Origin of the sequence: Hirschia maritima DSM 19733, assembly GCF_000378345.1 — a bacterium.
Taxonomy (GTDB): domain Bacteria; phylum Pseudomonadota; class Alphaproteobacteria; order Caulobacterales; family Hyphomonadaceae; genus Hirschia; species Hirschia maritima.
Genome location: NZ_KB899546.1, coordinates 477595 through 533601, shown reverse-complemented (window position 1 = coordinate 533601; position 56007 = coordinate 477595). Strand labels below are relative to the sequence as shown.

General features: G+C 44.7%; 66 protein-coding genes (2 of these 66 cut by a window edge). 34 read left to right on the top strand and 32 right to left on the bottom strand.

The window, feature by feature from the left end; genetic code table 11:
• Together F551_RS0110910 and F551_RS0110905 are read left to right on the top strand one after the other, a co-directional pair.
• A protein-coding gene (locus F551_RS0110910) for a hypothetical protein (RefSeq protein WP_018997549.1) crosses the window boundary here: on the top strand, positions 1–72 show its end. Its footprint begins 315 nt before the window's first position; the window shows 72 of its 387 coding nt (coding positions 316–387); its start codon lies off the left edge, out of view; it ends in the stop codon at positions 70–72.
• 228 nt (positions 73–300) lie between these two features.
• The gene (locus tag F551_RS0110905; RefSeq protein WP_018997548.1) at positions 301–729 is read left to right on the top strand and encodes a GNAT family N-acetyltransferase; all 429 of its coding nucleotides are present in this window, start codon (positions 301–303) and stop codon (positions 727–729) included.
• A gap of 56 nt (positions 730–785) precedes the next feature.
• Here F551_RS0110905 and F551_RS0110900 read toward each other — a convergent pair whose 3' ends face one another.
• Positions 786–2126, bottom strand: coding sequence for a lytic murein transglycosylase (locus tag F551_RS0110900; protein WP_233355240.1), 1341 nt, complete (start codon positions 2124–2126; stop codon positions 786–788).
• 247 nt (positions 2127–2373) lie between these two features.
• On the opposite strand from F551_RS0110900, the gene ykgO reads away from it, so the two are divergent.
• From ykgO to F551_RS0110875, 5 genes are all read left to right on the top strand, one after another.
• Positions 2374–2499, top strand: a complete 126-nt coding sequence (gene ykgO, locus F551_RS0110895; protein ID WP_015828757.1) for a type B 50S ribosomal protein L36 — start codon at positions 2374–2376, stop codon at positions 2497–2499.
• Between the two features lie 21 nt (positions 2500–2520).
• On the top strand, positions 2521–3138 hold the full coding sequence (locus tag F551_RS0110890) for an HAD family hydrolase (protein ID WP_018997546.1): 618 nt from the start codon (positions 2521–2523) through the stop codon (positions 3136–3138).
• Positions 3139–3234: 96 nt separating this feature from the next.
• Positions 3235–3756 (top strand): tetratricopeptide repeat protein, encoded by a 522-nt coding sequence (locus F551_RS0110885; RefSeq protein WP_018997545.1) that lies wholly within the window; start codon positions 3235–3237, stop codon positions 3754–3756.
• Between the two features lie 147 nt (positions 3757–3903).
• Positions 3904–4179, top strand: a complete 276-nt coding sequence (locus F551_RS0110880) for a DUF2312 domain-containing protein (RefSeq protein ID WP_018997544.1) — start codon at positions 3904–3906, stop codon at positions 4177–4179.
• Positions 4169–4717, top strand: a complete 549-nt coding sequence (locus F551_RS0110875) for a hypothetical protein (RefSeq protein WP_018997543.1) — start codon at positions 4169–4171, stop codon at positions 4715–4717. Before F551_RS0110880 ends, F551_RS0110875 begins: the two co-directional genes overlap by 11 nt.
• Before the next feature lie 12 nt (positions 4718–4729).
• On the opposite strand, the gene F551_RS0110870 is transcribed toward F551_RS0110875, so the two are convergent.
• Positions 4730–6268, bottom strand: coding sequence for a PAS domain-containing sensor histidine kinase (locus F551_RS0110870; RefSeq protein WP_081621182.1), 1539 nt, complete (start codon positions 6266–6268; stop codon positions 4730–4732).
• 61 nt (positions 6269–6329) lie between these two features.
• On the opposite strand from F551_RS0110870, the gene F551_RS0110865 reads away from it, so the two are divergent.
• Positions 6330–6728, top strand: a complete 399-nt coding sequence (locus F551_RS0110865) for a response regulator (protein ID WP_155825917.1) — start codon at positions 6330–6332, stop codon at positions 6726–6728.
• 34 nt (positions 6729–6762) lie between these two features.
• On the opposite strand, the gene F551_RS0110860 is transcribed toward F551_RS0110865, so the two are convergent.
• The 5 genes from F551_RS0110860 to F551_RS0110840 all read right to left on the bottom strand — a co-directional run bounded on the left by F551_RS0110860 (position 6763) and on the right by F551_RS0110840 (position 12166).
• A complete protein-coding gene (locus F551_RS0110860) occupies positions 6763–8187 on the bottom strand; it encodes an NAD(P)(+) transhydrogenase (Re/Si-specific) subunit beta (protein ID WP_018997540.1) in 1425 nt (474 codons plus the stop codon).
• A gap of 26 nt (positions 8188–8213) precedes the next feature.
• A complete protein-coding gene (locus F551_RS0110855) occupies positions 8214–8666 on the bottom strand; it encodes an NAD(P) transhydrogenase subunit alpha (RefSeq protein ID WP_018997539.1) in 453 nt (150 codons plus the stop codon).
• Positions 8667–8744: 78 nt separating this feature from the next.
• Entirely contained in the window at positions 8745–9881 is a 1137-nt protein-coding gene (locus tag F551_RS0110850; protein WP_018997538.1) for a Re/Si-specific NAD(P)(+) transhydrogenase subunit alpha, read from the bottom strand.
• Between the two features lie 16 nt (positions 9882–9897).
• A complete protein-coding gene (locus tag F551_RS0110845; RefSeq protein ID WP_018997537.1) occupies positions 9898–10203 on the bottom strand; it encodes an aa3-type cytochrome c oxidase subunit IV in 306 nt (101 codons plus the stop codon).
• Between the two features lie 316 nt (positions 10204–10519).
• Positions 10520–12166 carry a gluzincin family metallopeptidase gene (locus tag F551_RS0110840; RefSeq protein ID WP_018997536.1) on the bottom strand — a complete coding sequence of 549 codons (1647 nt, stop codon included), beginning with the start codon at positions 12164–12166 and terminating at the stop codon, positions 10520–10522.
• A gap of 120 nt (positions 12167–12286) precedes the next feature.
• Here F551_RS0110840 and F551_RS0110835 point away from each other — a divergent pair, with 120 nt between their 5' ends.
• The 4 genes from F551_RS0110835 to F551_RS0110820 all read left to right on the top strand — a co-directional run bounded on the left by F551_RS0110835 (position 12287) and on the right by F551_RS0110820 (position 16884).
• Positions 12287–13765 carry a sigma-54-dependent transcriptional regulator gene (locus F551_RS0110835; RefSeq protein WP_033404978.1) on the top strand — a complete coding sequence of 493 codons (1479 nt, stop codon included), beginning with the start codon at positions 12287–12289 and terminating at the stop codon, positions 13763–13765.
• Between the two features lie 103 nt (positions 13766–13868).
• Positions 13869–14828 (top strand): ABC transporter ATP-binding protein, encoded by a 960-nt coding sequence (locus F551_RS0110830; RefSeq protein WP_033404975.1) that lies wholly within the window; start codon positions 13869–13871, stop codon positions 14826–14828.
• Complete coding sequence (locus tag F551_RS0110825; protein WP_018997533.1) at positions 14828–16294, top strand: ABC transporter permease; 1467 nt, start codon at positions 14828–14830, stop codon at positions 16292–16294. Before F551_RS0110830 ends, F551_RS0110825 begins: the two co-directional genes overlap by 1 nt.
• Positions 16295–16329: 35 nt before the next feature.
• The gene (locus tag F551_RS0110820) at positions 16330–16884 is read left to right on the top strand and encodes an isochorismatase family protein (protein ID WP_018997532.1); all 555 of its coding nucleotides are present in this window, start codon (positions 16330–16332) and stop codon (positions 16882–16884) included.
• Positions 16885–17013: 129 nt separating this feature from the next.
• Here F551_RS0110820 and rpsU read toward each other — a convergent pair whose 3' ends face one another.
• Positions 17014–17232, bottom strand: a complete 219-nt coding sequence (rpsU, locus tag F551_RS17305; RefSeq protein ID WP_026296786.1) for a 30S ribosomal protein S21 — start codon at positions 17230–17232, stop codon at positions 17014–17016.
• A 167-nt stretch (positions 17233–17399) separates the two neighbouring features.
• On the opposite strand from rpsU, the gene F551_RS0110810 reads away from it, so the two are divergent.
• The 3 genes from F551_RS0110810 (at position 17400) to F551_RS0110800 (ending at position 19267) form a co-directional block, all read left to right on the top strand.
• Positions 17400–18083, top strand: a complete 684-nt coding sequence (locus F551_RS0110810; RefSeq protein ID WP_018997530.1) for a COQ9 family protein — start codon at positions 17400–17402, stop codon at positions 18081–18083.
• A 61-nt stretch (positions 18084–18144) separates the two neighbouring features.
• Complete coding sequence (locus tag F551_RS0110805) at positions 18145–18729, top strand: helix-turn-helix transcriptional regulator (RefSeq protein WP_018997529.1); 585 nt, start codon at positions 18145–18147, stop codon at positions 18727–18729.
• A gap of 10 nt (positions 18730–18739) precedes the next feature.
• A complete protein-coding gene (locus tag F551_RS0110800) occupies positions 18740–19267 on the top strand; it encodes a GNAT family N-acetyltransferase (RefSeq protein ID WP_018997528.1) in 528 nt (175 codons plus the stop codon).
• Here F551_RS0110800 and F551_RS0110795 read toward each other — a convergent pair.
• Positions 19264–20334: a 5-(carboxyamino)imidazole ribonucleotide synthase gene (locus F551_RS0110795; RefSeq protein ID WP_018997527.1), complete on the bottom strand. Its 1071-nt coding sequence runs from the start codon at positions 20332–20334 to the stop codon at positions 19264–19266. The genes F551_RS0110800 and F551_RS0110795 overlap by 4 nt on opposite strands.
• A 28-nt stretch (positions 20335–20362) precedes the next feature.
• The gene (gene purE, locus F551_RS0110790) at positions 20363–20875 is read right to left on the bottom strand and encodes a 5-(carboxyamino)imidazole ribonucleotide mutase (protein WP_018997526.1); all 513 of its coding nucleotides are present in this window, start codon (positions 20873–20875) and stop codon (positions 20363–20365) included.
• Positions 20876–21126: 251 nt separating this feature from the next.
• Between purE and F551_RS0110785 the strand changes: the two genes are divergently transcribed.
• Positions 21127–21849 (top strand): GGDEF domain-containing protein, encoded by a 723-nt coding sequence (locus F551_RS0110785; protein WP_018997525.1) that lies wholly within the window; start codon positions 21127–21129, stop codon positions 21847–21849.
• A gap of 33 nt (positions 21850–21882) precedes the next feature.
• On the opposite strand, the gene F551_RS0110780 is transcribed toward F551_RS0110785, so the two are convergent.
• The gene (locus F551_RS0110780) at positions 21883–22107 is read right to left on the bottom strand and encodes a YdcH family protein (protein ID WP_018997524.1); all 225 of its coding nucleotides are present in this window, start codon (positions 22105–22107) and stop codon (positions 21883–21885) included.
• A gap of 207 nt (positions 22108–22314) precedes the next feature.
• Between F551_RS0110780 and F551_RS16630 the strand changes: the two genes are divergently transcribed.
• The 5 genes from F551_RS16630 to F551_RS17175 all read left to right on the top strand — a co-directional run bounded on the left by F551_RS16630 (position 22315) and on the right by F551_RS17175 (position 25292).
• Positions 22315–22482, top strand: coding sequence for a YdcH family protein (locus F551_RS16630; RefSeq protein WP_018997523.1), 168 nt, complete (start codon positions 22315–22317; stop codon positions 22480–22482).
• Positions 22483–22633: 151 nt separating this feature from the next.
• Complete coding sequence (locus tag F551_RS0110770; protein WP_018997522.1) at positions 22634–23143, top strand: hypothetical protein; 510 nt, start codon at positions 22634–22636, stop codon at positions 23141–23143.
• Positions 23144–23267: 124 nt separating this feature from the next.
• Complete coding sequence (locus F551_RS0110765; RefSeq protein WP_018997521.1) at positions 23268–24050, top strand: SDR family NAD(P)-dependent oxidoreductase; 783 nt, start codon at positions 23268–23270, stop codon at positions 24048–24050.
• Between the two features lie 212 nt (positions 24051–24262).
• Positions 24263–24664: a PaaI family thioesterase gene (locus F551_RS0110760; protein ID WP_233355239.1), complete on the top strand. Its 402-nt coding sequence runs from the start codon at positions 24263–24265 to the stop codon at positions 24662–24664.
• A gap of 103 nt (positions 24665–24767) precedes the next feature.
• Positions 24768–25292, top strand: coding sequence for a TetR/AcrR family transcriptional regulator (locus F551_RS17175; protein ID WP_081621181.1), 525 nt, complete (start codon positions 24768–24770; stop codon positions 25290–25292).
• Between the two features lie 86 nt (positions 25293–25378).
• Here the strand turns inward: F551_RS17175 and F551_RS0110750 are convergent, their stop codons facing one another.
• Complete coding sequence (locus F551_RS0110750; protein ID WP_018997518.1) at positions 25379–26107, bottom strand: DUF1013 domain-containing protein; 729 nt, start codon at positions 26105–26107, stop codon at positions 25379–25381.
• A 146-nt stretch (positions 26108–26253) separates the two neighbouring features.
• A complete protein-coding gene (locus tag F551_RS0110745; RefSeq protein ID WP_018997517.1) occupies positions 26254–27243 on the bottom strand; it encodes an NAD(P)H-quinone oxidoreductase in 990 nt (329 codons plus the stop codon).
• 126 nt (positions 27244–27369) lie between these two features.
• On the opposite strand from F551_RS0110745, the gene F551_RS17300 reads away from it, so the two are divergent.
• The gene (locus F551_RS17300) at positions 27370–27540 is read left to right on the top strand and encodes a DUF1192 domain-containing protein (protein ID WP_018997516.1); all 171 of its coding nucleotides are present in this window, start codon (positions 27370–27372) and stop codon (positions 27538–27540) included.
• Positions 27541–27713: 173 nt separating this feature from the next.
• Positions 27714–28256 carry a protease adaptor protein RcdA gene (rcdA, locus tag F551_RS0110735; protein WP_018997515.1) on the top strand — a complete coding sequence of 181 codons (543 nt, stop codon included), beginning with the start codon at positions 27714–27716 and terminating at the stop codon, positions 28254–28256.
• Between the two features lie 110 nt (positions 28257–28366).
• Here the strand turns inward: rcdA and rpmE are convergent, their stop codons facing one another.
• Positions 28367–28594: a 50S ribosomal protein L31 gene (gene rpmE / locus F551_RS0110730; RefSeq protein ID WP_015828789.1), complete on the bottom strand. Its 228-nt coding sequence runs from the start codon at positions 28592–28594 to the stop codon at positions 28367–28369.
• Between the two features lie 111 nt (positions 28595–28705).
• Between rpmE and F551_RS0110725 the strand changes: the two genes are divergently transcribed.
• Both F551_RS0110725 and F551_RS0110720 read left to right on the top strand, forming a co-directional pair.
• A complete protein-coding gene (locus F551_RS0110725; protein ID WP_018997514.1) occupies positions 28706–30532 on the top strand; it encodes an ABC transporter transmembrane domain-containing protein in 1827 nt (608 codons plus the stop codon).
• Positions 30533–30557: 25 nt separating this feature from the next.
• On the top strand, positions 30558–30953 hold the full coding sequence (locus F551_RS0110720; RefSeq protein ID WP_018997513.1) for a RidA family protein: 396 nt from the start codon (positions 30558–30560) through the stop codon (positions 30951–30953).
• A gap of 12 nt (positions 30954–30965) precedes the next feature.
• Here F551_RS0110720 and F551_RS0110715 read toward each other — a convergent pair whose 3' ends face one another.
• Together F551_RS0110715 and F551_RS0110710 are read right to left on the bottom strand one after the other, a co-directional pair.
• The gene (locus F551_RS0110715) at positions 30966–32228 is read right to left on the bottom strand and encodes a S41 family peptidase (RefSeq protein ID WP_018997512.1); all 1263 of its coding nucleotides are present in this window, start codon (positions 32226–32228) and stop codon (positions 30966–30968) included.
• 33 nt (positions 32229–32261) lie between these two features.
• A complete protein-coding gene (locus F551_RS0110710) occupies positions 32262–33509 on the bottom strand; it encodes a serine hydrolase domain-containing protein (RefSeq protein ID WP_018997511.1) in 1248 nt (415 codons plus the stop codon).
• 209 nt (positions 33510–33718) lie between these two features.
• Here F551_RS0110710 and F551_RS0110705 point away from each other — a divergent pair, with 209 nt between their 5' ends.
• Complete coding sequence (locus F551_RS0110705; protein WP_018997510.1) at positions 33719–34216, top strand: DinB family protein; 498 nt, start codon at positions 33719–33721, stop codon at positions 34214–34216.
• Positions 34217–34263: 47 nt separating this feature from the next.
• Here the strand turns inward: F551_RS0110705 and F551_RS0110700 are convergent, their stop codons facing one another.
• The 9 genes from F551_RS0110700 to tkt all read right to left on the bottom strand — a co-directional run bounded on the left by F551_RS0110700 (position 34264) and on the right by tkt (position 43204).
• Complete coding sequence (locus F551_RS0110700) at positions 34264–35079, bottom strand: inositol monophosphatase family protein (protein ID WP_018997509.1); 816 nt, start codon at positions 35077–35079, stop codon at positions 34264–34266.
• A 143-nt stretch (positions 35080–35222) separates the two neighbouring features.
• Positions 35223–36407 (bottom strand): endo-1,4-beta-xylanase, encoded by a 1185-nt coding sequence (locus F551_RS0110695; RefSeq protein WP_018997508.1) that lies wholly within the window; start codon positions 36405–36407, stop codon positions 35223–35225.
• A gap of 78 nt (positions 36408–36485) precedes the next feature.
• A complete protein-coding gene (gene thiE / locus F551_RS0110690) occupies positions 36486–37136 on the bottom strand; it encodes a thiamine phosphate synthase (protein ID WP_018997507.1) in 651 nt (216 codons plus the stop codon).
• 58 nt (positions 37137–37194) lie between these two features.
• Positions 37195–37413, bottom strand: a complete 219-nt coding sequence (locus F551_RS17295; RefSeq protein WP_155825915.1) for a DUF2798 domain-containing protein — start codon at positions 37411–37413, stop codon at positions 37195–37197.
• A 143-nt stretch (positions 37414–37556) separates the two neighbouring features.
• Entirely contained in the window at positions 37557–38450 is an 894-nt protein-coding gene (locus tag F551_RS0110680) for a fructose bisphosphate aldolase (protein ID WP_018997505.1), read from the bottom strand.
• Positions 38451–38582: 132 nt separating this feature from the next.
• Positions 38583–39782, bottom strand: coding sequence for a phosphoglycerate kinase (locus tag F551_RS0110675; RefSeq protein ID WP_018997504.1), 1200 nt, complete (start codon positions 39780–39782; stop codon positions 38583–38585).
• Position 39783: 1 nt separating this feature from the next.
• Complete coding sequence (locus F551_RS0110670; protein WP_018997503.1) at positions 39784–40107, bottom strand: hypothetical protein; 324 nt, start codon at positions 40105–40107, stop codon at positions 39784–39786.
• Between the two features lie 18 nt (positions 40108–40125).
• Entirely contained in the window at positions 40126–41133 is a 1008-nt protein-coding gene (gene gap, locus F551_RS0110665; protein ID WP_018997502.1) for a type I glyceraldehyde-3-phosphate dehydrogenase, read from the bottom strand.
• Positions 41134–41218: 85 nt separating this feature from the next.
• Positions 41219–43204: a transketolase gene (tkt, locus tag F551_RS0110660; RefSeq protein WP_026296782.1), complete on the bottom strand. Its 1986-nt coding sequence runs from the start codon at positions 43202–43204 to the stop codon at positions 41219–41221.
• A 138-nt stretch (positions 43205–43342) separates the two neighbouring features.
• Here tkt and F551_RS0110655 point away from each other — a divergent pair, with 138 nt between their 5' ends.
• Both F551_RS0110655 and zapA read left to right on the top strand, forming a co-directional pair.
• Entirely contained in the window at positions 43343–43654 is a 312-nt protein-coding gene (locus F551_RS0110655; protein ID WP_018997500.1) for a DUF4164 domain-containing protein, read from the top strand.
• Between the two features lie 49 nt (positions 43655–43703).
• A complete protein-coding gene (zapA, locus tag F551_RS0110650) occupies positions 43704–44030 on the top strand; it encodes a cell division protein ZapA (RefSeq protein WP_018997499.1) in 327 nt (108 codons plus the stop codon).
• Positions 44031–44039: 9 nt separating this feature from the next.
• On the opposite strand, the gene F551_RS0110645 is transcribed toward zapA, so the two are convergent.
• Both F551_RS0110645 and cpdR read right to left on the bottom strand, forming a co-directional pair.
• Positions 44040–45224, bottom strand: a complete 1185-nt coding sequence (locus F551_RS0110645; protein ID WP_018997498.1) for a BaiN/RdsA family NAD(P)/FAD-dependent oxidoreductase — start codon at positions 45222–45224, stop codon at positions 44040–44042.
• Positions 45225–45320: 96 nt separating this feature from the next.
• Positions 45321–45683 carry a cell cycle two-component system response regulator CpdR gene (gene cpdR / locus F551_RS0110640; protein ID WP_155825913.1) on the bottom strand — a complete coding sequence of 121 codons (363 nt, stop codon included), beginning with the start codon at positions 45681–45683 and terminating at the stop codon, positions 45321–45323.
• A gap of 128 nt (positions 45684–45811) precedes the next feature.
• On the opposite strand from cpdR, the gene F551_RS0110635 reads away from it, so the two are divergent.
• From F551_RS0110635 to hisN, 3 genes are all read left to right on the top strand, one after another.
• Positions 45812–46756, top strand: coding sequence for an N-formylglutamate amidohydrolase (locus tag F551_RS0110635; RefSeq protein WP_324603030.1), 945 nt, complete (start codon positions 45812–45814; stop codon positions 46754–46756).
• Positions 46757–47132: 376 nt separating this feature from the next.
• A complete protein-coding gene (locus F551_RS0110630; RefSeq protein ID WP_026296780.1) occupies positions 47133–47531 on the top strand; it encodes a helix-turn-helix transcriptional regulator in 399 nt (132 codons plus the stop codon).
• Between the two features lie 158 nt (positions 47532–47689).
• Complete coding sequence (gene hisN / locus F551_RS0110625) at positions 47690–48508, top strand: histidinol-phosphatase (protein WP_018997494.1); 819 nt, start codon at positions 47690–47692, stop codon at positions 48506–48508.
• A gap of 15 nt (positions 48509–48523) precedes the next feature.
• Here hisN and F551_RS0110620 read toward each other — a convergent pair whose 3' ends face one another.
• The 3 genes from F551_RS0110620 to F551_RS0110610 form a co-directional block, all read right to left on the bottom strand.
• The gene (locus F551_RS0110620) at positions 48524–49456 is read right to left on the bottom strand and encodes an alpha/beta fold hydrolase (protein ID WP_018997493.1); all 933 of its coding nucleotides are present in this window, start codon (positions 49454–49456) and stop codon (positions 48524–48526) included.
• A 123-nt stretch (positions 49457–49579) separates the two neighbouring features.
• Positions 49580–49882 (bottom strand): SCP2 sterol-binding domain-containing protein, encoded by a 303-nt coding sequence (locus F551_RS0110615; RefSeq protein ID WP_018997492.1) that lies wholly within the window; start codon positions 49880–49882, stop codon positions 49580–49582.
• A gap of 198 nt (positions 49883–50080) precedes the next feature.
• Positions 50081–50971 (bottom strand): class I SAM-dependent methyltransferase, encoded by an 891-nt coding sequence (locus tag F551_RS0110610; protein WP_033404961.1) that lies wholly within the window; start codon positions 50969–50971, stop codon positions 50081–50083.
• 219 nt (positions 50972–51190) lie between these two features.
• Between F551_RS0110610 and F551_RS0110605 the strand changes: the two genes are divergently transcribed.
• A complete protein-coding gene (locus F551_RS0110605; RefSeq protein ID WP_018997490.1) occupies positions 51191–51700 on the top strand; it encodes an Hsp20 family protein in 510 nt (169 codons plus the stop codon).
• Positions 51701–51843: 143 nt separating this feature from the next.
• Here F551_RS0110605 and F551_RS0110600 read toward each other — a convergent pair whose 3' ends face one another.
• Positions 51844–52473 (bottom strand): rhomboid family intramembrane serine protease, encoded by a 630-nt coding sequence (locus tag F551_RS0110600; RefSeq protein WP_018997489.1) that lies wholly within the window; start codon positions 52471–52473, stop codon positions 51844–51846.
• Positions 52474–52498: 25 nt separating this feature from the next.
• Complete coding sequence (locus tag F551_RS0110595) at positions 52499–53794, bottom strand: glutathione S-transferase family protein (RefSeq protein ID WP_018997488.1); 1296 nt, start codon at positions 53792–53794, stop codon at positions 52499–52501.
• A gap of 213 nt (positions 53795–54007) precedes the next feature.
• Between F551_RS0110595 and F551_RS0110590 the strand changes: the two genes are divergently transcribed.
• Positions 54008–55132, top strand: coding sequence for a glycosyltransferase (locus F551_RS0110590; protein ID WP_155825911.1), 1125 nt, complete (start codon positions 54008–54010; stop codon positions 55130–55132).
• Positions 55133–55323: 191 nt separating this feature from the next.
• A protein-coding gene (locus F551_RS0110585; RefSeq protein WP_018997486.1) for a methyl-accepting chemotaxis protein crosses the window boundary here: on the top strand, positions 55324–56007 show its beginning. Its footprint extends 807 nt past the window's final position; 684 of the gene's 1491 nt are visible here — the first part of the coding sequence; it begins with the start codon at positions 55324–55326; its stop codon lies off the right edge, out of view.

The window sequence follows — 56007 nt, the reverse complement described above, 5'->3', positions numbered from 1 at the left end:
GTAAACTGGGAAGTAGCGCACGGCACACAATTCCCAGGCGGGTGCCAACCTCAAAACCCGACTGCCGGCTAATTCCCCCTTAGCCACCACGCGAACTTGACCTCCATGAGGCCATCACCTAAACACACGGTGTTCATACGGAGATTTTATGTCCTAGGTCTGCTGGCAGGAATAGTCCTGCCCACACAAGCTTCACACCTAATTGCTGCATCACTGGTGCAGTGGTGTTTGTCTTGTTTCGAAATCAAAAGCAAAACCTCCACCCGTTAAGTCGGTGTGGAACATTAGGACATTCCGAAATTGATTAGAGAGTTTAAAGCTTCTGACACAGAAGCCCTCATTAACGTTTGGCGTCGCGCAAGCGACATTGCGCACCCTTTTCTAAGTAGCGCTTTTTTAGATAGCCAAGTACCAGCTTTACGCGACATATATTTTCCAAACGCGGAAACATGGACTGTAGAAGTAAATGCCCGCCCTGTTGGTTTCGTAGCTCTCATCGGCTCTGAAATCGGTGGTCTTTTCTTAGATCCTGACATCCAAAGGTCAGGCTGGGGCCACAAAATGGTCAATCACGCTTCAGCACTTAAGGGTGATCTACAGGTGGAAGTATTTGAAAAAAACAACATTGGTCGAAGTTTTTACAACCAATATGGCTTTGTCGAAACGCATCGCTTCATACACGAGCTAACTGGAGAAACGACAATTAAAATGCACTTTAAAACAAACTAAAAATGCAAAAGAAAAGGCGCGCCCAGTCGTGCGCCTTTTCACTTTATATTCTAGTCCTAACCACGTGCAGCAGATTTTACAGCTGAAAGCATCTGTGTTGTAGGGAAACCATCCGCCATTAAATTGCGGTCTTTCTGAAAACTCTGAAGTGCTCCGCGAGTTCCTCGCCCCGCTATCCCATCAACTGGACCTGCTTTATACCCCATACTATTGAGAGCGGCCTGCATCTCCTTAATCTGAGATTTTGAAAGCATTTTGATATGTGTCGGCCAAGCTTTTGTCAGCTCAGGACGCCCAGCAAGTTTATCAGCCAACAACCCAACCGAAAGCGCATAGCTATCTGCGTTGTTATAGGCTTTGATGACATAAAAATTGTCAAACAACAGGAAAGCAGGACCGTAAGAACCCGCTGGTAAAAAAAGTTCCGCTTTCAAGTTTGGGTTTGCAGCTCTTCCGCCTTCAATCTTGAGACCCAAGGCTTGCCAAATTTCAACTTTTCTCTTTGTTCCATCTGCTAAGCCATAATTTACATTTGGCGGCAGAGAAACTTCCAGTGCCCAAGGCTGCCCACGTTTCCACCCAGAAGCCTCGAGATAATTTCCAGCAGACGCCAATGCATCCGCTTGCGAATTCCACACATCTTTACGACCATCACCATCTCCATCTCGCCCATGAGCAAGGAAAGTTGACGGCATAAATTGAGTTTGACCAAAAGCACCAGCCCAACTGGACTTTTTCAATTGATCGCGAGTTACAATGCCCTGCTCGATCAATTTAAAAGTCGATAATAATTGGTTTTCACCAAATTTCGTTCTGCGGCCTGTATATGCAAGAGTCGCCAACTGGCGCACAGCATCGCTACTCCCCAGAATCCGGCCATAACTAGTTTCCATGCCCCAGATCGACGTGAGTATTTCACGAGGCGGCGCATAACGAGCTTCAATTGTGTTAAAAAGACCTGACGTCTCTGTGAGTTTCTTTTTTCCAAAAGACACACGGTTTGGATGCGTGGCCGAAGCGACATAATCCCAAATCGGCTTCACAAATTCCGCCTGATCCTCACCAATTGCCTGCGCCTTTATGACTTCAATCGGTACAACGCTTTGCAGAACGCTATGAACAATCCCCACATTATGCCCAGCATTTGCAGCTCTCTGAGCGAACTTAGTTCGCCAGCTATCAAACTTAGCATTTCCAGAAGAAATGAAAACTGGGACCTTCACATCAGCATTTGGAGAGGGATCTGGTGCCGGAGAAGTTGGCGGCACTGGTGAAGGAACCTCAGGAACTGGCAGATTTGGAAAGTCTGCCGGCAAAGGAAGCTCATCAGCTGCACACGCAGTAAGAGCAACCAACATAATACTCGTCGTACTGAGCCAATTAAACGAACGCGCCACACAATTCTCCAATCCGTTTTGAAGTGATCAAATCAGTCTTAACCATGATTACATCAACTCGCCATCAATTCTTGCATGACGAATGTGTTATTTTCCAAGCAAATTACGCGACATAGCACAGAATTTTCACATGGAAGCTGAATCATCGTTGACATAATATGGATATAGCGAGTATGTACCGCGCTCGAATTTTATATACCAACGCTCACGGCGCTCTTTTATGGGGCCGCAGAAAGCTAGAAGAACGATGAAAGTTAGAAGCTCTCTTAAGTCTCTTAAGAACCGCCACAAAGACTGTAAAGTTGTGCGCCGTAAAGGTCGCGTATACGTGATCAACAAAACAGACCCACGTTTCAAAGCGAAACAAGGCTAGTTTTACAAGGACACAAGCGAAATGGCAGACCAGATTGTTCTTTTTGATCTGGGCAATGTCGTTGTCGATTGGGACCCTACCCGCCTTTACAAGGATTTGCTTGCCTCGCAGGAAGAAGCTGAACGCTTCTACCGCGAGGTTTGTACGCTTGAATGGCACACACACCATGATCGCGGCATGGACATGCGCGAGAATGCAGAACGCCTCATAAAACAACATCCTGATAAAATAGACCTGATACACGCTTGGCGAACAGGTTGGTTGGATATGTTTCACGGCTATGTAGATGGTGTACCCGAAATCATCCAAATACTACAAAACCAATCAACACCCATTTATGCGTTGACCAATTTTCCCGCCGAGAAATGGGAAGAAACTGCAAATGCTTTTCCGGTACTCAACGAATTTCAGGATGTCATTATTTCTGGCGTTGAAAAAGTAGTAAAACCTGACCCAGTCATTTATCAAATCGCACTTGAGCGCATAAATACGAGCTCCCCTTCTGATATCGTCTTTTTTGATGATCGACAGGATAATGTTGATGCCGCGATAAATGCCGGCATGCGCGCATTCATATTCAAAAACGCTGAACAGATGAATTTAGATTTGATTTCAGCAGGCATTATAAAAAACAAATAAAATTCAGCTGGATGAAACTATGCCTTGCTTATGCCTACAAGCTTTGTCCATATTAATCCCATGAAGTTGCTAAAAGTCATAAGTGCGTGTGTTTTGATGATGCTATCCATAGCAAACTATGGAATGGCTGAATCCCCTATTGGCCCCGCTCAGAGACTTCTTGATAAACTAGCCGTAGCCAAAACCGAGCAAGAAGCAAACTTCCTCTACGAAGACATTATCGCAGCTTGGCTCGCATCCGGAGGCCCGACGGTCGACATACTGCTTGAACGGGGTGTAGACGCTCAAGAAAGCAGCAATCATTCACTCGCTCGCGATATGTATGATCGTGTAATTCTGATCGAACCAGAAATCGCAGAAACCTGGTATCGTCGCGGCGTTCTTTTTTTTGAACAAGGAAAATATGATGAAGCCATTTTGGACTTCGAAGAAGCCTTGAATTTAGAGCCTCGTCATTTTGAAGCCTGGCTAGGATTAGGGGCCATTTTCGAAGCTATTGAAGAACGAGAAGCAGCACTCAACGCGTATCGCCAAGTATTGAAACTATATCCTTATTCCAGATATGCAAAACAAGCAGTTTCGCGCCTAGAACCCCTGATCGAAGGCCGCGCACTTTAACGCACCTCTCCCCTTTTTTCGCACATTCAACATTTCGCCTAAGCCGCGAATGTAAAAGATTCACATCCACTCAAAAGAGTACTGGACCTATACGATATAAACGCTAGTGTCCCGCTTCTTTCTAGAAACTTGTCTTGAGGAATTGGAATGGAAGAAGAAGACAACGTCATTGGTGCTATGGGCTCTATGGACCCAACAACACGTGATAAATTACGTCAGACTATCGAAAAAGTAGAGCGTCTCGAGATTGAAAAAAAAGAAGTCGCCGAGCAAATAAAAGAAGTCTTTGCTGAAGCCAAAGCCTTCGGTTTCGATCCTAAAGCGATGAAAGAAGTCATCAAACATCGCAAACAAGACCCGGATAAACGAGAAGAAGAAGAACTTGTTCTTGGAACTTATCTAGCAGCCCTTGGTGAAATCTAGAGATTCCGCTATTCTGCCAACTATTATGGCACGCGATATTGAAGATAAGAAAACGAAAAAGGCTTTACGCAAATTACGTAAAGCCAAATCGCGTGCTGAAGCCGAAAATGGCCCAGGTTTGACAGACTGGGAAAAAGATTTCTTTGAAGGTGTAGAAGAGCGCCTGGAAACATATGGAAGCGCTTTTAGCGATCCTGAAAAAGGCAATCTCGATGAAGCCTTATCAGCGCGTCAAACACACATAGTACGAGAAATAGACAAAAAATCTCGTAAAAACAAAAACGGTATGAAACGCTCAAGCTTCAAAGCCAAAAAAACAAAGACGCCTAAATTTACGCCTCGTGGGCGCGATATTCACGAAGATATTCTTGAAGATATCGACACCAATTCGCCACCAGAGAAAACATCTGCGCCTAAATTAGAAATAGCGAGCGAACAAAGCACCTTGAGCAGCTCACCCACTCAGCCTCCAAACACTCCAAGGCCAACATCTGGCTTTAAGCCTCGTGTTATTCTAGGCGGAAAATCTGACGATTAGGCTGCGCTACAATCAATCATCCGATGATAGGGTAAACTTAAAACAAGCTCCATTTTCATACGATTCATCGAGCCAAATTTTACCACCATGACGTTCAATAATTTTTCTGCAAATTGAGAGTCCTACGCCCTGCCCCGGTGGAGTTTCTTCATCGCCACCCGATAAGCGCGTAAAGATCTGAAAAATTTCCTGACTGTATTTTCCATTTATCCCCCGACCATTATCGGCAACAGAGAACACATCTTCTCCATCAATGTGTTGAGCGCTCACAACAATCTCAAGTGGTCGGTTAGCTCTATATTTTATGGCGTTTTCAATGAGGTTTTGGAAAATACTTTTAGTTAGCTCCGCATCAGCTTTGACAAAAGGGAGGTCTCCACAAATTATTCTGCCTCCGATTAAATCCAATTCATTTTTCAAAAGCGTTTCAATTTGCAATACGATTCTTGATAAATCCAACTCAGTTCTATTCAATTCAGATCTAGATATCTGCGAAAGAGCATTAAGCGCCCCTATCATAGCCTGACCTTGAGCAGCATTTTGATGAATATCAGTTGCATATGAATGCGCTTCAGACCCCTCTTCCACATTTAAGAGAAGTAGCTCGGATAGCATTCGCATATGCCTGAGAGGAGCCCTCAAATCATGAGACACGAGCGCATTAAATTGCTCTAGCCGTTCGTTGGCAGCTTCCAATTCCTCAATAGCAGCTTCCAACTGAGATTCAGCTTCTTTTTGTTTTGTGATATCCGAACTTATTACAAGCAAACCATCGGTTTCTCGACCACCACTTTGAACAGGAACAATATCAATCCGTTCCCAAGATTCTGGATCGTAAGGCGCACGGACCTCCAATCCCAACTTTGGCTCTCCTGAGTTTAAAACTTCAGTATCTAAATGCAGGATACTTTCTTCATATCCCTCCCAAACCTCACTAGGATATAGCCCTTCCAACTCTTTAGGTTCTAAACCAAACTGGCCCGCAGCTGCCTTATTCACTTTTAAATATCGATTGTTTTTGTCTTTTCGCCATATTCGCGCTGGAACATTATCAAATATAAGCCTCAACTCATCTCGGCTTTTTTCCAACAAATATTGCTGCTTTACACGCCGCGTTATATCTCGGCCCAAAATGATAAACCCCTGTTTTTCACCTTGGGAATCTTTCAATACCTCAAGCTTTACAGGATAGGTGCTTCCATCTTTTCTTATGAACTCAGCATAAAAAAAGCACTTTTCGACATTGCCTAACCGCAAATCTTCCAAGCTATTTTGGAAGTTTACATCATCAACAGAACAGATGTCATCGAAAGGCACCCCTTTAATATCTTCATCAGAGTAGCCCAATTGAACTCGCGCATGTTTATTATAAGCAGTTAAGCTCAATGTACTTGAATTAAGAAACAAAATCTCGGTGGAAGCGTGATCAAATATAGTATTGAATCGACTTGCATCACGAATAGTGTGATTACTTTCACCAGTCATAGATGAACTGTCTATATTTGCCTCTTGCTGCATTGAAGACTTGCAATCTGAAGAAGAACTCGTCATTGGTTGAGACCTAGCTCAAATTGCATTTATAGCTTGATAGCAAATGGTACTCACACACAACATGACAGGATCTCCCCCACGAACAAATGCGATTCTGCTGATTGATGATCACGCTATTTTCGCAAAGATCTTTTCAGCCTATTTGCTACGCACTCAATTCCACAATTTTTTTATTGATAATGCAACCTCGCTGGATACTGCTACCCAAAAACTAAAAAATCAAGCTTTTGACTTGATTGTTCTCGATAATCGCATCCCCCCGCACTATAATTACACGCACTCGGTCAATTTGCTGAAAAATCAAGGCTGGTTCGGCCCGATACTTCTTATCAGTGGTGATGAAATCAAGTTGTCGGAGAATAACTCAAACGATCAGCTGATATCTTTTTTTCTACAAAAAGATAACCTGAACGAGAGAACTCTCGATCAGGCTATAGAGAAGTGTCTGTCAAAAACGTGAGACAGTTTCTTTCAGTGCTTTGCGGTCATAAAAACTACAAAGCCTTTACAATGTTTTCGACCATTTTCTTCGCATCGTCGAGCAACATCATCGTGTTTTCACGATAGAACAAATCATTCTGCACACCTGCATACCCGGACGCTAAGGACCGCTTAATGAACATTGTGGTTCCTGCGTTCCAAACTTCCAATACAGGCATTCCATAAATTGGTGACGAAGGATCATCCTTAGCACCAGGGTTTGTCACGTCATTTGCACCAATCACAAAAGCAACATCAGCTTGTTTGAAAGACGAATTAATATCGTCCATCTCATAGATTTCATCATATGGGACTTGAGCTTCAGCCAACAACACATTCATATGGCCAGGCATACGCCCCGCAACTGGATGGATGGCATAAGAAACATCCACACCGGCCTCTTTCAAACTGTCAGCCATTTCCTTCAAAGCGTGCTGAGCTTGCGCAACTGCCATACCATAGCCAGGCACGATTATGACTTTGGATGCATTCTTAAGAATGAAGGCAGCATCATCCGCTGATCCAATTTTCACTGGCTTGTCTGAATTATCGGCACGGACTGCAGTATCCGCATCATCACCACCAAAACCACCAGCTATAACAGATATAAAGGAACGGTTCATCGCCTTACACATAATGTATGACAGAATAGCACCTGACGCCCCCACGATTGCACCAACAACGATCAAAGCAAAGTTGGACAATGTGAAACCAAGCGCTGCAGCCGCCCAACCAGAATAAGAATTCAGCATTGAAACAACAACCGGCATATCAGCCCCACCGATCGGGATCACCAACGTCACCCCAAAGATAAGCGCCAAAATTGCGATCCAGATCAACAACATTCCGCCACCGGATTGCGCGCCATTTGAGTTAGCTGTAACCACTATCAAAGCGACGATTCCCAGCGCAATTAATAAGTTAAGCACGTGCCGCAATGGCAGTATAATCGGGCCGCCCGGTATGGAGCCGTTCAATTTCAACGCAGCGATCAAAGAACCTGAAAACGTAATCGCTCCGATAAGCACTGAGAGCGACATTTCCACCAATGAACGCGGGGCAATCGTTCCTTCAGCTCCCAATAAGCCAAATGAAGCCGGCGCATAAAAGGCAGCGAGTGCAACCAACAAAGAAGCCATACCGCCAAGCGCATTAAACATACCAACCATTTGAGGCATGGAAGTCATGGGCGCACGTGTCGCGAGAACAGCTCCAATACCTCCCCCAATAACGACACCACCTGTTATCAAACCGAAGGTTACACCGTCCAAATTGTCTTTAACCAAAAACAATGTAGTTCCAGCCGCCAACACCATTCCAAGAATACCAATCTTGTTTCCTTGGCGTGCAGTCTCAGGACTGGCTAATCCGCGAATAGCAAAGATGAACAATACTGCGCAGACCAAATAAAGAAGGGCCGAGATATCAACCGTAGACATTTTTATATTCCTTATTATCTGCGAAACTACACCGCTTGCGAGTCTGAAGACTTAGCTTCAGCTGCAGGACGTTCTTTTTTCTTGTACATTGCGAGCATTCTATTGGTGACCATAAATCCACCGAAAATATTGATACAAGCAAGAGCCACGGCCCCTACTCCCAACCATTTAGCTGCCCACACTTTTTGAACTATTTCCGAATTGGTTGATCCCAGCGAAGAAGCTGCGGCCGCAACGATCGCACCCACCACAACAACTGCTGAAATCGCGTTGGTGACAGACATAAGTGGTGTGTGAAGAGCTGGCGTCACCGCCCAAACCACATAATACCCCACAAAAGCTGCGAGTACGAAAACCGCTAATCGAAAAATAAGAGGGTTGATTGCTTCATTTCCCGACTGCGCAAATGCAGTGGGAGACAGGATGAGGGCCGCAAACACGAAACCACTCACAAGGGAAGCAGGCTTTAATTTAGACATAACTATCCTTTCTTCTCGCGCTATATTGTAAAAACAATATATTTGCTGCAATGCAGCAATTGGAGAAATAAACTTGTTTTAGGCCGGTTCCGGCACGAGTGTTGGATGTACTATTTTTTCTTCTTTTGTAAGCGCACTTGACGCAACGACCTCGTCGTCCCAATCAGGTTTTAAAGAACCATCTGGTGCAGAAATTAGCGCAATAAAGTTCAATAAATTCTTTGCATACAAGGATGAGGCGTCTGCAGCGATGGCTGCGGGCAGGTTTGTTGGGCCATATATCTTTACGTCATGAGCCTCAACAATTTCATCCGGTTTAGACAATTTGCAATTCCCACCTTGCGCCGCAGCAAGATCAATAATCACGGATCCCGGTCGCATGGATTTCACCATCTCCTCAGTCACCAATTCAGGCGCTTCACGACCCGGGATAAGTGCAGTAGTGATAACAATATCTTGTTTGGAGATATGAGAAGCTATCAGCTCTCTTTGCTTGGCCTGATATTCAGGAGACATTTGCTTGGCATAACCACCAGCTGTTTCTGCCGCTTTAAATTCATCATCTTCTACAGCGATGAACTTGGCCCCAAGCGATGCGACCTGTTCCTTAGTCGCGGGGCGAACATCGGTTGCAGACACCACAGCACCCAATCGTCTGGCCGTTGCAATCGCCTGCAAACCAGCAACCCCAACGCCCATCACAAACGTTTTGGCAGGTGCAACTGTACCCGCGGCCGTCATCATCATCGGCATTGCACGCCCATATAAATGAGACGCCTCAAGCACGGAACGATAGCCAGCTAAGTTTGCTTGGGAAGAGAGCGCATCCATAGATTGCGCACGAGAAATTCGCGGTACGAATTCCATTGCAAAGGCAGTGACTCCCGCCTTCGCATAGGCATTTGCCTCTTCTATGGCCCCATGAGGCTCTAAGAGGCCAATTAAAGCCTGCCCTTTTGATAAAAGAGATCTTTCATCAGCGGATGGTGCTCTAACTTTCAAAACAAGGTCAGCACCCATAAGTGTAGACTTTGCATCGTCAGCGATTTGCGCACCAGCGCTTTTGAATTCTTCGTCCAGAATACCGGAATTGACCCCGGCATTCTTTTCAATTTTTACTTCATGTCCGGCTGCAATCAGTTTTTTGACTGTTTCCGGAGTAGCGGCAACGCGAAGTTCCCTTTCGCGCCGCTCCAGAGGAACGGCTATTTTCATGGCAGGCTCTTGTGTCTTACATTAAGGCACCGCCGAGAGAGATCATGATTTGAACAAACACGCCCAAAACAATCAGACCAAACACCGCTAGAAGGAAACCTCCTCCTAATCCCAACATTGAACCACCGATCGCACCGATGATTGCAAAGAGAGCCATGGCCACCATCCAATTCATGCCCATAGTCAGTGTGAAAGTCGCATAGCCGAGCATCAGGATCAAAATCAAAGATGTCCACGCTGTCACTTTCAAAAATGCTGAATACATTTTCGATTGTGAATCGATTTCCATCTCACCTTTTACGTACTCGCTAGTCTCGCTCATTAGTTTCACCTTTTTCGTTCAACAATTAGATAGCCCTCGTGATATCTCAGACAAGACGAGTTTCATGCTAAAATCTACGGTATAATCCGTAGTGATAGCGCAAGATTTTTTCGCCAACACTGCAATATTCACAATATTATTTTTTTGAACTCTACATCACAATTCATGGAACATAGAGCTTGAAACCTTGAGATATCCTCAACAGACACAAAGGTCCAGCTCGGTTCATTATAGAAATTATTAGAAAGCAACAATGCGACCGACTCGCACCCCATGATTCAGCAATTGCTGACATCAGCAACGACCATTGGTGCATCTAGACATGATGAACATTTACACCTAGCCGCGCCTCTGCACGATCATACGCTCTGTGGAATAACTCTTCGACATTTCTGGCTCCAAACATAGAAGCAGCTTCATCAAAACCAATACTCCCACCAGCCTTTAGCAGATCCAGCAATGGTTGTTCCAATTTTTTGAATGCCTCTCCTGAACGCCCTGAAATATATTCAGCTAAGACCCACCCTAATAAATATGACATTGGGTAACCCGGAGCGGAAATCGTAGAAGAATGTCGCCTCCAAAACGGCCCATACCCTTTCAAAGATATCTCTTTTCCATAATGGGCACGCAAAGCATTCAGCCAAATTGCATCCGCTGGTATTTCAGCCTCCGAGACGCCTAGTTCCCGTTCAAACATACCGATAGCAGGCTGGTGCACGAGCATAGCAAAATCTTGATCCGCTAGAGCAGCATTGTCATCTTTCATATTTAATCGCTCAAAAACCAAAGCAATTGTTTCTGCAACTGCCCATCCTGAATCGCTTTGCATAGGCCCAAGATAAGAAGATAAATACGCATGAACTCCATGGCCTAGCTCATGCGCCAATGTGCGCGCACTGTCTCGCCCACCATCGAAGGGCGCATATATATAAGGACCTGCCTCTATTTTTCCTTTTCGGTTATAAAACACAGGTGTAGTAAACCCACCCCCACGTCCCTTGGGTTGGATCAAATGCTCTGATACCAACATTGCTCGTATAGCTTTACTGATCTCAGCCGGAAGTATGCTGAGATTTTGTAACAAAGACGATTTGATACTTTTCCAAGACTTCTTGTCTTCATTCTCTTGAGGCACTGCATATCTATCATGCCAACACATCTGCTCGGGATTCTCTACAGTATTGCCCTGCTTTGATTTAAAGAATGCTCTCGCTAAATCCGGAGCGCGCTTCAACGCCACCCGCCTGGCAATTTCCAAAGTCCGGTCAGAGGCATCAATTGCAGCAACGTTAAAACGTTTTTTACAAGCCAATTTTGCTTGAATTCTGAAAAGAGCCTCTCCTTCTGCTCCCGCCTCCTGAAGCCATGCTCCCATTGCCTCAACAGATTTCACTCGAATAGCAGAATCGGAATCTCTAAGCCCCGCCCCCATATCAGCTAACCCACCAAAGTTTTGAGCCATCAGATGCAATGCCTTGTCATATCTATATTGAGACACCCAATGCTGATCAGAAGCAAACTGAGATTGTTCCGCATAGCTGACAGCCGCTCGCCACGGCATTGCTGAAACACCTTTTCGGCGTTGTGCACTTTTCCACTTCGCTGGTGCATCTGTAGAATTAGACACCGACCATATGGACAAAGCCTGCAATTGAACACGTTCTGTATTTAATTCGTTAAGTATAGATAGAGCTTCTGCTTCCATTTCTTGCGTTATGCTTGTGGATAACGATAGATATAAATGAAGAAACAAACGAAGCTTGTTTAACAGGGAGTTTGCTATTTCTAAATCTTCAAACAAATGAGATCTACCGGATAAGTGATCTCCCACCATATCCTTAACCATTGCTTTCAAAAGTTTTTTATCTTTTAGCAATTTTTTATCGATAGGGTTTTGGTAAAGGCTGGAACGCCATCCCCCAATGCGATTTCGGTTCATTTTGAGCCAATTTGGCGCCATTTTAGTGCAGTCCTTACAAATTACACCATAGTATTTAAACTCAATTTCATAAGTTCGTGCCAAGTTGAACCATGAAAACGAGGTCGCGTTGTTTCGGCCGTTTAAATGATGGTTAAGATAATGGCGAAAACTGTTCTTATTGTTGATGATGATCCTACTCAACGCCGATTAATGCAAGCGGCTGTTGAACGCCAGGGATTTCGTGCGCGTTTAGTAGAAAATGGCGATCAAGCTCTTGAAGAAGCTTCAGATGCAAAAAACGGCATCTCAGTTGTTCTTCTAGATTTGATCATGCCAGGCCTTTCCGGAATGGAAACGCTCGAACGTCTTTTAGAACGTCGCCCTGATCTTCCTGTTATCGTACTTACCGCATCTGGTGGTATCGATACAGTTGTTCAGGCGATGCGTGCAGGTGCAGTAGATTTCTTTGTTAAGCCAGCCTCCCCTGAGCGTATTGTGGTTTCTTTGAGAAACGCACTTAAAGTATCAGATCTTCGAGGTGAAGTGAAACGTCTCTCCAAAAAATCTGAAGGGACACTTGGTTTTGACGACATGATCGCTGGCGCACCACTTATGCGCCAGGTTGTTCGCCTTGGACAACGCGCAGCCACATCAAACATCCCTATCCTCATCACAGGGGAAAGCGGTGTTGGTAAAGAGGTTGTTTCACAATGTATTCAGAGCGCATCAGATCGCGCCGGCAAGCCTTTTGTGACAGTCAATTGTGGTGCCATTCCAGAAAACCTCGTTGAATCAATCCTTTTCGGTCATGAAAAAGGTGCATTCACGGGCGCACATGAGAAAAAACTCGGTAAATTTGCTGAAGCCGACCAAGGTACACTCTTCTTGGATGAAGTTGGTGAACTACCGCTAGATATGCAGGTAAAACTTCTTCGTGTATTGCAAGAAGGTGAAGTTGATGCCGTGGGCTCTCGCAAACCAACTAAAGTAGATGTGCGCATCATATCCGCAACTAACCGCGATCTTGCACAAGCTGTCGCTGAAGGCCGGTTCCGTGAAGACCTTTACTACCGCTTAAACGTCTTCCCTATTGAAATGCCATCCCTGCGTGAACGTAAAGAAGATTTGCCGCCTTTAGTGGACCACTTCATTCGCCGCTTCAACGCCCAAGAAGGTAAAACAATTACAGGTGTCTCCAAAGAAACTTTGGGCATTATCATGGCGCATGAATGGCCGGGTAATGTGAGACAATTGGAGAATTCGATCTTCCGCGCAATGATTTTGTGTGAAGGCGATGAATTGCAACCAATCGACTTCCCACAAATTTCAGGCTTAACACCTAATTACGACATCCTTGATTCAACCACCGCAGAAATCGCGCCGATGAATGCTGCGGAAACAGCAGCACAACTGAACTCACCGATTGGAGGGCCTGTCTCCATTACGGACGACAGCGGAGAATTACGCCCACTGGAAGAAGTTGAACGTGACCTTATTCAGTATGCGATCGACCTATATTCCGGCCACATGTCACAAGTTGCGCGTCGTTTAGGCATTGGACGCTCAACCCTCTACCGTAAGGTCCGCGAATACGACTTACGTGTCCGCGAAGAGGATGATGACCTAAACGTTGGATAATAATATAATTAATAGAGATTTCATTCTTGAATGATTTTCTTTGTTGAGCAATCTTGGCGCGTGTGAACCTCCATCACACGCGCCATTTTATTCTGGATTTTTCATGAATTCTCCACTGCCTGATACACAAACTCCTTTGGAATTGCGCTGCGCATCTAAATTCTTCAAAGGGAAAGCTGCAGTCAATCAAGTGTCATTCAGCGCCCCAAAGGGTGAAATTCTCGGATTTCTAGGCCCTAATGGCGCAGGGAAATCCACAAGTTTACGCATGGCGTTGGGTGTTTTAGCCCCCGATGATGGAGAAGCCTATTTGTTTGGCGAAAAACCAAACCTCAAAAATCTCCATCGCGTCGGCTTCCTGCCTGAGGAACGCGGACTTTATCGCAAAATGACAACACGCGGCATCATTTCTTATTATGGCCGACTAAAAGGAATGGATCGCAAGACATCCCTCCTGCGCGCGGACGAAATGCTTGAGCGATATGGTCTTGGCAAGCAAATAAAGTCTAAAATTTCAGACCTTTCCAAGGGAATGGCTCAGAAAGTTCAAATCCTTGCTACGTTAGTTCACAAACCCGACCTCATTATTTTGGATGAACCATTCTCCGGTCTAGACCCAGTCAATCAGCACGATCTCGAGATGCTAATCCGAGAAGAGCACGAACGCGGTGCTACGATTATCTTCTCCACTCATGTGATGGAACACGCCGAGCGCCTATGTGACCGTCTTGTTATCATTGGTAAAGGTGAGAAACGTTTCGATGGTACAATCGATGAAGCGATGAGCCTCATCCCTGAAACTGCAGATATCAGCACCGAGGGTGATTTTGACCTTCACGCCGCATTAGAAAAATCAGGCTTCACTTCTGAATACGACAAGACCGATGAAAACGGCAAACACTGGCGTATAGACCTCTCTCATGGCGAACGTGCACAGGACGTCCTACGCGCTGCGATCAATGCAGGCGCACCAATCACGTCTTTTACTCCTCACCGCGCCAAGCTGAGAGATGTTTTTGTATCTTTAGTTGGTGAAGATTTAAATGATGAGGAGACCGCATAATGCTCCGCTCTATTTGGCTTGTCGCCCGCCGCGAATACCTTGGCTATGTATCTGCCATCGGATTTTGGTTAGGCTTGATCCTCACACCTCTAGGTTTGGCTGTAGGGTTGCTTGTTCCTTCTCTCATTATGCAAGCCCAACCTGCCCGCTATTATACAGTCATTGATAGCCGTGATGATGTATACGAAGCTTTGAATTGGCAGTTTGAGAGCTGGCAAAATTTCGATACGAAAATAGCTTTAAGACAAGCTCTTAGCACTGTGACGCCTGCGAAAAAGCGACGCGCAATAAGCGTATATGAAAAAGCATTCGCTGATGGAGCTTCTCCTCAAGAGGCATTAGATCAGGCTGATCTCCCCTTCCCGATGGAAGCAGCGCCAGTCACATTTCACCCAATCAGGATAAAGAACGAATCTGTTGATGAAATTGAACAGATTTTATCTTCAGGCCAGACCTTTGATGGCCCGTCTGGGAAACAAACTCTATTTGCCGCTATTGTCGTCAAACGCGATCAGGTTGGCGATATATCCAGCGTTGATTATATCTCGCCAGACATCGTCAATGGAGAGTTGAGACAGGCCACGACAGGCGCACTTAAATACTTATCTCGCATACAATTGCTAGAAAGCGCGGGCGTTACAACAGATGAGGTGCGTAATGCAGACGCCGATATCCCTTCATTATTCGTCCGCAAGCCCGGAACAAACACGCCAAATGATAATCAGAGCAATGAGGTCACCCTAACTGACCGTGCGCCTTTTGTAGCGGCTACAAGCATTGCGATAGCATTATGGCTTCTGATCTTTTCTGTTGTGAATTTCTTGCTCACAGGAACAATAGAAGAGCGCTCTAACAAGATATTTGATAGCCTACTCACCAGCGTCAGCGTAACAAACCTACTCGCAGGAAAATTGCTTGGCGTACTCATGTTATCAGCGACCCTTTTGGGCGCATGGCTATTGATGGCCATATGGGCAGGCCTGAACATTGATTCAGCGATTAGTCCAGCAGCCTGGGAATTTGCACGTGCAGCCCTCGATCCGGCACTAATCGTGCCTGCTCTAGCAGGCTTTTTAGCTGGCTATTTGATGTATGGTGCCATCTTCCTCGCCCTAGGCGCACTTTGCGATACGATTCAGGAAGCACAAGCTCTCGCGACACCGCTTATCCTACTGCTCACCACTCCATTATTTATCGTTATTATGGCGCTACAGAACCCCGCATCGGGTTTTGTGTTCACGATGAGTTGGGTGCCCCTGCTCACACCATTCTTAATGATCCTACGCGCACCGCTAGAGCCACCCCTTATTGAGATTATTGGCCATTTATTAGTGATGATCGTATCTACGTCATTTGCCGTCTGGTGCTCTATTCGTGTTTACCGAGCAGGAGCCGTCAACGGGTTTGGAATGAAAGAGATCACAGCTTTTTTCAAAACGAAGTTTTTAAAGAAAGCAAAGGACTAAAATCATAGTCTTTTAAATCGCGATAGGAGACACGCATGCCGCCTCCAACTCCCCTCATCATTTTAGATGTACAGGATGCTATCAATCAGCCTGTCTGGAACCATAAAAACAATCCAGACTATCTATCTGTTATTGAAAAGCTTTTGAAAGTTTGGCGAGAAAATAAATGGCCCGTCATTCATGTTAAGCACGATGAAGCAACACCTTCATCCACTTACCATACTCATGGCCCATGGAATGCAATACAAAAACCTGTCGCACCGAAACCTAATGAACCAGTTGTTATAAAACATCAAAACTGCGCCTTTATAAATACAAGTCTAGACGCAGAGCTTTCGAAATTAAAGGCAAAGAGTTTTGTTTTAGTTGGAGTAGTCATTCACAACAGCATGGACGCAACAATTAGAGCAGGCAAAGCACTAGGATATCACATCACCCTTCCTAAAGATGGAACAACCGCTGTCCCAGTCACCGGGCAAGATGGCAAAATATGGAATGCTGAAGAAGTATTTGAGATGTCCTTGGCCATTCTGGGCAGTGAGTATGCAGAAATAACAACTTCGAGTGAAATATTACAACGTTTTCTTTGATTTTATCGCCCAAACAGCAAAAGCCGCTAGGCGTAAACCGAGCGGCTGTATGCAGTCCTTGGTCATTCGGGTATGACCAAATGCAAAGTCAGGATTGTTTGCTAGCGCCGCTATAGGACGCCTACAAACTTATCTTGCTTTAAGAAGACCTTCGCGCTGTGCGCGCTTACGTGCAAGCTTACGAGCGCGACGTACGGCTTCAGCTTTTTCACGTGCTTTCTTCTCAGAAGGCTTTTCAAAGTGGTTGCGACGCTTCATCTCACGAAAAAGGCCTTCGCGTTGCATTTTCTTTTTTAGCGCTTTCAATGCCTGATCGACATTGTTGTCGCGGACTACGATCTGAACGATTGTTCAATCTCCCGATTTTAAATTCAATAAAACACAAATGTCGCGCCTTTTAAGGGGCGTCAAATGCGTCAAACTTTGCTAAACTGTGTGGACTATTACAGTCCGAAGGGGCGCATTTAGCACAAAGTTTCGTGCCTGCCTACCTCTAGATGAACCGAGTTTACACTATGAACGCCGAAAAATCTAATGAATCTACTCAAATTCCGCCCTCAAAACGGAATCTCAAAAAATTATTGGATACCGTCATTGAAGATGGTGCCTTTGATGGCTGGAATGACGAAACGCTAAAAACGGCAGCCAAAAATCTAAATTTGAGTGAAGGTGACCTCATTTTAGCTGCACCTGATGGCATCTCAACCTTATTAGAAGAATGGGCAAATCTAGCGGACGAACACGTCGCGAAAACTCTTCAAAATACAGATCTCAGCAATCTAAAAATTAGGGAGCGCATCACTTTAGGCGTGAGGGCGCGAATAGAATTTCTTTCCAAGCAAAAAGAATCTGCAAGGCGGGCTTCACACGCAATAGCTGCCCCTTGGCGCGTGACGCTCGGCCCCAAACTCATTTGGAACGCTGCCGACACCATTTGGACCGCACTAGGAGACAAATCTACAGATGCAAATTGGTATTCGAAACGCACTGTTCTTTCAGGGGTGATCGGAACCACGTTATCACACTGGCTAGCATCCGACGAAGATATTGAAAGTACTTGGGATTTTTTAGATAAACGTATTGAAAATGTGATGCAGTTTGAAAAGACAAAAGCTCAAGTCAAGCAAATAACTGACAAACTGCCTGATCCACTGGATATTCTCAATTACATTCCCAAAGCCGGCCCTTTCAAGAACTGATTAAATCGGTCGGCTCTAATTTTACCTTGACCCAGATCATATTTGAGATATTTTCCCAAATATGGGAAATACGATATCACATACTCAAACTACTGCCGGCTTTTCAGACACTGACTTAGCTCAGCGCCTAAAAGAACTGAGAGCTGAACAGAAATGGTCACTCGATCAACTTGCAGAGAAGTCCGGTGTTAGCCGAGGAACGCTCTCACGCTTGGAAAAGGGAGAAGTCAGCCCCACCGCAAATGTCTTGGGTAAGTTATGCGCAGCATATGGTCTCACCATGTCACGTCTCATCGCCATGGTTGAAACCCAGTTCAAAGCCCATATTCCAGTTCTGGATCAAAAAGTTTGGTATGATTCAGATTACAGCTTCAAAAGAAAACTAGTTTCGCCTCCTTCTGCTCAGTTATCTGCAGAAGTAATCGAATGCGAACTCATATCTGGAGCGGAGATTTCTTACGACAAATCTCCGAAACTGGGATTGGAACACCACCTTATAATGCGCGCTGGTGAATTACAGGTCACCATTGAAGGCAAAGAGTATCATCTTCTAGAAGGTGACTGCCTCAGATACCGCTTATCTGGCTCTTCAATATTTAGAGCTCGCGGCGATACAAATTCCAACTACACACTCGTGATCATTTAGAGAAATCAGTATGAGTAAAATCACTATACAAAAACTCTCAGCACATGAATTAGAAAAGCATATCGATGACTTTGCTTTAGTTCTTCAAGAAGTTGTGCTTGATGGCGGCAGCGTCAATTTCATTGCACCATTTAGCTTCACTGAAGCTACAAATTTCTGGATGCAGAAAATTCATCCTGCCCTACTCAAAAATGAAAAAACACTTTGGGCCGCTTTCATCGAAGGAAAACTTGCAGGAACAGTACAACTTGACCATTCAATGCCACCTAATCAGCAGCATCGATGTGAGGTTTCGAAGCTTTTAGTTAGTCCGCGTTTCAGGCGTCGGGGGATCGCAAGAAAGCTGATGCATGAACTAGAAAAAGAAGCTGCAAAAATCAACCGCCCCCTAATAACTTTGGACACCGTTAAAGGGAGCAATGCAGAACCTCTATATTTATCATTGGGGTTTGAAATTGCTGGAATTATACCACGGTTTTCACGTCATCCTGTTGAAGACCACTTTGATGCGACGACCTATATGTTTAAGCAACTTTAGCTCAGAATAGTATTGCTGTGACCTAGCTTGCGTCCCTCGCCACCACCGCGCTTAGCGTACACACGTGGCGCAGCGCCATCAGAAGACAATCCTTCCCATGTTGATATATCAGAATCTCCCAAAAGATTATCCATCCTGATATCTACAAAACGTTCAGCAGGTGCCAGTGGCCATCCGCATACAGCCCGCATGTGCTGCTCGAATTGACCGATCAAACATGCCTCTTCCGTCCAGTGCCCAGTATTGTGCACTCGGGGAGCAAATTCATTTGCCAACAAAGAACCATCCGGCATTACAAACAATTCAAGCGCGACAACTCCAACATAATCAAGAGAATCCGCTAGTTTATGACCCAATTTTTTTGCCGCAGCGCGTGCCTGTTCAGAGATGTTTGCTGGCAAGGTTGAGGACTTTAATATACCGCCAGAATGATCATTTTCGGGTGTGTCATAAATCTGGACTTTTCCATCCTGACCACGCGCCACCAATACCGAAATCTCACGCTCAAAAGAAATGAAAGCTTCCAACACCGCAGGCACTTGCCCAATAGTTTTCCAAGCTTCAACAGGATCTGATGCACCATCTAGACGCGCTTGACCTTTGCCATCATATCCATCTGTTCGGCTTTTCAAAACACCTTTCCCGCCAAGCTTTTGTAGAGCAGGCATGATATCCTCAGCCCCATCAATTCTAGCAAAAGGTGCCGGAGCAATACCAATTGAATTTAGAAACTCTTTCTCTTTCAAGCGGTCTTGAGAGCAACCAAGCGCATTTGATTTTGGAAACACCGAGGTTCCAATATTCTCGATGAAATCCAACGTTGAGGCGGGAATGTTCTCAAACTCAAAAGTAATCACATCACAACGGCTGGCAAATTCAGTAAGTTTGGTTTCATCATCATACGCCCCCACTATGGTATCTGCACTAACCCGCGATGCACAGCTATCAGCTTCTGGTGCATAGATAACCACGTCCATCCCCATGCGTGCAGCCGCCATAGACATCATGCGGCCAAGCTGACCACCACCAAGAATTCCAACAATGCCGCCAGGTGCAATTTTTTTCACGAGTTGCGATCCACTTTAAGTATTTAAATTAGTCTTCAACTGTCTCTGCAACAGCTTCAGTCTGCGCATCTCTAAATGCTGATAGCTTAGTTGCCACATTTGCATCATGCCCAGCAACAATGCCTGCAGCCAACAGCCCAGCATTTGCCGCCCCAGCTTCGCCAATAGCGAGTGTTCCTACTGGAATGCCTTTGGGCATTTGAACTATAGAATAAAGGCTATCAACACCTGATAGTGCACGCGACTGAACCGGAACACCGAGCACTGGCACAATAGTCATAGACGCTAGCATTCCCGGCAAATGAGCGGCCCCGCCTGCTCCTGCGATGATCACTTTCAAACCACGCTCTTCCGCAGTTTTTGCGTACTCGACTAACCGATCAGGCGTTCTATGAGCAGAAACAACTTTGGTTTCGTGCGGCACACCTAGCTGGGTAAGATAATCAGATGCGAGTTTCATGGTTGGCCAATCTGAACGACTTCCCATTACCACGCCGACCAATGGTTGATCAGAATTTGATAAAGTGTTTTCAGCGCTCATGACATGCCTCCCAAAGGACTTATTGTACGATTGATTGTGCCTAACCATGCAAACACAATGAATCCAGAAAGCGCGGGAGTATAGGCATTCGTTCTTCCACGACAAGAGCTACTAACCGCCTAATATCTGGTTTATTCACATGTCGTTCAAAATCAACAGTTAGCATTTCGTAAATATTTAAGTTAAGCTGTTAACCGCATGCTAACCGTGAACAAGTATTCATTAACCATAGCAAGAGTTGTGGACGAGTAATGAAATTTCTCTCAATCTTTTCAGCCAAGCGCGATGCTGACGGTGAAACACGCTATGTCGTAGAGAATGGCGATATAGGTGTCGAAAAGGCTTCAGAGCTTTTTGGCATATCCGAATCCGAGCTAACCCCAGCCGTACGAGCAGCCATTGCTGCTATGACTGGTGAGATATCCGAACTTCGAAATAAAAATGCGACAATCCTAAAATCGTTGGAAACTGCCGAGAGTATGGCCGATCACGATGCTTTGGTGCCGCTATTTAATCGACGCGCGTTTGTTCGCGAACTTTCGCGGTTAATTGCTTTTTCAAGGCGCTATGGATTGGACGCGAGCATCATTTATTTCGATCTTGATGGCTTTAAAAATATAAATGACACTCATGGACATGCAGCTGGTGATAAAGTGTTGAACGCTGTGGCTGATGTGCTTATTCAGCAAACACGCGAATCTGACCTTTTAGGCCGTCTAGGTGGCGATGAATTCATCGCAGTTCTGACAAGCGTCAAATCTTCGACAGCTCAAGAAAAAGCCACTCAACTTGCCGAGGCAATCAAAAGTATTTCTATTGAACATGAAGGCACTAGCCTTACAATTGATGCGTCTGTTGGCGTCACTACATTGGAGCATGATGAAACAGCCGAGCTTCAAATAGCACGTGCAGATGAGGCCATGTACGCAGCAAAACTACGCCGCAGAGCAATGCAGAAGCCTGAAGCAAGCTGAATCAAAACGCTTCCCTCAAAATTAATTCCCCAATTAGGCGATAATATCGGGCAAAGACGAATCGATCAATTTCGTCATTTCATCTTTCAATTTGAGCTTAATACGTTTTAAAGAGGCGACTTCCAAATCTGCACCGCCCTGTAACGTCAGAGCTTCAATCCGCATATCCAATTCTTTACGTTCAGACTTAATTTCATCAAGACGTTCAGCGATAGAAATCGCGGGATCTGCATCTGAGCCAATATCAGAATTATCCATAAAAATATGCCCCTATTGATGGATTTAGTTTATTATTTTCACACACCAAATCGTTTGAACATTTCAATCATTATGCCTTCAAATGCGTATAAATCAAAGCATTTATTCTATTTGAGAATGCAATGTGTAATGTTTATTGATCCAAGTAGTGATGACTCTTTGTAAACTCTGTGATTTAATTTTAACCCTAATCAGAAGGAGGTTGGAATGAGCACAGACGCACGTATCCGTGAACTGAGTGAACGTCACAAACGTCTTGAGACAAAAATCGAAGACAAAAGAAAATACCCTTCAACAACTGATCAGGAATTGCTTGACCTGAAGCGACAGAAACTTCGAATTAAAGACGAGATTTCAACGCTAAAATCAGCGTAAATTCTCGTCATCTCCCACTCCCCTAGTAAGGACAGCATTCGCCCATTTGGAGAAACTAGTTTTTCTTGTAAGATTCTTGGCTTCGTATTTGCTCTCTCTTCATCTTAATCCACTATACCATTCGGCATAGATGACATGAAAGGCTGTAAAAATGCGTGGACCTATAGACCCTGAGCAATTGCTGTCCCCGGGGATGCTGAAATCAGCAAACACACTCCTGACGGTATGTCTTGCCGCACTTGCCGGCATGGGAATTATCCATGCAATCGGTCATCTTTTTGTTGGCCGCCCTTTCACAGCGCTCTTATGGGCCGCAGGCGCTACTGCAATTCCACTCACGTTTTGGATGATTGTAAGACTCTTAAGCGAAAGCTTAGCCGCGCAACACGCTTTAAATGAGCGTATCACTCTTCTGAACGAGTCTCTCTGGGGACCGGATGATGAAGACTGGGAAGAAGTAGACCCCACAGAAGTCGTCGAAACAGAAGAAGAAAAAGAAGAGCCATCTGTAAAGACTGACATCGAAGTTGAGGTTGAGGCTGAAACAGAACCTGAGACTGAAGCCGAAGCCGAAGCCGAAGCCGAAGCCGAAGCCGAAGCCGAAGCCGAAGCCGAAGCCGATAAAAAGCCAGAAACAAAAAAGAAAAAAGACAAAAGCTAAGTTTTTTCTTCTATCAGCCGTTTATGAAAGTCGCTTTATTTTCGATAGAGCGGCTTTTATCATTTTATCTTAACGTAAAGTCTTTTAAGTTAAATAAACTCAGAATGTTACGGAGTTTTTCAATATGGTTGCCTCACCAAAAACAATCGTCATAATTGGCGGAGCCAAACGTATTGGTGAGCAATGCGCAAACCTATTTGTAGACAATGGCTGGCACGTATTTCTTGCTGACACAGATCATAAAGCTCTCGATGCAATCAAAGAAGAATTGAAAGACAAAGTCGACACGATTGCCCCGCCCAATATTTCAACCAATATGGCTTTGAACAACATATTATCCGGCGCATTGAGTGCATTTGGACATATCGATTCCGTTTGTCATATTCCTGATATTCCAAAAGCAAAAAAATTCTCCGACACTAAGTTGGATGAATTTGATGAAAAACTATTAGCCCCTGCCCGCGCTATCACAGCGGCAACTCGTTTGTTCAGCGATCAAATGATACGGCAAATGAACGAATTAGATCCAACAGAAGCCAAAGCCTGTAATCATAGTTTTATCCAAGTATTCGCACTCAGCGCTATTTATGGGGACCCAGAAGCTTACACCCAACACGCATCTCAATCCCTTGCCTTGGCTGCTGCTAAAGCTCCTACAATAGACCTTGCTGCTAATCGTATCCGAACAAATGCTGTAGTGGCTGTTCGCCCTCGCGCGGAAAATGAGGAACCTTGGCTCAAACAACGTACGCCGCTTGGGCGTCACTCCTTTGCAGAGGAAATTTCAGAAACAGTCCTCTTTCTTGCAAAGGAAGGCAGCGCCAACATTACTGGCCAATCAATCGTTCTCGACGGTGGTCGCTCCAACTTAAATGGTATCTATGAGAAGAACGGTTTCAGTGAGTAATTGTTGACATAACAACCCACACCCAAACGCCGACTATCTGGATAATGGCTTAAATTATCCCACATCATCTACCTCTCTTATATGTCACCTGATGATTAAAAAGTATTTTCTCGCTTGCAAATTAGACCGTACGGTCTAATTTGCAAGCGACTACATGAAAACAAAGGGATAAAACTATGGAAAATACTAGATTTTCGACACAAGAGGAGTTCATGAACCTCTTAAAACAGTCAGTTACTCAGTCTGGGTTTTCAAGCTTTCTAGGCGCCGAACCCGTTAAAAGTTCTCCCGGTGAAATTGAACTAATTATCCCACTGAAGGAAGAACTTACTCAGCATCACGGATTTGCTCATGGCGCTGTTGTTGGAGCAGCCGCAGATAATGCTTGTGCTTGGGCGGCAGCCAGCGTTGCTGGTGATGTTGTCACCTCAAGTTACACACTGCAACTTTTAGCTCCTGCAATAGGAAATAGATTGAGAGCTCATGGAAAGGTCATCAAGAAAAGCAAACGTCAAGTGAGTGTACACGCAAACGTTTTTGCTGAAGATGAAACGAATTCTAAACTCGTCGCCACAGCACTCGCCTCCATTGCCATCGTTGAAAAAGACTCATGATTTAAATGCAAAAATAATAGATCGATGCCGATGCGGCGGTTTTAAAAAACCGTGTCGGCAATAAAGTCTTGATGCCCTTTTATTTCGGCAATAGCTTCAATTCATGCCAACCACGCGACAAATAATTATACGGGAAAGCATTAAGCTTTTTCAGAGAGATGGATATCACGGGACGCCAGTGTCCGTGATATTGAAGGCTGCAAAGATTCCAAAAGGCAGCTTGTATCATCACTTTCCTGGCGGAAAAGAAGAAGTCGCCTCTGCTACTCTCAAATGGCTTACAGATGAAATTACTAACCATTTGGATTCTCTTGATCAATCAAACGCCAGTGGCGACGAAATGCTTAGTTCTTTGGCCACATTTCAAGAAAACCTTTTGAAAGACAATAAAGAAATACGTGGCTCCCTTATCGCAGTTCTAGCGTCAGAATGTATTCCATCTTCTGCTCGAATTTCGCAGGAATTAGCTTCTACAATTTCGCAAATAGAAACGAGGCTTGAAAACGGCTTTAAAAGGCAAAACGTGGCCACTCCGGAAAACTCCGCAATTCGTTCTATTGCACTTTTGGAGGGTTCATTTTTGATGAGCCGAATTAAGGGCGTAAGCATCGACCCTTCTAAGCTTTAATTACGACTGGATCACTCAGTTCCAGTTACAAAAAAGGCGACAAACACTTTAGTTCGCCGCCTTCAATAATTGAACATCTAAGAATTTTAGTCGTCGCTGGATGATTTTCCAAAGTTGGCGAAAACATCATCAACATTTGGCTCATCCGCTGCTGGTTTAGACTCGGATGGTCTAGACCCAAAGTTTGCAAATGGATCTGATGGCGAGATTCCACCATCTTCATTTGTCTTCAGCATATCGATACCTGCCTCCACAGAACCGATCTCGCTGTTTTCTTCCATTTTCTGACGCTTGGCAGATGTTTTGGCTACCAGTGCATCCAATTCAAGTTGAGTACACAGGCCGAGCGTCACAGGGTCCACTGGTTTTAGGTTTTCAGTGTTCCAGTGTGAACGCGTACGAATAGCTTCGATAGTGTTTTTCGTTGTACCGATAATCTTGGAAATTTGAGCATCGGAAATCTCTGGGTGGTGACGCAAGAACCAGCTAATCGCATCAGGACGATCACTACGACGCGACACAGGTGTATAACGAGCACCCTTACGTTTAGGCGGAGCAACAACCTTGTCGAACTTTGGTGAGGCCGGCTTCAGCATGTGTTTAGGGTCTGCTTCACCACGAGAAATTTCATCGCGCGTCAGCTCACCACGTGACACAGGATCCACGCCTCGCATGTGTTCAGCAACTTCACCGTCTGCGATACCTTTAACTTCAAGGCGGTGTAGTTCACAGAAATCTGCAATCTGATCAAACGTCAGTGCAGTATTGTCGACAAGCCAAACCGCTGTCGCTTTAGGCATTAGAATATTGGCCATTCATTGTCTCCAAAACAATTTCGCCCGGCACTTGGGCCGGGCGATTTGCGCTCACACAGGGTGAGACAAAACGTTAGTTAGGTTTAGTATAGGCTTATTTGTGCGATTTGTGAATTCCCTAGACGGAACAATTTCACGAATAGAATTTATAGGGTCAATACTATTTTTCCAACATGCAGCCCACTCGTTAAACGTTCATGGGCTTTTTCAGCATCTTTCATAGCAAAACTCGAATCCACAACCGGTCTCAATTGCCCGCTAGCCACCCATGGCCACACCTCTTTAACAGCCATATCCGCAAGATGCATCTTATCAAGATCGTTGCGCCCTCTTAGGGTTGAACCTGTAATTGTCAGCCGCTTCATCATCACTTTGAGGAGATTAACTTCAGCCTTTAACCCACCCTGCACAGCAATATGCAAAATTCTTGCTCCAAACTTCGATGCATTTATATGCTTGGGCAAATAGTCCCCGCCCACCATGTCCAAAACCACATCTGCACCGCCGACAGCTTTCAATTCTTCTTCAAAATCAGTTGTCTTGTAGTTAAATGCCCCTTCTGCTCCTAATTCGATACAGGCCTTGCATTTCTCATCACTACCAGCTGTCACGTAGACCTTCGCTCCCAAAGCCGTAGCCATCTGAATGGCAGTCGTCCCAATTCCTGATGCTCCGCCTTGCACAAATAAGGTTTCACCCGGATGAAGAACTGCCATATCAAACACATTTGCCCAGACAGTCATTACTGCCTCAGGAAGCAAGGCTGCTTCGTGAAGAGAAACACCATCAGGAATCGGCATTACACTTCCTTGGTGAGCGATTGCATATTCAGCATATCCACCCGCAGGTAAAAGTGCGCATACTTGTTGCCCTACTCGCCAGTTTTCAACATCGGAGCCTACGGCTTCAACGTAGCCTGACACTTCAAGTCCCATAATATCAGATGCACCTTCAGGCGGTGGATACATACCTTTACGCTGGAGAATATCGGCCCGGTTCAATCCTGCCGCAGCAACTTTTATGAGCACTTCTTTAGCTTTTGGAACTGGCTTTGGAACATCACACCATTCCAGAGGCGCATCGCCCTTTGCCAAAATTGCTTTCATCATGCCTGTTTCATCTGCTTTTTGGCTCATATTCTCGTCCCTGTATTCTTGTTTCTTCTTGAGTGTAAACCAGATTAACCACCCGCAGAGCTTCACGATAGACCTGAAAACCGATATTCTGCCCGGCGAAATCGTTTTGGACTAAAGGAAGACACCATGTTTGAAGAAGAGCCACGCATTAAACCGCAACGGGCACTGGAGGACATGTCCCTAGAAGAGCTGGCTTCCCAAATTGAAACGCTCAGAGAAGAAATAAAGCGATGCGAAGCCGAAATTGAGAAGAAAAAATCAGCAAAAAACGCCGCTGACAACATTTTTGGCCAATAAAACCGTCATAAAACACAGATATTGGCCCATCTTCTGCATATTCCTCTATCATGTAGAGACTTAGATAAGACTCTCTATGTTATGGTAATTTGAGGTCCTATCCATTTGCAGTGTACAGCTAACAAGTATACGTAAATAGGTATCCGAGGTCCAAACAAGTATTGGGTGTCTGAATGAAATCTGTTTCCTTGGTCGGTGACGACTGGAAAAATCGCGTATCTGAATTTGCTTCTTCTGAAGTCTTCGACCGTCTTTTCAAAGATGGTATGGCTCTAGTAGAAGAAGCTGCTGCTTATCTTGATGGCCCTGGCCGTCAACAAAGCCGTCAGCTAGATCGTGAAGAAGCATTAGTTTACGCAGCTGAGAGCATGGAAGTTACAACACGCCTCATGCAATCTGCTAGTTGGCTAGTTGTGCAACGCGCTGTACGTGAAGGCGACATGACTGCCAATGAAGCGGGTGAAGATAAGTTTCGTTTATCTCCTCCTGGCGAGTTACGCGAGCTTTCGGCTGTTCAACACTTACCAGAGACATTGCTTGACCTAGTGGTTCGCTCACGCGCCTTGTATGAACGCGTCTGGCGCCTGGACGACACTCTCTTTGCTGATGAAGAAACACCAACAGACAACCCTGTTATGAGTCAACTTGAACGTCTTCAAGATGTTGCCGAAAGCGGTGCTTTTGATCCACTTTCAATATGGCGTGACAACAAATAAAACCATAAAGAATTCAGACACAAAAAAAACCGCTTCGATAAACGAAGCGGTTTTTTTTATGAATATTTTTCTCAAACAAAATTCAGTCTGGAAAATAAAGCACTTAAGCCCTATTTCTTCTTCATGAAACCAGAGAATTTGTCGTTGAAACGAGATACACGACCTGCACGGTCCATCATGTGTTGGTTTCCACCAGTCCATGCTGGGTGTGTCTTAGGGTCAATATCCAATTGCAGAGTATCGCCTTCTTTACCCATTGTTGAACGAGTTTTGTAAGAAGTTCCATCAGTCATCTTGACAGTGATGAAGTGATAGTCTGGATGTACGTCTTGTTTCATCAGTACGTGGCCCTTAAACGCCTTGGTCATAAGTTTTTAAATCGAAGCAGCGCGCTTACCGGATATAACAGATTTTAGCAACCCCAAACTGGGATTTAAGCAGAATAAATTATGGCAGAACAACAATCTCAAGCCGATTTAGATCGTAAAGCAGGAACCCAAAAGCGCGGTAGCGCTGCACTTCCCGATCGCCCAACCAGCCGTAAAATGCGTCCGCTTTTGGACTTATGGCCTTATGTGGCACGTCGTGGATTAATATTTTGGCCAGCCATTATCCTGTTGCTCGCCGGTGTCGCGATAACCTTATATCTGCCCGTTGTTCTGCGCGATATCGTGGACAACGGTTTAGCCAATAACGACATTCCTGCAATTAATCAGGGATTTATAACATTTGTACTCGTTGTTGTACTGATGACCGTTATTACGTCAGCGCGCTTTTATTTTATGTCACTTCTGGGAGAACGGGCTGCTGCCGATCTGAGATCCGACGTATACAAAAAACTCATCAACCTATCATTAGGCTATTATTCCAGCCTCAGATCAGGTGAAGCAGTCTCTCGTCTGACGGCTGACGTCACGTTGATAGAAAGCTTCCTTGGCTCATCAGCATCAATATTCCTACGCAACACCCTCTCGCTTATCGGTGCGTTGATCATGATGTTCTTCCTTAACTGGCGACTAACCGGCGTTATGTTTATTGCCGTGCCTCTTGTCATGATCCCCATGTTTGTCATTGGTACTCGCGTCAGAAAACTTTCTACGGCAGTACAAGACCGCATAGCGGATGCCGCCGGAGAGGCTTCTGAGAGCCTTGAGGCCATTGAACTTGTACAAGCCTATGGACAAGAAGCCACGCGCGCGGATCGCTTCCGTCAGGCCTGTGAAACCGCCTTTCAAGCAGCTCGCCGCCGCATAGGTGCCCAGACACTCATGTCGGCTTCAATAATATTTGCATTATTTGTCGGTATAGCCTTCATGGCTTGGCTCGCCATTCAAGAAGTTCTCGCTGGCCGCATGACATCTGGTGAGCTTGCACAGTTCGCCATGTATGCACTCTCTGGCGTGTCTGGCTTCGGTATGATCGCCGACGTATTTAACGCTGCTATGCGAACATCTGGTGCAATCCAACGCTGCTCTGAAATCCTCAATGAAGAACCCGATATTCGCGCACCTTTAAAACCTAAACAAATGCCTTCACCTACAACTGGAGCTGTACGGTTTGACAATGTATCTTTCTCTTATCCTACAGAGACTGAGGCAGCTGCACTCGACAAATTTGATCTCAATATCAAAGCTGGAGAAACAGTCGCTCTTGTTGGGCCATCAGGTGCAGGTAAATCCACTGTCTTTCGCATGTTATTACGTTTTTACGATCCAACAGCCGGCGCAATCCTGCTCGACGGGATGGATGCACGTGCTGTTAAGCCACAAGACTGGCGTGCGCAATTTGGCTATGTCCCACAAGAGGCAGCCCTATTCTCTGGGTCAGCCGCAGACAATATTAGGTTTGCTGCTCCCGATGCCACGAATGAAGAGGCAATTGCAGCTTTAGAAGCTGCTGAGGCATGGCGCTTTCTCCAAAAGAAACAAGGATTGGATGCAGAACTTGGTGGACGCGGGAAAAACCTCTCAGGAGGTGAACGCCAACGTGTCGCCATTGCTCGCGCTTTGGTACGCAATGCACCCGTCATGTTGCTGGATGAAGCAACAAGTGCATTGGACGCTGAAAACGAGCGCCTAGTTCAATCTGCACTTGATAAAGCTTCAGATGACCGAACTACCATAGTAATCGCCCACCGCCTCGCAACGGTGCGCCGCGCAGACAGGATTGTCGTAATGGATAAAGGCAGCGTCGCCGAAGAAGGCGACCATGAAAGCCTTATCAAACAAGGTGGCATCTATGCACACCTTGCAGAACTTCAGTTTAACGGCAACTAGTTCGGCAATTTAAAAGATTGAAACAATGACAAACATTCAATTTCACAATCCTGAATCTGTTGTAAGTCCACTTGGATTGTACAGTCACACAGCGAAGGTAGCTGAAGGCTCTGAATTATTCTATTTTTCTGGACAATTAGGTGTCGCCAGAGATGGATATTGCCCTTCAACTATTGGAGAGCGGGCAGAAATAGTGTTTGCAAACATTGTTTCACTTTTAGAAGCACACAACATGACAGCCTCCAATATCGTAAAACTTACAACCTTTATGGTCGATGGTTATAGCGGAGCTGACGTCCGCAAAGCCCGTTTAAAATACCTTGGAGACCACCGCCCCGCTTCAACCGCCGTCTATGTAAGTCGACTGGTGGACGAAAACTGGTTTGTAGAAATTGACGTTGTTGCTGCTAGGGCAAAGTAGTTTTTAGACCACTTATTCTGAAGTGTAAGAAAGGACCCATTCGAGCGCTGCATCTTTAGATTTCAAATAATCGTCAATACTAACTTCGATTGGAAAGTCTGGCTCTATTGCATCCGTTTTAGATTGCTCGAAACAGAATTTTCGTTTGGAATAAGTTACTTCTAGCTTCGAATGAGGCAACACGAAACTACCCATGTCTTGGTAACCGCAGGGTGCTGCACCTGTAGCTCCACCAACGACGCGCGCATTCAAAATCTCTTTGAATTGAGAGGTGTTAGACATTGCAGCGGAAAAAGTTTTTCCATTTGTTAAAACGAAAACACCATTTCTCCAATCTACACTATCAGCAAGGTTTAGATAGGAAGCCAAAAGAAGCCCTAGAAAAAAATCGCCCCCATAATTATCGCGCAAGTCAATAATGATAGTTTGTGTGCCCTGCTCTCGAATATGCTCTATAAGTGCATTTCCCAGTAAATGAGCTTCATCATAATTAGGATAACGTCCAAAATTGATCAAAATTGTCGGGTCAGTTTTATGTTGACCAAACCATAACCGTTCATTTGTCTTGAAAACTGTCTCAAAGTCATTTGTGTTTCGATTGGCAATTGATTTTTTCTCTGAACTTTCAAAAGCTTTTCTGCTCATCAATTCAAGAGTTTGGGATAATATCGCTCCACTCTTTTTCAATTCAATTGAGACTTCACTTGAATGCCTGCCTACAATACCAAGCCCTTGTAAAAGCACTTCATCTGAAAGACCCCTCGCAGTTCTCACACGCCTGGAATGTTCATTTTCAACAAACGGCACAATTTGACCGATTTGGTTTTCAAGATCTAAAACAGGTATTGAATTTAAAGCGACTAACTTACTTCCCAAAAGCTTTTCATAACGACCTGTTGCGCTGGTCACATAATATTCGCCGTCTATAAAAGAGAACGTAATCGGTAATTGCTGTTGAGTTAAACCCCAGAGCGGAAAAGTAGTATGACCATCTCCGATTTGGCGAGTCAGCCTCATCATATCAATGAGTGATTTTTGAAATTGATCCTCAACAAAATCATCAGCAATCTCATTTAATTTTGATACAAAGTGTTCTTCTGAGATCGAGTGGAATAAGTCTATGTGGTTTTCTCGCAATTTCTGCTCAAAGACCAAAAGATCTTCTTTCCATTCCTCTTTTGATACTAACGTTTCAGGCGATTTAGCGCATGCCGGGAAACACAGCGACACAAACAAAGCGATAAGCGCAATTACTTTTACAATTTGCAAATTCATAAATTGCGCCTTTTACTGTTGCTAAGCATTATTCTAATTCCCACCAGCGCGAATGGTATCGCTTTCATCTGATGTAAGTTTCATCCAATTGTTACGTTCTAAGCCATAGGCCATATCCATAGCTTCAAATTGAAGCCCGACAGGCTTACCTGAAGACGAGTTCCAAAGCGCAGCAATACCAGTATCTAACTCAGGATCGAACAATATCATTGCGCGATACCCCTTAACCGCACCTCGGTGGCCAACAAGCTTGCGGCCCGCATAATCATACACCCGCCAACCCAGCGCATAGTCCGCATGCGTAACATGGCTTGACCGACGCTTCATTCTATTGCGCTCTTTCCAAGTCGCTGTACGCGGCGCATGGATGTCTTCGAGAACAGTTTCTGAGATGACGTCAGGTTTTACCCCCATCTGAGCCTGCATGTATTTAGCAAGATCCTCGATCGAAGAATTCATACCGCCCGCTGCCGGTACTTTGTAATAATTATCATTCAATTCTACTGGGCGCAGCATTGATAATCCGCGTGAATACCCAAATGGACGTGCCCAATTTCCAGTGCGTTTCAAGTCCTGTCTAGTTAGACTAGCTGACTTCATGCCTAGTGGTGAAAATATGTGCTCAGTAACCAAATCCCGATATTTCTTACCAGTTACCTCAGTCACAATTTCACTGATCGTGTCAAATGCTACATTCTGATAAGAATGGCAGTCACCTGGCGTGCAAATGTAATTTAGCTTCCCTAGGTCTTTTCGTATTTTCTTAGGGTCAACACCATCTTCAAGACGTGTATCATAAGCATTAGGAACTATACCTAATTGGTGAGACAACAAATCTTCTACATCTAGCTTGGATAAGCCTGCCTTTGGCAAGCGTAGTGTTGTTTCAAAATCGGAGAGTGGCTTGCTGAGATCAAGCTCACCTTTATCTTCCAAAATGCCTGCTAGAGTTCCCGCGACACCTTTTGATAGAGAAGCCCAACGAAACACTGTGTCTTTATCTACAGCGGGACCACCCGGATAGGTTTTCCCATATCCTTTAAGAAAAGAAATTTCACCGCGATCGACAATTGCTAACGCAAACCCGACCATATGGGCTTCTTTCATCATCTTCTCAGCGCGTTGATCGATATAGGAAGTGTCGATCAGATTTGCAGGTTCTGGTGCCAGCGAAGGGGCAGATATTTCCACCTCTTCTATTTCAGTTTGAGCGAGCACAGCCCCCTGCCCCAATAAACCTAAAAGCGTAATTCCACTAACCAAGAGAGATTGAAATTTCATGCGCACAATCGACTTCCCAAGCTTTTGACATATCTAGTGTTACATTTGTAACCACATACACTGCAACCAATCGAGTCATAATTATGGTGAATGCGTCATATTACGTGGTTTTCATCAAATTCTTGATATCCTGAACTCACATTCTGAATGCGAGATTAACTTCATGTGCTTCTAATGAAGTACAAAACCAAATAGTTATGGGGATAGAGATGAGTTTGTCGAAAAATTACCAACAGATGGCGCAATACAATCTTTGGATGACACAGAAAATCTATGATGCATTAGACAAAATGGGTGATGAAGAACGCAAAGCTGACCGTAAAGCTTTTTGGAAATCCATTCATTCCACAATGAACCATATTTTATGGGCCGACATTCGCTGGACAAACAGGCTCTCACAATCTGTGTACCCAATTGAAGTGGGACAAATGGGCGTGGATTTATTCGAAAATTTTGAAGAATTAAAAGCCGAGCATTTCAAAATGGCCGAATACATTGAAAATTGGGTCGGGACGTTGAACGATGAGTTCTTCAATCAAGAAATTAGTTGGGTGCCTATTTGGGGCGGTGACCCTATCGCCACCCCATATTATGTGGGTATGAGTCACATGTTCAATCACCAAACACACCACCGCGGTCAGGTTACACAAATGTTGCACCCTATGGGAATTAACATAGGCGACACCGATTTGCCGCTAATGCCATAACTTTGGATATCAAAAAGGCCAGAAAACACTGGCCTTTTTATAATCTATTAGAATGTATCAGAAGATTTTGGTTTTACGCGCCCTTCAATGCGGTCAATCATTTTGGCCGCTATTGTGGAGTTTGCACAAACAAGATCACCATCATTGAATGGATCGTTTCCACTTAGTCCATGAACTTCGCCATGGGCTTCTTTTACAAGAACAATACCCGCAGCAACATCCCATGGAGCTAATCCGCGCTCCCAGAAGCCGTCATAGCGACCGGCTGCTACATACGCCAAATCAAGCGCAGCAGATCCAAAACGACGGATCCCAGCCACTTCGCCCATCAGTATGTTTAGCTCTTTCAGAAATTCCGGATGATCTCCACGTCCCATAAACGGAATACCCGTTGCGAGGACTGATTCACCTAATTTGCGTCGATTGGAGACTCGCAAACGACGGTTTTCCAACCAAGCACCTTCTCCCGTCTCAGCCCAAAAAATCTCGTTGCGAACCACATCATGAATGACACCCGCGCGAAGTTCTCCATCACGTTCAAGGCCAATTGATACAGCAAAGTGGGGAATGCCATGTAAGAAGTTTGTCGTTCCATCCAATGGATCTACAATAAACCTGTGCGACTTATCTGATCCTTCAACAACTCCACCTTCTTCCATCAAGAAACCATAACCCGGTCTCTTCTTTGAAAGACGATCAAAACAAATCTCTTCTGCTTTTTTATCTGCCATAGTAACAAAATCAGCAGGTCCTTTTTTAGACACCTGCAATTGTTCAACCTCACCAAAGTCACGCAATAATTTGCGGCCAGCCACCTGAGCAGCTTCAATCATAATGGTAACGGTCGGTGATGGGCGAGACATTGTTTTGATTTCCTAAGAGCAGTCTTTGCATTTGTGTGGATGGACGCAAAGTAAAATACCAGACGGCGCGTCTATCCTAGTCAGAGCAATTTATCAAGCTTGTCTACAAATCTGGCTTTTCTACCAAACTTCAAATGAACTTGCTAAATCTCATAATTTCTATCGGTAATAGCTCGAAACATAGGTTTCGCTTCATAATTACGATCAAACAACAATGGATAATTTGAACGCGTAGTTGGCGAAGTGTTCAGCCAAGAATACTTATCTGTAATTCCCCAAAAAGATACGTTTTCAACACTTGGCCTTAGAATAAGTCCATCGAAAATATCTCTCAATAATTGAGCTTGAGTGGCTTGCATACTATCAGGCAAATTTGCCCCGAAATCCGGATCACAACCAGTTTGGTTTTCCCAACATGAACCTGGATCACCATATACAGAAACATCCAGTTCAGTGATATGATTTACCAGCCCGGCGAATAGATCATCAACTGCATCAATTGCATCAAGAACGGATTGAGCAGTATCCCTGTAATCAAGATGACATTGATGCCCAACACCATCAATTGGAATGTTTCGGTCGAGCAAATCTTGAACAACTTGCAATAATCTCGCGCGCTTGTCTGGGAATTCAGTTGTATATTCATTGATCAGCAATAGTGCATCCGGATCGGCTGCACGTGCAGCCACAAACGCCCAATCAATAAAGTCAGCATTGCCCACTACTCGATACCATGTGGTGTCAGAATAGGGCGCATTCGGCTCAGAATCGCTATTGGCTATTACTTCATTGACAACATGCCATGACTTAATCCGACCACGATAACGCGACACGACTTGGGTAATGTAGTTTTCAAGTCTGGCCTTAATTTCAGCGCGTGTTCCTTCAAAGAAATAGTCAGGAGTTGAATCATTCCACAAAAGCGTGTGCCCATGCATTTCCAGGCCATTCTCTTCAGCAAAATCGACGAGCCGATCTGCAGCTGAAAAATCAAACTCCCCCTCTCGAGGAGCCAGTGCATTTGGCTTCATTTCGTATTCGGCCATCATGGAATTGAATTGCGATTTCAACAGATCGATACTCGTGTCAGCTGCGTCTATGCGCGGCGTCTGAACAGAGGAGCCAACTTTAAAATTGTTTCTGTAAGTGTTTCTCAGCAATCCAGAACTAGGCTGATATCCAGTAGGTGTGGGTGTTGGCGTCGGTGTAGGAGTTGGAGTAGGCGTACTATTAGAGCCCCCTCCACCACCACTGCAATTACCCAATGCAAGCAAACTCACACCGCCAAGCATGAGCTTCAGTCGTTCACGAGCATTTATATCAACCACGACGCTTACCCCTCACGCAATTTTCATTTCTCAATATCAATCTATGATGGAGACAAATGAAGCAAAAAGTGGTTTTCTTCAACCCCTTGAATGCATTAACTTATTTAATTCACTCACTGCCTTCTTTGGCCCACCCTCATAATTCCATACACCAGATGATACCGCAATAAAGTCGGCACCAGCCTCTATTATGGGATTTGCATTTTCCACGGTGATACCACCAATAGCCACACAAGGTAATTCGATGAACTGTTGCCACCAAGTGAGAGTGTCTATCTCAGCTTTTGATTTAGGATCTTTAGTCTGCGTTGGATAAAAAGCACCGAAAGCGACATAATCTGCACCACCTTCCCCCGCCTCTAAAGCAAGATGACGGCTATCATGACATGTCACGCCAACGATAGCATCTTCACCAAGAATTTGACGTGCTTCCTGTATGCTAGCGTCTTCTTGACCTATATGCACACCGTCTGCTTTTAGCTTCTTTGCAAGATCTGGGCGGTCATTGATTAGAACTGCAACACCTTTTTCCTGCGCTATCGGAATTATCCGGCGACCAATTTCCACAATGTGATCATCCGGCGCGGATACACCTTCTCTAGATTTCAAACGTATCTGCAGACAAGCCACGTCTCCACCATCAAGCGCCTCTTTGAGTGCATGTGTGAAAGCTTCAATGTCATCAATAATGGGCGGTGTGATGAGATATAATCGACATTCTTGATTCATAATAAGTTCTGATGCGTTTGCTGGCAGGAATTGTACATCAGACCTATATGTCAGCGTTTTAGATCTTTTTCATCAGAAAATTTGTTATTTTCTCTGCAAATGGAGCTAAACTAAATGCAACAAACCATGCAATTGGCGCAGCCAATCCCCATGCTTTTAACCATCGCATCGCAAGGTCTTCGTCAATTCCGGTATTCACAATCGTTATGAACAACCCAACTAAACCGCTCATCCCCAAAGACATAAGCCCAGTAAAAATCAGTCTACGCTTAAACACACTAAATCTCCCGCTATCAAAGCGATATGGTAATTATCTGTGCTGGCGGCAAATCAGTTAGAGCTCACATTTTTGTGTAAAGCAAATAAAAACCCGCTCCCGTTTAAGAGCGGGCTTCATTTTCAATTCAATTGAAAGCTATCTTAACCAGCTTTAGAAGCGGTATAAATTTCATCAATTGTTGATGACAAAGTACCATCAAAGTCTGCGTCAGATTGTTGAGCTGACAAGCCTTCCAAAGTCGCACGGGAGAAACTGGCGATCATGCCAGTGTTGGAAGCAAGTTTTGCATTTGCTTCTTCACGAGCGTAACCACCAGACAGAGCCACAACACGCTGCACACGTGGGTGATCAATCAAAGACTGATAGAAGTTCGCTTCAGTTGGAAGTGAAAGCTTCAACATCACTTGTTTGTCTTCTGGAAGCGCATCAAGTTGCTTTGTGATTTCAGAACGAAGAATTTCTTCAGCTTCAGCCTTGTCAGAAATTGTGATTGTCACTTCTGGTTCAATAATAGGCATAAGACCGTGTGAGATAATCTGCATGCCAACTTCAAATTGTTGAGCAACAACAGCAGCAATACCTTCTTGGTTTGCAGCATTCACAACTGAACGCATTTTTGTTCCATACACACCGTTTTCAACAGCACGCTCAAGCAAACAATCAAGTCCAGGCATCGGCTTCATCACCTGAACGCCGTTTTCTTCGTCTGCCAAACCTTTATCAACTTTCAAGAAAGGCACGACACCGCGCTTTTCCCAAAGGTATTTGGCCGTTGGCATTCCGTCAATTTCGCCATCCATTGTACGTTCAAACAAGATTGCACCGATAACTTTGTCGCCGTTAAAAGCTGGTGATTTAATGATACGTGTACGCATTTCGTGTACCAACGCAAACATTTCATCATCGTTTGAATACGCGCTTTCTTCTACGCCGTAAGCTTTAAGAGCTTTTGGAGTTGAACCACCTGATTGGTCCAGAGCAGCTACGAATCCGTCTTTAGTTGCCGCTTGTTGCGCCATTTCCGTGTTAGTCATGTTTTTGTCCCATATGCATTCGCGTTTTCGCGATTATTGCTTTTACAGTAGCACGGAACCCCTAGCAGATTCCGTGCCGCCATCTTCAAATTTAGTTTTAAACTAACAAAACGTCAGTTTTATTACTCTGGTTTAAGCGCGCAACGCCTCTACACCTGGAAGCACTTTTCCTTCCATCCACTCGAGGAATGCCCCTCCAGCAGTCGAGATAAAGGTGAAATCGTCTGCAGCTTTCGCGTGGTTTAACGCAGCAACGGTGTCTCCGCCACCAGCAACTGCAGTGATCTTACCTGATTTAGCTAGATCACCCGCACCTTTGGCAGCAGCTACCGTCGCCTCATCAAATGGCTCAAGTTCAAACGCCCCTAGCGGTCCGTTCCATACAACTGTCTTAGATTTGGACATTTCATCAACCAATGTCGCAGCCGAAATTGGACCTGCATCCAAAATCATTTCTTCTTCAGCAACATCATTTGCATTACAAATACGAGATGGCGCACGTGCTTTAAACTCTTTTGCACATACGACGTCTGTTGGTAGCAAGATCTTACAACCAGACTTTTCAGCTGCGTCCTGAATTTCTTTCACTGTGCCTGTCAATTCTGACTCACAAAGTGACTTTCCAACACTAACACCATCTGCAAACAGGAATGTGTTTGCCATTCCACCACCGATCGCCAACGTATCGACTTTGGAAACAAGGTTTTTCAATAGATCGATTTTGGAAGAAACTTTTGCCCCACCGACAACAGCCACAACAGGACGAACAGGTGTGCCAAGTGCTGCATCTAATGATTTCAATTCGGCTTCCATTGAACGTCCCGCGTAAGCAGGAAGAAATTTAGCCAAACCTTCTGTAGACACGTGCGCACGGTGAGCAGCGGAGAAAGCATCATTCACATAGACATCACCTAGCTTGGACATTTCTTCAGCAAGCTCAGTGTCGTTTTTCTCTTCACCGGCTTCAAAACGTGTGTTTTCCAAAAGGATCACATCGCCCTTACCAGCCAAATCAATCGCTTGTTGAGCAACCGGCCCTACACATGCAGTTGCAAATGTAACAGGCTTGCCCAAAACAGCTTCGATTGCAGGTACTACCGGACCAAGGCTCATCTCTGGAACCACTTTACCTTTTGGACGACCAAAGTGAGCAAGCAACGCTACTTTTGCGCCATTGTCAGTAAGGTATTTGATCGTTGGAAGTGCCGCACGTAAACGCGTGTCATCCGTCACTTCACCTGCTTCATTCATAGGAACGTTAAAATCAACGCGGACAAGAGCAGTCTTACCGTCGAGCTCAGCGTCATTCAGGGTTTTAAAACCAGTACTCATCTCAATCCTCTTTGTGGAATGGCTCCGAACCATCATATTCTTGTTCAAACCAAGTCGCACCACTATTCGGCCCAACCTTTACAACAGCTCGCACTTCATCAATTTTCTCTACTACAAGCCTTGGAGTTGGTTTAAATTTTTTTTCCCATAGACAGTCGAGGATATTTTGATCCCAAATCATGTCTACAGCTAAAAGTTCGGCTTCCTCATATGAGGAAGCCGTAACCAATCTTGTAGTATAGAATCCGTACAGAACGCTCTCATTTTTTCCAATAACTGATCCTGGGAAATCAATTCCTTTGATAAAGCAACGGAAAACAGCCAAGAGAGCGAACTTTCATTCTTAGATAAATTTCGCCAGAGCGACCGCTGTGTCAGACATGCGAGTTGAGAAACCCCACTCGTTATCATACCAAGCCAACACAGATACAAAGTTTCCATCCATAACCTTTGTTTGGTCAGCGTGAAAAATTGATGAGTGTGGGTCGTGGTTGAAGTCTGAAGACACGTGCTTCACTTCAGTGTAACCAAGAACGCCTTTCAAAGAACCTTCAGATGCTTCTTTAACTGCTGCGTTGATTTCTTCGATTGATGTGTCGCGCTTTGCAACAAACTTCAAATCAACAACAGATACGTTTGGTGTTGGCACACGAAGAGAGAAACCGTCCAATTTTCCGTTTAGCTCTGGAAGAACCAAACCAACAGCTTTAGCAGCACCAGTTGATGTTGGGATCATAGACAATGCTGCACCACGTGCACGGTAAAGGTCGTTGTGCATACGGTCTAGAGTCGGCTGGTCACCAGTGTATGAGTGCACAGTTGTCATGATACCTTTTTCGATACCAATTGTGTCGTTCAATACTTTAGCAACAGGTGACAAACAGTTTGTTGTACATGATGCGTTTGAGATAACAGTGTCATCAGCAGTCAATGTGTCGTGGTTCACACCATAAACGATAGTTTTGTCAGCACCGCCTGCAGGAGCAGAAACGATCACACGCTTTGCACCAGCGTCAAGGTGAGCAGATGCTTTTTCTTTTGATGCGAAGAAACCTGTACATTCCATCGCAATGTCAACATTGTTTTCAGCGTGTGGAAGTTCTTTAGGATCACGGATAGCTGTAACTTTGATAGCTTTACCGTTGACTACGATGCTATCACCTTCAACAGAAACATCTGCCTGAAGTGTACCATGTACAGAGTCATACTTTAGCAAGTGAGCGTTTGTTTCCACTGGTCCAAGGTCGTTGATTGACACAACCTCAACATCAGTACGGTTGTTTTCAATAATTGAACGCAATACCAAACGTCCGATGCGGCCAAAGCCATTGATTGCTATACGTACAGCCATCTTTAAATTCCTTATATAGTCCCTGTGAGTTACGCTACGTGATACATGGCCCCGTAGCACACTTTTATCAATATTTACGACCCAATTAGATTTGCTTTAATGCAGCATCTACTACAGCGTCAGACGTAATATTGAAGTGGTTAAACAAATCCTTAGCTGGCGCAGAAGCACCAAAACCTGTCATACCAACAAATTCACCGTCTGACCCAATAATTGAATCCCACCCAAATCTAACACCGGCTTCTACACCAACTTTTGGAACATTACCGCCCAATACCTCAGCTTGATATGCGTCAGATTGTTCAAAGAACAATTCCATGCATGGCATTGATACAACGCGTGCGCTAATGTCTTGCTCAGCAAGCTTGGCCTGTGCATCCAAAGCGAGTCCCACTTCAGACCCTGAAGCGATTAGCACAATTTGTGCCATGCCATCTTCTGCGTCCTTCAGAATATACCCACCTTTTGAGACTAGGTTTTCTTCTGTGTGCACTGTTCTAGCGGCAGGAACTCCTTGACGTGTCAAAGCCAGCACTGACGGGCTTTCTTCCTTGCTCAGTGCAACTTGCCAAGCTTCCATTGTTTCCACACCATCGCATGGACGGAAAACATAAATGTTTGGCATGGCGCGCAATGAAGCCACATGCTCTACAGGTTGGTGCGTTGGACCATCTTCACCCAGTCCGATTGAGTCGTGAGTCATCACGTGAATGACACGTTCCCCCATCAGAGCTCCCAAACGGATTGCACCACGAGAATAATCAGCAAATGCTAGGAAGGTTCCAGAATAAGGAATAACGCCCCCGTGCTGCGCCATTCCATTCATAGCAGCAGCCATTGCATGCTCACGCACACCATAGTGCATATAGCGCCCTGCCCAATCATCATTGTTTAGAGCAGTTGTGTGTGATGTTTTTGTGTTGTTGGAACCAGTCAAATCGGCTGATCCACCAACCATTTCTGGAACAGCTCCCGTCAACACTTCAAGCGCTGCACCGGACCATTGACGAGTTGCTTTAGTTGATTGTCCTTCAACAACTTCTTTTTTGTGCGCGTTAATCGCATCTTCTACGCCAGCAGGCAGTTTACCTTCCATAGCGCGAGTGAATTCAGCGCCGTTTGCTGAAGTTTCCAAACGAGCTTCCCAAGCTTTTCTGGTGTCAACCGAACGGATACCAGCTTCACGCCAAGCAGAAAGCACATCGGATTCAACAAAGAAACGCTCAGTTGGTAAACCAAGATTCTCGCGCAAAGCCGCTGTTTCATCCGCTGGGTATGGACCACCATGCGCCTTACCCTGACCAGCAAAAGTAGGTGCACCAAAACCAATCGTAGTTTTACAAGCAATCATACTCGGTTGATCTGTTTTGGATTGTGCCTTTTTGATCGCCGCTGCTACTGCTTCAGGATCGTGACCATCAATCGCCTCAACATCCCAGCCGGATGCTGCAAATCGTGCAGTTTGTTTTGTGGAATCTGCAACGTCAGTTCCACCATCAATCGTCACGGCATTATCATCAAAAAGAACAATCAACTTACCAAGCTTTAAGTGCCCAGCTAGGGTAATAGCTTCTTGCGAGATACCTTCCATAAGGCACCCATCACCAGCGATTACATATGTATAGTGATCTACCAGTTCATCGCCATAACGCGCATTCATGCTGCGTTCTGCGATTGCCATTCCAACCGCCGTTGCAATACCTTGTCCCAGTGGACCTGTTGTTGTCTCCACACCTTCGGTGACAAAATTCTCAGGGTGACCCGGTGTTTTTGATCCCAATTGACGAAATTGTTTAATGTCTTCCATCGATACAGATGGATAACCTGTCAGGTGAAGCAATGAATAGATCAACATCGACCCATGACCAGCCGATAGAACAAAACGGTCTCGGTCATGCCATTTTGGTGAAGTGGGATCGTATTTCAAAAACTGAGTAAACAGCACTGTCGCCGCATCCGCCATCCCCAAAGGCAAACCTAAATGCCCGATTCCAGCCTTTTCAATGGCATCTGTAGAAAGTGCACGAATGGCATTTGCCATATCGCGATTAGCGACCGCTGATGAACTCATAATGGCTTCCCTGTGATGTTTTTTTAGGTGAGTTAAACGCATTACAAATTACGTCAAGACCCAAGTCGTAAAGCTTTCATCGTCTGCTATTGCAAAAATTGATTGCATCCAACAGCTTAGTGAAGCAAAATAGTTAACATGGATGAGTATTATCAGAATAAAAAAGGCGCAAAAGTGCAAGAACACGATATTCTGGCTCAAGCTGAACGTCGATTAAACAATGCAATTACCAATCTTACAGGTGGCATTGATCGCGTAATGGAAAGGCTAGATGCTTCTCGTCCTGCAGAAAGAGAAGCCGAAGCACTGAGACGAGATCGCGCAAAACTGGCGATGGATCTAGACAGTGCTAAAGCTAGAGAAAAAGAATTACAACAGCTGGCCGATGAAGCTTCAACAGCTTTAGGCGCAGCGATTAAGGAAGTTAGGGAGGCCTTGGGTAAAGTCTGATTTGTGGGAATTCAGATTTGATAAATATCCAAGCTTCAGGGGTGATAGCATGAGCAAAGCCGAACTAAACATAAATAAGAAACGTTACATAATATCGTGCGAACAAGGCCAAGAAAAACGTCTTCAAGAATTGGGCGCGCGTTTAAATGAGCGTGTTGTTGAACTCGCACAAGTTATGGGTGATATCGGTGTTGAGCAGCTTTTCCTCGCGGCATCTTTGTCGTTGCTGGACGAATTGGAAGAAGCAGAACAAAGTGCCGGTGTAAATTCTCTTGATGAGCGCATTGAAGCCATAGAACAACGCGCTGCTAAAGCATTATCTGATGCTGCAGGACGCATTGAATCGCTGTCAGCTCATCTCGACAGAGCGCATTAAATCTCAAGTTTAGGCGTTCAATCCAGCAACATAACCCGAAGACCAAGCCCACTGAAAATTATACCCCCCTAACCAACCGGTCACATCCACCGCCTCTCCTATGAAGAAAAGACCCGGGACTTCTTTGGCTTCCATGGTTTTTGAGGATAAATCATTTGTATCGATACCACCGATAGTTACCTCAGCAGTTCGATACCCTTCTGTCCCGACAGGCTTTAATCTCCAATTGGACACACGCTTGGCAATATCTTCCAATTTTGCATTTGAAAGATCGGCCATCCGGACTTCACCAAAAGTTTGATCAGCTATCATTTGTGCAAGTCTTGAAGGAAGAAAGCCTTCTAAAATGCTCGATAGCTGTCTTTTGGGAGCAGATTTTCGACCTTCTTTCAACAGCTCAAGAACATCTACACCTAGTGCAAGATCAACTTCGATTTCATTGCCGAGTTGCCAATAAGATGAAGCCTGCAAAGACACAGGCCCTGACAAACCTCTATGTGTGAACAAAAGAGCTTCTTCAAACGCAACCTGCCCAGTATCCATACGAGAGTTTACAGATACACCTGATAATTCAGACATTTGCTCAAGTAACTCACCACCGAATGTGAAGGGCACTAATCCGGGACGCGGATCGATAATTTTCAATCCAAATTGCTTTGCAAGTTCATATGCAAATGGTGTGGCTCCCATTTTAGGGATCGACAATCCACCTGTTGCAACAATCAGCGATTCACAGTGCATTCCGCCGGAATTGGTTTTGATATAAAATTCCGTATCACGTTTGGACACGTCCAACACTTGAGTGTTCAACTTGATATCAACTTTATTCGTCTCACAATCATCTAGCAACATATCGATAATCTCTTTCGCAGATTTATCGCAGAATAGCTGCCCTAATGTTTTTTCGTGATATTCAATTCCTCGCTCTTCCACACGAGCAATGAAGTCATGCTGCGTATACTGTTTGAGAGCAGATTTACAAAAATGCGGGTTTTGAGAAATAAATCGAGAAGGATGCACATTTACATTGGTGAAGTTACAGCGCCCTCCACCCGAAATACGAATTTTCTCTGCAGGTTTTTTCGAGTGATCGATCACGCACACGGATCGCCCACGCTTTCCAGCCTCAATCGCACTAAATAATCCCGCTGCCCCAGCACCAAGAACAATAACATCATAATTTTCAGAAGACATAACTACCTTGGAACACAATTCAGAAACACCGCTAAGCCAAATAAAAAAAGCCGCCAAGCAGAACTTAGCGGCCTTTGGTAAGATTATAAGATACCCTTAAGCAGCCATTACGCGCTCTACTTCATCCACAAGCTCGCGCAAGTGGAAAGGCTTTGACAACACTTTTGCACCGGCTGGTGTGGGGCTACCGTTAGACAATGCAACAGCTGCAAAGCCTGTGATAAATACAATCTTCATTGCAGGATCTAGTTCTGCACCCTTACGCGCCAACTCAATACCGTCTAACCCTGGCATCACAATATCAGTCAGAAGCAAATCAAACACTTCTTCTTGAAGCGCTCCCAGCGCAGTTTCACCATCATCATAGTCACGAACTGTGTGTCCGGCTTTTTTCAGCGCATTCACAAGAAAACCGCGCAAGCTATTATCGTCTTCTGCAAGAATAATTTTGGCCATAATGTCCTATCTCACCACACCGTTTGACTCTTAGTGTAACAAACTTCTCATAATTGAGTAAAGTTCCTATGAAGATTCTAATACAACTTCCTTAACATCACCGATTGCAATGTCGCTACGTCACGGATTATATGGGAAGAATGCATAGTAATCTCACTTCATCCAAACATCTATCAAAACAAATGACCGACCTAAACTGTCGGCAGATACTCGATGATTCAGAAGATAGTTATGTTGTTTCTCGTCCCGACCATCAAACGAGTCCCGTGGTATTTGCCTCTCCTCACTCTGGAAGATGCTACCCACGATCCTTTTTCAGTGCCTGCATTGCTGACCACATGGATTTGCGCCGAGTCGAAGATGCATATGTCGACTTCTTATTTGACCAGACACCAAAACTTGGCTCAATCTTCATTCGCGCCTTAGTGGGACGAGCTTGTTTAGACCTAAATCGGGCTTCAAACGAATTAGACGCCCATATTATTGATCCGCCAATCAAAACCCCGCGCCCCAATCGCACACCTCGTGTTCAGGCAGGGTTGGGTTGTATTCCTCGTATCGCATATTCAGGCAAACAGATTTATGGACGCAAACTCACACCTGAAGAAATCAATAAGCGTCTGCAAACGATTTATTTGCCCTACCACACAACGATGAACGAGCTGATCGATGAGACGAGAGTGCGTTTTGGTGTTTCATTTCTGATCGATTGTCATTCCATGCCGTCTCAAAGTGAGCTCGGCTCTGAATATCCAGACATCATATTGGGCGATAGGTTTGGGGGATCTTGTTCTGCTGAATTAACCCAAAAAATTGAAGACGCCTTCTCAGCACATGGGTATTCTGTTGCTAGAAACCGCCCTTATGCAGGTGGTTACGTTACCCAGTCTCAAGGGAAGCCAGAAAAACAGCGCCACGCTCTGCAAATCGAAATAAATCGGAAGCTTTATCTAGATGAAGACAAAGTGCTTCTCACTGAAAATGCAGACAAGTTGAAGTCTGACATCAATTCAATTTTTGCAAAACTTAACACTTGGGCAACCATGATAGCTCCCAAAACCCCTGCAAACATGTAACGCTCCTCCAAAAAAAACGGCCACGCAAAAGCGTGGCCTTAAAGTTTCAATAGGGAGGAAACGTTCTAGCAAATCAGAACGTCTGCGGCGCGAACGCCAGCCCAATCCTTATGCCTTCTATCCCTAGGTAATCTCAATAAGATTCACATCTGAAATTAGATTTTCTGATTAAGCGCTCAAATTTTTTGCAGTTCCGACAACCCTGCCTTTCCATTGACCAGTTATTTCGTACAAGCCCTGTCTCCATGGTTAAATTTACCATGATATCAAATATTTTTGAGCTTTTCCTGCACTTGGCCCGTAGATTGCTCAGTCAACTCCGACAGGTTTTAAATGATACGTTATCCAGCGTATCCGCATGGTCGGAGTGTTAAAAATGGCAACAGATGTAGATATTTATGTAGGAAAACGCCTTCGTCGTAGACGTCGTCTTCTTGGAATGACCCAACAAGATCTCGCTTCAGAAATTGGTGTGCGTTTCCAACAGATACAAAAGTATGAATGTGGTGCCAACCGCATTACTGCTAGCCGCCTATTTGATTTGGCAAATGCTTTGACAGTGAATGTCAGCTATTTCTTCGACGGTCTAGCTCCAGATGGTCAGCAAGCTCCTGCAAATGATGGCAATGACACACTTTCAGGTGACATTCTTTCCCAGAAAGAAACACTAGAACTTGTGCGTGCTTACTACCGTTTGAGTGAACGTCCACGTCGTCGTCTATTGGATCTTGCAAAAGCACTTGAAGAAGACAACAAAGGCCAAGGCGTTGCCTAAAGGCTTTGACTAAATTTAGCACTCATCACTATGGGCAGCTTCTTTGCGCTGCCTATAGTTGTGCGAATAAATGATTACCTACAGTGTGGGCATTATATTTCTTCAAATGCATGAAATTCAACTTGCAAACTTAGGCAGGTATCGGCATTTTCAATTGCATGACTGATGCAAGCACACTTCTTGAACTCACCACTTTCGCTGAAAAACTAGCCGATGAAGCTGGAAAAGCTATCTTACCTTATTTTAGAGGTGAAGGATCAATAGCTGACAACAAGGCTAGCTCTGGCTTTGACCCGGTTACAGAAGCAGATAAAGCTGCAGAACGTGCAATTCGTGCGGTAATCGATGAAGAGCGCCCAGATGATGCCATTATGGGTGAAGAATACGGCTATAAAGACGGCACTAGCGGATGGACTTGGTATCTAGACCCAATTGATGGCACTCGCGCCTTCATGTCTGGTCTCCCAGTCTGGACCACACTGATCGGTCTTGTTAAAGATAATAAGTCGATCATTGGTGTGATAGATCAAGCCTATCTTGAAGAGCGGTATGTCGGCACACCTTCTGGGTCATACATGATCAAAAAAGGTGGAGAAAAGACTCTTCTAAAAACGCGTGATTGCTCGAAACTTACTGATGCAATTCTTGCGACGACCGACTACTTTATCTTTACGCCACCAGAACGCGGTGCATTTGAACATTTGCGCGCAACGGCCAAACTTACTCGATATGGATTAGACGCATACGCATATGCCCGCGTAGCTGCCGGAACGATGGACATGGTCGCAGAGGCGGGCTTACAATCTTATGATGTTGCGGCGCTTATACCAGTTATTGAAAATGCCGGAGGTGTTGTGACCGACTGGGCAGGTAACCCAGCCACATTAGGCGGACAAATAGTGGCCGCTGCAAACCAAGAAATATTAGACGAAGCATTGATTTCCCTTCGCCGTTCTGCGCGGGCCTTCAATACATAAAGACCCTCTATTTCGTTAAACGCCCGCCCTATCTAGCATTTTATCAAATGCTACAAAAAACCGCTCTCGTCTTGCATCAGTTTCCATCAAAATTTCATGTTTGGCCCCCGCCACATTGATGTGTTCCATTGATTTAATGCGTTTTGAAATGGAATTATGAGTATTATTGTCTACCAGTGCTTCTTCTTGCGCTGACGCAACCATCATTGGAATGTGTAGATGTTCCAGAGATTTAGCTTTCGCAAATCCTTTTGAAACACTGAGTGCTTCTCTGACCCACCCCCAAGTCACTTCTCCCAATGCAATTTCGGGATTCTTTGCATTCAAGTCCTGCTGAATGCGCCACCTTGGTTCATAATTTGAAATTATGTTGTTTTTAAAAGTCTCGTTATGAGTGTGCCCGCGCACGATTTTTTGAGAGAAACCAAGTTTACACATAATCGGAACCAATGGGTGTAGAACTTTGGCAATTTTCAAACCCCACATTGGCGCGCAAAATGCGGCTGCATCCACATCTAATACTTGCCGACGTATTGCCTCTAGCGCAATTGCGCCTCCCATAGAATGAGCCAGAACAACTCTGGGCCCCTCCTCTAGTTTTTCTTCGATCACATTTAAACCTCTTTGCAAGGCCTCTATGTATCGATCAAAACTATCAACATACCCCGCCAGAGGGTCATCCAGTAAGCGAAAAGACAAACCCTGCCCCGGCCAATCAAAGGCCACAACACAAAAACCGCGATCTTGCAGATCACGTATCACCTCAAAATGTTTTTCAATAGGTTCTGTTCTACCAGGACAAACGATAGCTGTGCCGCGTGGAGAGGAAAATTTCGAACTTGCTCGCGCAAACAAACCTCGCATTTTGTTATTTTCATCATCGTGAAAATAGAAAGTCTCAGCAAACTCAGGAACTGGGTTATTCGGTATCAATACAAATTCATTCATAAGTAACCGCTCGCCTCCAGTTCAATATCTTCGAGATATAACTCAAAGAAATTAAATTTCTACACAATCATGCCCGTAGAAATAATATCCCGGGCATGAATGCTGCTGGATTAGTTAAGCTGACTAGCTCATGCTTGAGAATAATCCTTGAAGCTTCATTGCGACACTCATGTCACCTGAAACTTTTAGCTTGCCTTGCATGAATGCCATCATTGGGTCCATTTGCCCCTGAGCAAGCTTTTTGAAATCGTCAAAATCAACAGAAATAGTTGCGTCAGCGTCGCCATCGTCATTGGAAACAGCACTATTCGCACCATCAATGAACAATTTTCCGATATCACCAAAGTCAAATTTTACTGTGTTATCAAAATCAGCACCTGAAGATATAACATCAGAAATCTTTGCAGTAATTTCGTTCAAATCCATATCGTAAATTCCTTCCACAGGCCAAATAAGGGTTGTGTTTTATATACAATCTCTACTTAAAGATAGAAATTGCAACTCTATAATTTGTTGTTACTTTATTTCCTTGGGTAAAGGGAAACCCCAAACCGCAAAGAAATTTTACAATTTGATTAAATATATACCTGCTCGCCTCCCAAAGAAGCAAGCAGGTTTTAAATTTTACTCGGAAGCAGGTTTTACAAATTTCAGGGTCATCCGATCTGATTCACCAATCGCAACATATTTGGCTGCATCAAAATCAGCTGCACCATCTTCTCCTTCTTTAGGAGAACGGCTAACTGGCGGAAGCGTCCAAACACCATATGGGTGATCTGCAGTATCTGCAGAGTTGGCGTTTATTTCTGAACTGCCGTCAAAAACAAATCCTGCTTCTTGAGCCATTTGAATAACAAGTGACTCATGTACGTATCCGCTCTTACCTTCGGGATCTTGCTCTGCCCCGGATGGCAGGCGATGTTCAACTACACCCAAAACTCCACCCGGTTTTAGAGCGCGGAATGAGTCAGATAGCATTTTTTCAACATACTGCCCCTTCATCCAGTTATGAACATTGCGGAATGTCAAAACAACATCAGCAGTTCCCTCAACACCCAATCCGTCAGAGTCTTTTGATGCAACAGTCAGCTCAATGTCACCATAAATTTCAGGCTTTTCTAAAAATGCAGATGTGTATTTTTCAACTCCGCGCTTAGCGTAGTCAGAACCTGCAGGGTCAAAAGAAGCTGCAATCAACTTACCATTTCCTGATTTCAGATATGGCCCCAAAACTGACGTATACCAACCACCACCTGGCCAAATCTCTACAACTGTATCGGAGCTCTTAACACCAAAGAACTCAAGCGTTTCTTTTGGGTTACGCCAAGCGTCACGTTCTTTGGCTACTCTCCAGTCTCCTGCTAGAGCAGCGTCCAGCGGGCTAACTTCCGCAACAGGAGCCGCTTCAACCGATGTAGCAGCCTCTTCAGTTTTCACAGTACTCTCTTCAGCCGGCTCACACGCCATTACTGCAAGACCTGCTACGCTAGCCAACATAATTTTACTAAGTTTCATGGGTGTTTCCCTCCACCAAAATGCAATAATTCGGACATTAACCATTTTATACCTCTTGAACACCCTAAAATCACTCCTACATGTTATCCAGAGACGCCGATTACGGGTCTCTCGAGCGAAGTGATGAACAAATGTTGCACAACGCTTGATGTTTTAAATTCGCGACGCCGGATACAATCGACACCCGGATCGCACCTGTTGCTTAGAGAAGGACAGATTATGAGCACGATTGATTTAACGCCACTATACCGCACGATGGTAGGTTTTGACCGGATGGCGAACCTTATAAACACTGCGCAAAGACTAGATGGTGCACAGGGCTATCCCCCTTATAACATTGAACAATTAGACGAAAATGCATTTGCTATAGAGATAGCAGTTGCGGGTTTCTCTGAGGATGATCTGGAGATCGAAATCAAAGAAGGCCAATTGACCGTAGTTGGAAAAAAAGCAGGTCCAGATACCTCTTCAGATTCGAGTGAACGAAACTTCCTTCATCGTGGTATTGCTGAGCGCGGTTTTGTCCGCCGTTTCCAAGTCGCTGATCACGTTATCGTTACTCAGGCCAATTTGAAAAATGGTTTGCTCCGGATTGACCTTGTTAGAGAACTTCCAGAAGCAATGAAACCTCGCAAGATCGCAATTGGAAACAGCAACGCTGCTGCAAATTCACCAAAGACCATTGAAGGTGAAGCGACGTCTGAAACTACAGAGATTGATGTAGCCTAAAGAAGGCTCTCAATAGAACAAGGCGTTAGATGAATTTGATATTTCGTTCATTCTAAACTGCCCCTGAATTTCCCCCGCTTCAGGTAAGCGATATCGACTGCTCTGCCCCTCCCTAGAGTAAGCTCGGTATCGCTTTTTGTTGTTTAACCAAGACCGGCGAAAATTCCGGTAATTTGGGACACCAATTTTGTCATTATCCCTGGATAGAGAAGCATTGTCACTAAAAGACCTGCTACAGCGCCTCCTAAATGCGCCTCATGTCCAATTCTAGATTCTTCATTTCCAGATGCAAACGCTGAATAAGAGATAAACGCTATCCCAAATACGATTGCAGGCATCGGCAAAATCATAAACAAATAAATCATCGAGAATGGTTCAAACAGGCAAAACGAAATCAAAATGCCTGAAACCGCCCCCGACGCACCCACGGCCGAATAGTCTAAGCGCTTGTAATTCTCCAACACCGCCCATGCTCCCCCAGCAATGAGAGCCGCAAAATAGACAAGCAAATAATTTGTGGGCCCCAACAACCTCAACTCAAGGTAGGGGCCGAAAAAGAACAATGTAAGCATGTTGAGGAGCAGATGCCCCGGGCCGACATGCAAAAAACCTGACGTCAAAAGCCTATACCATTGATTCTTATTTACAATTTCATCCACACGCAAATAATTGGCTTCAAAAAAATTACTGTTTGAAAAACCGATCATTGAATACGCAACATTTGCAATAATGATTGCAAATGTAATGGGTGCGGCCATCAAAATTTCGAACATGACATCCCCCTAGCTAAGCTACTTTCTAATTTTCTTTAGATTCGCTAGCTGGTGTCGCTTCAACAACTTCAGAAGAAGGTTCAGCCTTAGGCTCTTCACTTTTAGATGAAGAAACTTCAACTTTAACCTCTGCAACATCCGTCGCTGAAGTTTCAGCAGATGTAGTGTTTTCACTAGTCTCAGTAGCTTCTGCCACCATTTCACCACCCACTGCCGCAACAGCAACTTCATCACCATCACGGTTTTTCTTGTGTCGATTATGTCTGCGGCGACCACGCCGACGACCACGACCACCTTCATCGCCATCCCTTTTGGGTCGTTCAGGGCGACGCAAGAATTCACCAATGCCAACTTCCTCAACGAATGCCAACAAAGCTTCTTCTTCGGACTGGTTTGAAAATTTACGACGAACATCTTTGAAAGACCTGGCTGCAGAACGCAGTGGCGTATGAGACAATTCATCCTTGCCGAGTGTTACGGTGACTTCGTCTTGACGCGCCAAAGAAGCTTCTAAGTTTGCAGCAGCCCATGGCAAGAACGTGACACCCAATTCTTTTTTGAAAATCGGAGTCAAAGTATCTTTTAAGTCTCCGAAAGACTCAAACGGCCCGTTAGCTTTGGGGTCATCCATGAATTCACACCAAGCTTTTACAAAAGGGCCCTCTTTTTCGATGATCTTTGCCGGTGTTGGATCTTTCATCAACTGGCTTAATTGAGCAGCCAGTCCAAAATCAGCAACGGAAGGTCGACCACCGAAAATACATAAGTGCTTTTCAAGGTGTGCATTCAAAAGTTTCACAAACCGTTTGAAGCTTTTTTCAACGATACTACCGACCTCTTTATTCAAACCCATGCTGGGGAATAAATCAGTCATTCTAGCAATTGAATCTTGGATCAATTCTTTACGATTGTCTGGCTTTTCTTCGACGAAATACTCATCAATTGCGCGTGCAGCTGCTTCTTTTTGGTCCTTTTTACGGCCCCAACGATAGTGCATCACGGATTTTGACAGCCATAAATCAGCATAATCTTCCAACACCACTGCTAGAAATGCACAAGCCGCATCATCTGGCGTTGCTTCAGGCGAAGGTGTGTCAGCTTCCAATGCATCAATGGTGGGTGTTGTATCATGCACCGCAAAACCATTTGATGTCACCAAAACAGGTAAAGTCGAAAACCGAGCCACTTCCTGAAGTGTCTCTTCATTCTCCGCCGTGCGCACAAGCCATTCATGTTCCAGGCCTTTATAACGCATGTAACTTCTAAGCTTGATTGAGAAAGCGGATGTTTCCGCACCAAAGAGACGATAGGACGCGCTCATATTGTATGTATCTCCTAAAAATCGAGCCGGAAGCTACGCTTTCAAGGACATCAAAGCAACCCGCTATACTCGTCTCGGCTTCGGTTTTAGCTTTAAAACGACAGTTTCTACCTTAGAATATTGAAAACAGTGTGCTGGACAGCCTTGTTCAAATTGCGCTTTATCTACAGAACACACTATCCAAGCCATTTCGATCTGCAGGAATATGAAAACGTGAATTCAGAATCGCCTACCAATATTCTTGTCTACGCAGATAAACTGTTTTCACCATCTGAAAGCTTTATCCAAAGAAGCTACAGTCATTTTACTAGGCTCAAACCGATATATATTGGCCATGACATTCGAGGGCCTGCTCCTGAAGGAAGTGAATTTATTAAACTGGGAGAATCTCACGGACTTCTCGGAGAAATGGGCTTTAAACAATTTGGCAGAGTGTCCAGAAGACTTCTCACCAGATTAGAACAAAAAAAACCTGCTCTAATTCATGCTCATTTTGGAAAATCGGGTGCATATGCCCTGCCCTTGGCAAAAGCCCTCAACATTCCTTTGGTCGTCACATATCATGGTGGTGACGCAACCAAGCATTCAAATACTAAGGACAGCTTTTTCAGAGTTTATAATCGTCGCCGACAATCACTATGGAATGAAGCATCTCTAATCCTGCCTGTATCAAAGTTCATAGAGAATGAATTACGCATACATGGTTGCCCGCAACCCAAAATGCGTGTGCACTATAATGGCGTGGATCCCACAAAATTTTCTCAGTCTGAGAAAAAGAAAATCATTTTGTTTGCTGGCCGATGGGTGGAAAAAAAGGGAATTGATACACTTATATCCGCTCTGACTTTACTCAAAGATGATTTGGAAGGATGGGAAGTCCGCCTCCTTGGGGAAGGCCCTCTCAAACCTGAGCTGTCGCAGCATCTCGTCAAAGCAGGCATTGAAGCCAACCTCCCCGGCTGGGTAGACTCTGAAGACATGCCGGAGCATTTTGCAAAAAGTTCAATTGTCTGTGTCCCTTCAAAACGAGCAGTGTCAGGTGATGCAGAGGGATTGCCAATGGTGTGTATAGAAGCTCAACTTTCTGCATGTGCAGTTGTCGCGACGCGTCATGCTGGCATCCCTGAATGTATCCTAGACAAAAACACCGGCTACCTAGTCGAAGAAAACGACCATATCGCTTTCGCTAGGCGCTTAAAAGATCTTTTGTGTTCGCCAGAAACAATCACCAAGTTTGGACAAAACGGAGAAACAAACTCCAAGAAAATGTTCAATCTTCAAAATCAATCAAAATCTCTTGAAACAATTCTAAGCAATATGATCTCTTCACAAAATTGAATTAGATTAATGGAATTGTTAACGAAGCTGGCTTATTTTTTTACACATTAAATAGCTTAACGCATGTTTATTTAGAAATAGACCAAATAATTTTTACGAGTCCTTCATCACATTGGATCACTATTTAAGAAATTTTATTCAACTTTTGTTGGAATTGAACAATCTTTAGAGGGCTTGAAGGGTAACGTATAATGCTAGGCGCATCTAAATCTGGAAACAAAGACAATCAAGCAAAAGTGGATGCGTTAAATCGCTCACAAGCAGTCATTGAGTTTGAACCAAATGGAAAAATCATCACTGCGAACGAAAATTTCCTTCAGACTGTCGGTTATAGATTGGGCGACATAAAAGGAAAGCATCACTCACTATTTGTCTATCCCGAAGATCAACAATCTGCTGAATACAAATCTTTCTGGAATGAGCTTGCTAGAGGCGAATTCAAATCCGCCGAATTTAGACGCATAGGCGCAAGCGGCAAAGATATTTGGATTCAAGCTACATATAATCCACTCTTAAACGGCAGTGGTGAAGTTTATAAAGTCATCAAATTTGCAACAGACATTACTGAACGCAAAATGAGTGAAGCGAAAGCCAAAGCGCAAATTGACGCTATTAATCGCGTGCAAGCCGTTATTGAATTCAAACCAGATGGCACAATCGTAACCGCCAACGAAAACTTTACCGGCGCAGTCGGCTATCAACTTGGTGAAATTGTTGGCCAACACCACTCAATGTTCGTGGCACCAGAGGAAAAGAACAGTGCGGAATATGCACGTTTCTGGGAAACGCTTCGCCAAGGTCAATTCCAAACAGCCGAGTATCGCCGCATTGCCAAAGGTGGTCGCGAAATATGGATACAAGCAAGCTATAATCCA

Excerpts from the sequence above, each read along its gene's own strand:
- F551_RS0110845 (WP_018997537.1), bottom strand. The coding sequence starts at position 10,203 with ATGAGCGAGACTAGCGAGTACGTAAAAGGTGAGATGGAAATCGATTCA.
- F551_RS0110870 (WP_081621182.1), bottom strand. The coding sequence starts at position 6,268 with ATGACGAGTTCTTCTTCAGATTGCAAGTCTTCAATGCAGCAAGAGGCA.
- F551_RS0110805 (WP_018997529.1), top strand. The coding sequence starts at position 18,145 with ATGGGAAATACGATATCACATACTCAAACTACTGCCGGCTTTTCAGAC.
- F551_RS0110605 (WP_018997490.1), top strand. The coding sequence starts at position 51,191 with ATGAGCACGATTGATTTAACGCCACTATACCGCACGATGGTAGGTTTT.
- F551_RS0110635 (WP_324603030.1), top strand. The coding sequence starts at position 45,812 with ATGGGAAGAATGCATAGTAATCTCACTTCATCCAAACATCTATCAAAA.
- F551_RS0110890 (WP_018997546.1), top strand. The coding sequence starts at position 2,521 with ATGGCAGACCAGATTGTTCTTTTTGATCTGGGCAATGTCGTTGTCGAT.
- F551_RS0110630 (WP_026296780.1), top strand. The coding sequence starts at position 47,133 with ATGGCAACAGATGTAGATATTTATGTAGGAAAACGCCTTCGTCGTAGA.
- F551_RS0110800 (WP_018997528.1), top strand. The coding sequence starts at position 18,740 with ATGAGTAAAATCACTATACAAAAACTCTCAGCACATGAATTAGAAAAG.
- F551_RS0110680 (WP_018997505.1), bottom strand. The coding sequence starts at position 38,450 with ATGACTAACACGGAAATGGCGCAACAAGCGGCAACTAAAGACGGATTC.
- zapA (WP_018997499.1), top strand. The coding sequence starts at position 43,704 with ATGAGCAAAGCCGAACTAAACATAAATAAGAAACGTTACATAATATCG.
- tkt (WP_026296782.1), bottom strand. The coding sequence starts at position 43,204 with ATGAGTTCATCAGCGGTCGCTAATCGCGATATGGCAAATGCCATTCGT.
- F551_RS0110715 (WP_018997512.1), bottom strand. The coding sequence starts at position 32,228 with ATGAATTTGCAAATTGTAAAAGTAATTGCGCTTATCGCTTTGTTTGTG.
- F551_RS0110610 (WP_033404961.1), bottom strand. The coding sequence starts at position 50,971 with ATGAAACTTAGTAAAATTATGTTGGCTAGCGTAGCAGGTCTTGCAGTA.
- F551_RS0110835 (WP_033404978.1), top strand. The coding sequence starts at position 12,287 with ATGGCGAAAACTGTTCTTATTGTTGATGATGATCCTACTCAACGCCGA.
- F551_RS0110880 (WP_018997544.1), top strand. The coding sequence starts at position 3,904 with ATGGAAGAAGAAGACAACGTCATTGGTGCTATGGGCTCTATGGACCCA.
- F551_RS0110785 (WP_018997525.1), top strand. The coding sequence starts at position 21,127 with ATGAAATTTCTCTCAATCTTTTCAGCCAAGCGCGATGCTGACGGTGAA.
- F551_RS0110710 (WP_018997511.1), bottom strand. The coding sequence starts at position 33,509 with ATGAAATTTCAATCTCTCTTGGTTAGTGGAATTACGCTTTTAGGTTTA.
- thiE (WP_018997507.1), bottom strand. The coding sequence starts at position 37,136 with ATGAATCAAGAATGTCGATTATATCTCATCACACCGCCCATTATTGAT.
- F551_RS0110645 (WP_018997498.1), bottom strand. The coding sequence starts at position 45,224 with ATGTCTTCTGAAAATTATGATGTTATTGTTCTTGGTGCTGGGGCAGCG.
- F551_RS0110860 (WP_018997540.1), bottom strand. The coding sequence starts at position 8,187 with ATGTCTACGGTTGATATCTCGGCCCTTCTTTATTTGGTCTGCGCAGTA.
- F551_RS0110725 (WP_018997514.1), top strand. The coding sequence starts at position 28,706 with ATGGCAGAACAACAATCTCAAGCCGATTTAGATCGTAAAGCAGGAACC.
- F551_RS17175 (WP_081621181.1), top strand. The coding sequence starts at position 24,768 with ATGCCAACCACGCGACAAATAATTATACGGGAAAGCATTAAGCTTTTT.
- F551_RS0110825 (WP_018997533.1), top strand. The coding sequence starts at position 14,828 with ATGCTCCGCTCTATTTGGCTTGTCGCCCGCCGCGAATACCTTGGCTAT.
- ykgO (WP_015828757.1), top strand. The coding sequence starts at position 2,374 with ATGAAAGTTAGAAGCTCTCTTAAGTCTCTTAAGAACCGCCACAAAGAC.
- purE (WP_018997526.1), bottom strand. The coding sequence starts at position 20,875 with ATGAGCGCTGAAAACACTTTATCAAATTCTGATCAACCATTGGTCGGC.
- F551_RS0110705 (WP_018997510.1), top strand. The coding sequence starts at position 33,719 with ATGAGTTTGTCGAAAAATTACCAACAGATGGCGCAATACAATCTTTGG.
- F551_RS0110770 (WP_018997522.1), top strand. The coding sequence starts at position 22,634 with ATGCGTGGACCTATAGACCCTGAGCAATTGCTGTCCCCGGGGATGCTG.
- F551_RS0110595 (WP_018997488.1), bottom strand. The coding sequence starts at position 53,794 with ATGAGCGCGTCCTATCGTCTCTTTGGTGCGGAAACATCCGCTTTCTCA.
- F551_RS0110615 (WP_018997492.1), bottom strand. The coding sequence starts at position 49,882 with ATGGATTTGAACGAAATTACTGCAAAGATTTCTGATGTTATATCTTCA.
- F551_RS0110750 (WP_018997518.1), bottom strand. The coding sequence starts at position 26,107 with ATGGCCAATATTCTAATGCCTAAAGCGACAGCGGTTTGGCTTGTCGAC.
- hisN (WP_018997494.1), top strand. The coding sequence starts at position 47,690 with ATGACTGATGCAAGCACACTTCTTGAACTCACCACTTTCGCTGAAAAA.
- F551_RS0110700 (WP_018997509.1), bottom strand. The coding sequence starts at position 35,079 with ATGTCTCGCCCATCACCGACCGTTACCATTATGATTGAAGCTGCTCAG.
- F551_RS16630 (WP_018997523.1), top strand. The coding sequence starts at position 22,315 with ATGAGCACAGACGCACGTATCCGTGAACTGAGTGAACGTCACAAACGT.
- F551_RS17300 (WP_018997516.1), top strand. The coding sequence starts at position 27,370 with ATGTTTGAAGAAGAGCCACGCATTAAACCGCAACGGGCACTGGAGGAC.
- rpmE (WP_015828789.1), bottom strand. The coding sequence starts at position 28,594 with ATGAAACAAGACGTACATCCAGACTATCACTTCATCACTGTCAAGATG.
- F551_RS0110675 (WP_018997504.1), bottom strand. The coding sequence starts at position 39,782 with ATGAGTACTGGTTTTAAAACCCTGAATGACGCTGAGCTCGACGGTAAG.
- F551_RS0110620 (WP_018997493.1), bottom strand. The coding sequence starts at position 49,456 with ATGAATGAATTTGTATTGATACCGAATAACCCAGTTCCTGAGTTTGCT.
- F551_RS0110720 (WP_018997513.1), top strand. The coding sequence starts at position 30,558 with ATGACAAACATTCAATTTCACAATCCTGAATCTGTTGTAAGTCCACTT.
- F551_RS0110885 (WP_018997545.1), top strand. The coding sequence starts at position 3,235 with ATGATGCTATCCATAGCAAACTATGGAATGGCTGAATCCCCTATTGGC.
- rcdA (WP_018997515.1), top strand. The coding sequence starts at position 27,714 with ATGAAATCTGTTTCCTTGGTCGGTGACGACTGGAAAAATCGCGTATCT.
- F551_RS0110840 (WP_018997536.1), bottom strand. The coding sequence starts at position 12,166 with ATGGCGCCAAATTGGCTCAAAATGAACCGAAATCGCATTGGGGGATGG.
- F551_RS0110655 (WP_018997500.1), top strand. The coding sequence starts at position 43,343 with ATGGATGAGTATTATCAGAATAAAAAAGGCGCAAAAGTGCAAGAACAC.
- F551_RS0110780 (WP_018997524.1), bottom strand. The coding sequence starts at position 22,107 with ATGGATAATTCTGATATTGGCTCAGATGCAGATCCCGCGATTTCTATC.
- gap (WP_018997502.1), bottom strand. The coding sequence starts at position 41,133 with ATGGCTGTACGTATAGCAATCAATGGCTTTGGCCGCATCGGACGTTTG.
- F551_RS0110830 (WP_033404975.1), top strand. The coding sequence starts at position 13,869 with ATGAATTCTCCACTGCCTGATACACAAACTCCTTTGGAATTGCGCTGC.
- F551_RS0110865 (WP_155825917.1), top strand. The coding sequence starts at position 6,330 with ATGACAGGATCTCCCCCACGAACAAATGCGATTCTGCTGATTGATGAT.
- F551_RS0110855 (WP_018997539.1), bottom strand. The coding sequence starts at position 8,666 with ATGTCTAAATTAAAGCCTGCTTCCCTTGTGAGTGGTTTCGTGTTTGCG.
- F551_RS0110850 (WP_018997538.1), bottom strand. The coding sequence starts at position 9,881 with ATGAAAATAGCCGTTCCTCTGGAGCGGCGCGAAAGGGAACTTCGCGTT.
- F551_RS0110600 (WP_018997489.1), bottom strand. The coding sequence starts at position 52,473 with ATGTTCGAAATTTTGATGGCCGCACCCATTACATTTGCAATCATTATT.
- F551_RS0110760 (WP_233355239.1), top strand. The coding sequence starts at position 24,263 with ATGAACCTCTTAAAACAGTCAGTTACTCAGTCTGGGTTTTCAAGCTTT.
- F551_RS0110810 (WP_018997530.1), top strand. The coding sequence starts at position 17,400 with ATGAACGCCGAAAAATCTAATGAATCTACTCAAATTCCGCCCTCAAAA.
- F551_RS0110820 (WP_018997532.1), top strand. The coding sequence starts at position 16,330 with ATGCCGCCTCCAACTCCCCTCATCATTTTAGATGTACAGGATGCTATC.
- F551_RS0110745 (WP_018997517.1), bottom strand. The coding sequence starts at position 27,243 with ATGAGCCAAAAAGCAGATGAAACAGGCATGATGAAAGCAATTTTGGCA.
- F551_RS0110765 (WP_018997521.1), top strand. The coding sequence starts at position 23,268 with ATGGTTGCCTCACCAAAAACAATCGTCATAATTGGCGGAGCCAAACGT.